Origin of the sequence: Paraburkholderia dilworthii, assembly GCF_000472525.1 — a bacterium.
Lineage (GTDB): Bacteria > Pseudomonadota > Gammaproteobacteria > Burkholderiales > Burkholderiaceae > Paraburkholderia > Paraburkholderia dilworthii.
In genome coordinates, this window is record NZ_AWZT01000044.1 from 1 (window position 1) to 56889 (window position 56889).

A 56889-nucleotide genomic window follows, 5' to 3' on the forward strand; every position below is an offset into this window, starting at 1 on the left:
CCACAGCCACAGCCACAGCCACAGCCACAGCCATCAATGATCGTCGCCAGCCGCCGGACTGGCAGCCGCAGCCGCCTTTTTCTTATCGCCGATGCGGCTTTCCTCTCCGCGCATCAGCTTGCCAATGTTGCCGCGGTGACGCCACACAAGCAGCGAGCTCATCACGACAATGGCCAGCGCGATGATATGCGGCCCGAACAGGAACCCGTCGAAGATCGGCGCGAACACCGCCGCAGCCAGCGCGGCGAGCGACGAGTAGCGCGTGAAAAACGCCACGATCAGCCACGTGAGCAGCGTGGCCACGCCAAGGACCGGATTGATCGCGAGCAGCACGCCCGCCGCCGTCGCCACGCCCTTACCGCCTTTGAAGCGGAAGAAGACCGGATACAGGTGACCGAGGAACACGGCGACGCATGCAATCGCCACCGACGTATCGTCGAGCCCGTAGTTCGCGCCGAAATGCACGACGAACCACACCGGCAGCCAGCCTTTGAAGGCGTCGCCGATCAACGTCAGGATCGCGGCCTTCTTGCTGCCGCTGCGCAGCACATTGGTCGCGCCGGGGTTGCCCGAGCCGTACGAGCGCGGGTCGTCGAGCCCCATCGCGGCGCTCACGATCACGGCGAACGACACCGAACCGATCAGGTAGGCAACGACGGCAACGATCAGGTTTTGCATCTGTGACTCTTATAAGGATCGGCGGCCTGCAACTGGATGCCTCAACCGCACCGGGGAACAAAAATCGGAACTCGACGGAACGCAACGCGGCGGACCAAAGCGGCGCACATTCTACCCGGCCCGCGCGGCTCGGAAACATTCACGCAAACGTCAATCGACGCTCGCGCACTGCACCGGCTTCGCTGCCAGCAGGTCGGTGAGCACCTTCGGCTCGATACTCACGAGGAAGCCGCGCCGGCCGCCATTCAGCCAGATCCTGTCCATTTCGAGGATGCTGGATTCCACGTACACCGGCATCTGCTTGCGTGTGCCGAACGGCGATGTGCCGCCGATCAGATAGCCCGAATGACGGTTCGCCACCTCGGGCTTGCACGGCTCGACGCGCTTTACGCCGATTTGCCGCGCGAGGTTCTTGGTACTGACAGTCCGGTCGCCATGCATGAGGACGATCAACGGCTTCGCGTGCTCGTCTTCCATGACGAGCGTCTTCACCACATGATGTTCGTCCACGCCCAGCTGGCGCGCCGATTCGCCGGTGCCGCCGTGCTCCACATACTCGTACGGATGCTCGCCGAAAACCACGCCGTGACGGCGCAGAAACTGCGTGGCAGGCGTTTCGGAAACGTGTCTGGATTTGCTCATCGGCGCATTGTAATGGCGAGTTTGCACAACGGGTATTTGCCGAATGGTCAATTGTGCGGCTCGCGGCATTGTGGCACGATCGTTCGAAAATCTTCCGGCGCGATGTACGCCGGGCACGTAATCGATTCAGGAGACGCTCTTGAGCACCGCTTCGCCCCTACGTTCCACGATAGACGTTCCCGCGCTGCTGGCCGCCCTGCCCGCTCGCATCTCCGATATTCCCGCGCTGGCGGCCGGGCGCGATCCGCGACACGTCGCGTTGATCGAAGACGCGCGCCGCTTCACCAACGCGCAACTCGCGCAAGCCATCGAGGCGACCGCTGCATTGCTGCATGAATGGGGCGTGCGCGGCGGCGACCGTGTGATGATCGTCGCGGAGAACAACATCGCGCAGATCGTGCTGCTCTTCGCGGCCGCACGACTCGACGCCTGGGCGCTCGTGTCGAACGCGCGTCTGTCGGCGGCGGAACTCGGCGCGATCCGCGCGCACGCGCAGCCGCGTGTGACGGCCTATGTGGTGGAAAGCTCAGTCGACGCCGCTCAGCATGCACAGCGTCATCAAGCGAGTAAAGCGCCAGACCTCGCCCCGGATATCGGCGCGTGGTCCTATACGGTAGACCCGTCCGCGCAAGCCGAACCCGTCGAAGCCGCAAACGAGCGCCAATGCGCCGCGCTGATCTACACGACGGGTACCACCGGCGCGCCAAAGGGCGTGATGCTGTCGCATCGTAATCTGTTGTTCATCGCCGCGGTGTCGAGCCGTCTGCGCCAGGTTCGTCCGGAGGACGTCGTCTATGCCGTTCTGCCGATTTCGCACGTGTACGGCTTCGCGTCCGTGTGTCTCGGCAGCCTGCACGCCGGCGCGACCTTGCGTCTCGCGCCGCGCTTTGCGCCGGAAGCCGTGCGCCGCGCGCTTGCCGACGAACACGTGTCGATCTTCCAGGGCGTGCCCGCCATGCATGCAAAGTTGCTCGAACATTTGCAGACGCACGGGCATGCGTGGCGCGCGCCGCATCTTCGCTTCGTCTATTCGGGAGGCTCGCCGCTCGACGCCGCACTGAAAGCGCACGTGGAGAGCGTCTACGGTCTGCCGCTGCATAACGGCTATGGAATGACAGAGAGCAGTCCCACGGTTTCGCAGACCATGCTCGATGCACCGCGCCGCGACTGTTCGGTGGGCGAGGTGATTCCGGGCGTCGAAGTGCGCTTCGTCGGACTGGACGGCGTGAATGCCGCCCCCGGCGAAACCGGCGAGCTATGGGTGCGCGGCCCGAACGTGATGCTCGGCTACTACCGCAACCCGGAGCAAACCCGCGCCGCCGTGACGGAAGACGGCTGGCTCAAAACCGGCGACCTCGCGCGGCAGGACGCCGATGGCGCGCTGCATATCGTCGGGCGCAGCAAGGATCTGATCATCCACTCGGGCTTCAATGTGTATCCCGCCGAAGTCGAGCATGTGCTCAACGCGCACCCGCAGGTCGTGCAGTCGGCGGTGATCGGGCGACCTGTCGAGGGCAATGAGGAGGTCATCGCGTTCGTCGAACTGGCAGCTAATGCAAGGGTGACGCCGGCCGAACTTGTCGCGTGGTGCGCCGAGCGCCTCGCACCCTACAAGCGGCCCGCCGAAGTGAAGGTACTTGCCGCGCTACCGGCTGCATCGACGGGTAAGATTCTCAAGCACCGGCTGCGCGAATTTCTCTGAAACCGCGTGCACAGCACCGGCAACGGCCAACGCCAGCCGCGATCAGCCGCGATCAGCCGCGCGGATGATGCTGTGCATGTAGCGACTTCAGCCGCTCTCGCGCCACGTGCGTGTAGATTTGCGTGGTCGAAATATCCGTGTGACCAAGCAGCAATTGCACCACGCGCAAGTCGGCGCCGTGATTCAGCAGATGCGTCGCGAACGCATGCCGCAACGTATGCGGCGACAACGGCGCATGCACACCCGCCACTGCCGCATGCCGCTTGATGATGTTCCAGAACTGCTGGCGCGTCATGCCCTCGGCGCGGCTCGTGACGAACAGCGCGTCGGTCGCGCGTGCGCCGAGCAGCGCCGGCCGCGCGTCGCGCAGATAGCGCTCGATCCAGCCGTGCGCCTCTTCGCCGAACGGAATCAGCCGTTCTTTCGAGCCTTTGCCCATCACGCGGACCACGCCTTCGTTCAGGCCGACTTCCACTGTCTTTAGCGTGACCAGTTCGGTCACACGCAAGCCGCTCGCATACATCAGTTCGAGCATCGTGCGATCGCGCAGGCCGAGCGGCGTCTCGATGTCGGGCGCGCCGAGCAACGCTTCGACTTGCGCTTCGCTGAGCGTCGACGGAAAACGCGGCGGTTGCTTCGCCGAACGGATGCGCAGCGTCGGATCCACTTTCGCGCGATGCTCGCGCACGGCCCACCCGTAATAGCGGCGAAACACCGACAGGCGCCGGTTGGCAGACGTCGATTTGTCTTTCTGACGCGCGGCGCTGTATGCGTTCAGATCGGCCTCGCTGACGGTGTCGAGTGATGCGTTGCGCGTTTGCGCAAGCCACTCGCTAAAGAGACGCAGGTCGCGGCGATAAGCGTCGAGCGTGTTGCGCGACAGGCCGTGTTCGAGCCAGAGCGCGTCGCAGAATGCGTCGATCGACGCGGAACTCGTCGCGAACAACGGCGACTGAAGCGCCGACGATGAAGGCAATTCCGCGCTCGCGTCTTCAATCAGGGTATCGCTCATGCGTAGGGAATGCCTTCATGCGCCAGCAGCCAGCGCTTGACGTTGCGAAAAAAGCCATCTTCGGCGTGATGCGCGAATCCACCGATGCCGCTCGAACTCACCACGCGATGACACGGAATCACAATCGGAAAGTAATTGGCGCCGCACGCCTGACCGACCGCGCGCGGCACGCTGCCAAGCTGCTTTGCGAGTTGCCCGTACGTCAGGACGACACCCGGCGGAATATCGCAGATCGCCTGCCACACGCGCCGCTGAAACGCAGTGCCGACCGGCGCGAGCGGCAATTCGAATGTCACCGACGCCTGCTCGAAATACCGCTCGATCTGTTCGACCACCTGTTGCGCTAACGGCGTGTCGGGCGCGACGTTCTGCATCGACTCCGGCAAATAGACGATCTCGCACACGGCCTCGCCTTCCAGGCGAATGCCGACCTTGCCGAACGGCGCGTCGATCACTGCGTTGAACATAGCGCCTCCTCACTCGCGCAGCGTTATGAATCGAGACGTACATCAGACTCGTGAATTGCCGATACTTTACGCCGCTTTTTACGCCGCTTCGAGCGCCCATTGCACATGCTCGCGCACCACTTCGGAAGGATCGTCGGCGCGGCGCTCGAGCGCCTCTACAATCGCGTCGCGAGCGTCCGCACTCAACGTCCCGCGCGACGCACGCAGCGCGTTGCCCATGCCGACGGCAAGATTGCGCAACCAGCTTTCATAGCCGATACGGCGAATCGCGCTGCCCTGCATGCGCGTATCGAACTCATCCGCGCTCCAGCCGAACAGTTCCACCAGCGACGCGCGATCGAGCCCGTGCCGCACGTCGAAATCGGCGACCGGCGCAGCCTGCGCAAACTTATTCCACGGACACACGAGTTGGCAATCGTCGCAGCCATACACGCGGTTGCCGATCAGCGGACGCATGTCGACCGGAATGCTGCCCTTCAACTCGATCGTCAGATACGAGATGCACAAGCGCGCATCCACCTTGTAAGGACCGACGATGGCGCCTGTCGGACATGCGCCGATGCAGCGCGTGCAACTGCCGCAATGCGAGCCCGGCGTTTCAGGCGCGACTTCCGGCGACGTCTCGGCATCGGTCGGCAAAGGCACGTCGACATAAATTTCGCCGAGAAAGAACAGCGAACCCGCGTCGCGTTGCAAGAGCAGCGTATGTTTGCCGCGCCAGCCGATGCCGGCCTTCTGCGCAAGCTCCACTTCGAGCACCGGCGCGGAGTCGGTAAACACCCGATAACCGAACGCGCCGATCTCCGCCTGAATTTTCTCTGACAGATGTTGCAGACGGTTACGCATCACCTTGTGATAGTCGCGGCCGCGTGCATAAATCGACACCACCGCAGCCGACGGATCCGCGAGCCGCGCATGCTCAACCGCCCGCCAGTCGTCGCTGAGCGGCCCTTCCTGCGGTTCGCTTTCGTCCGGCTTTCCGTTCAATGCACGAGCAGGCAAATAGGCGATGCGGGCGGTAATCACACGTAGCGTGCCGGCCACAAGCTCGGCAGGCCGTGCGCGTTTCATGCCGTGTTTCGCCATATAATCCATCTCGCCGTGGCAACCCGCTTCCAGCCAGGCTGCAAGCGGCGCTTCGGCAGCGGAGAGATCGGTATCGCTAATGCCGATCGCTCCGAAACCCAGTTCACGGCCCCACGTCTTGATGTTTTGCGCGAGCGCATGCAGCGCCGCTTCATCGAATTGACGCCCGGCGCGCGTTTCGTCGCAAGACGTCGGCGCATTGGACATAGGGGGCACGGGGGACTCCGAACTTCGGTTCATCACGCCATTTTACGAGAATGTCCGACCATCCCGATCGCGCGATTGCGCCGCCCGCCGAAGTTCTGCTCGAACGCTCCTTCAGGTTCGCGGACGAAGCCGCCACGCTCGCATTCGGCGAGCGCTTCGCGCGGGCAATCGAAAGCGTGGCCGTCGCAAAAGGCGAGGACGGTCACGCAAGGGTCCAGGCATTCCACGGTCTACAAGTGCAACTCGTCGGCGATCTCGGCGCCGGCAAAACCACACTCGTGCGCGCCACGTTGCGCGGCCTCGGTCACACAGGCCGCGTGCGCAGCCCCACGTACACACTCGTCGAGCCGTACGTGCTCGAGCGGCCCGCTGGGGAACTCGCGCTTTATCACTTCGATCTGTACAGATTCACCGATCCGGCCGAATGGGCCGACGCCGGCTTTCGCGAGTATTTCGACAGCGGCGCGGTCTGCCTCGTCGAATGGCCGCAACGCGCGGGGCGTCTTCTCGGCGTGCCGGATCTCGTCTTCTCGCTCGACCTGGACAGCGAGGGCGACGGCCGCGTACTCGTCGCACGGGCATACAGCGAAACAGGAAAGGCATGTCTCGAAAGATGTTGATCAAACCGTTCCGCTCGATCGAATCGGCGGCCACCGCAACCCATAACTGGCGGCGTCGGCAGATTCTGCGCGCGGGGGCATCCACGCTCGTGCTCGGTCTCGTCGCGCCGCGTCTTGCACACGCCAGTTCGGTGCTCGGCGTGCGCGTGTGGCCCGCGCGCGACTACACGCGCGTGACGATCGAATCCGATCAGCCTCTGCAAAACGCGCAGCAGTTGCTTCAGGGTCCGGACCGGCTCGTGGTCGATCTGAGCGGCCTCGATCTCGACCAGGCGCTGAAGGACCTCGTCTCGAAGATCACGCCGAACGATCCGCAGATTCAGTCGGTGCGCGTCGGGCAGTTTCAGCCGCACGTCGTGCGCATGGTGTTCGACCTGAAGGGCTCGGTGAAGCCGCAGGTGTTCACGCTCCCCCCCGTCGGCGCATACAAGTACCGGCTGGTGTTCGACCTGTATCCGGCTGTCGCGCCTGATCCGTTGATGGAACTGCTCGCGCAAAGCGAGCGCAAGCAGCAAACGCTGAACGAAGAAAACAGCGCGCCGCCCGCGACATTGAGCGGCCCCGGCACAACGCCGCCGCTCGCCGACAACAGCGAAGCGTTCTTCGAGCGTTATGCGCAGAACGGCGGCAGCGGGTCTGCGCCGGGCGTGCCGCATCCGCCCGCGCATGGTGGGCCAACGCCGATGCCGCCGATCATCGGCAAGCCGGCGACGCCAGGCGCTCCCGCGTCGCCGCCAAGCGCTATTGCACGTAATAAAGGCAGCGGCAATAGCGGTGGCAATAGCGCGAACAGCCTCGGCAACGACGACGGCGACGATACCTACGCGTTCACCGCGCCGAAGTCGGGCAAGAGCAACACCGTCCGCCTTCTGACCGTCGCGATCGATCCGGGGCATGGCGGCGAAGATCCCGGCGCGATCGGCGGCTCGGGCACTTACGAAAAGCACGTGGCGCTCGACATCGCGAAGAAGCTCCGCGCGAAGATCGACGCGCAGCCGAACATGCGCGCCATGATGACGCGCGACGCCGACTTCTTCGTGCCGCTGAACGTGCGCGTGCAGAAGGCGCGGCGCGTCGGCGCGGACCTGTTCGTGTCGATCCACGCGGACGCGTTCACCACACCCGAGGCACGCGGCTCGTCGGTGTTCGCGCTGTCGGAGCACGGCGCGTCGAGCGCGGCCGCGCGCTGGATGGCGAACAAGGAAAACTCGTCGGATCAGATCGGCGGCATCAACATCAAGTCCGCCGACGCCACCGTTAACCGTGCGCTGTTCGACATGTCGACCACCGCGCAGATTCGCGACTCGATGCGCTACGGCAACTTCGTGCTGAAGGAAATCGGCGGAATTAACAAGCTGCACAAGGGCTCGGTCGAACAGGCGGGGTTCGCGGTGCTGAAGGCGCCGGACATCCCGTCGATCCTTGTGGAAACGGCGTTCATCAGCAACCCGGACGAGGAGCGGCGTCTGAACGACGACGCCTATCGCGACAAGATGGCCGACGCGATCATGACCGGCATCAAGCGCTATTTCGCGGCGAACCCGCCGCTGGCGAAGAACCGCATGACGTGATGCGCGCATGCGCACGCTTCGCGTGCGACGACGCAACGGGGCGACGGAACACAACGCCAGACAACGCGGCACAACCCGAGACAACGCGAGACAACGATAAACGGCCGCAGCAACGCGGCCGTTTCCACTCCACCGCGCGATTCAGCGCGCCGGCGACAGGCGCTGCACGAGCCATCCACCGAACACATTCACCGCCAGCCCCGCCATCACCAGCAACGCTCCGACGATCTGCACCGCGGAAAGTCGCTCATCGAGAAAGATCGACGCCGAGGCCAGACCGACAATCGGCACGAGCAGCGAAAACGGCGCGACCTGGCTCGCCGGATAGCGCGACAGCAGGCGGCTCCACAAGCCATAGCCGATCAACGTGGCGATAAACGCGAGATAAACGATCGCGAAGATCGACATGGCGCTGATACCTGAAAGCGCGGCGACGATCCGCTGCGGCCCCTCGAACGCATATGACAACGCGAAGAACGGCAACGGCGGAATCAGGCTGCCCCACACCACGAGCCCAACGAGATCGATCTTGCCGACTTTCTTCGTGACGATGTTGCCGAGCGCCCACGAGCATGCGGCGCACAACGTGAGGACGAAGCCGGCGAGCGTCATTGAGTGGCCGCCTTGCATGCCGATCACGGCAAGGCCGGCGGCCGCGATCAGCAAACCGGCGACGTTCGGCAAGCGAAAACGCTCATGCAGAAAGAACGCGGCGAAGATCAGCGTGAAGAAAGCCTGCGCCTGCAACACGAGCGACGCGAGCCCCGCGGGCATGCCGACATACATGGCCGAAAACAGGAAGGCGAATTGCCCCAAGGAAATCGTCACGCCGTATGCGAGCAGCCAGCGCCACGGCAACTGCGGGCGCTTCACAAAAAACACCGCCGGCAACGCGGCGAGCGTGAAGCGCAGCGCGCCGAGCAGCATCGGCGGCACGCCATGCAAGCCCACTTTGATTACAACGAAGTTCACGCCCCACGCGATCACGACGATCAGCGCGAGCAGCAGGTCCCTGGGCGACATCCCAGTCTCCAGTTGATTATTGAACCTGCCAGTTTAGCGGAGGGCGGCGGGGCATGTGGCCGTTCGCGCTACGGATTTCCGGAGCAGCATGCTGCTGCGAACGTCGTGCTTTCGCCCTCCGCAGTAGAATCGTCCATTAAGGATTTTCTTCCTCCCTCTTCAGCCGAGCCCGCCCATGTCCAGTTCGATCAAAGCAGTTCTCAAACCGCATCTGCGCGATGTCGGCAGTCTGACTGTACGGCGCGTGCTGCCTGCAATGGCCGCGCGTCTGATCGGACCGTTCATCTTCTTCGACCACATGGGACCGGCGACACTTGAAGCGGGCGTCGGCCTCGACGTGCGTCCTCATCCGCATATCGGTCTTGCCACGGTGACCTATCTGTTCGAAGGCGCGATCATGCATCGCGACAGTCTTGGCTCCGAGCAAAAGATCGTCCCGGGCGACGTCAACTGGATGACGGCCGGGCGCGGCATCGTACATTCCGAGCGCACGCCGGCCGAAGATCGCGCGAACGGCCAGACCATGCACGGCATTCAGACGTGGGTCGCGCTGCCGCTGGCAGACGAAGAGGTAGAGCCGTCATTCGAGCATCACGCCGCTAACACCTTGCCCGTGGTCGAGCGCAACGGCGTCACGCTGCGCGTGATCGCCGGCACGGCGTTCGGCAAAAGCTCGCCCGTCACGACGTTTTCCGGCACGCTGTATGTCGCCGGCGAATTCGCGCCCGGCAGCGCGTTCGCGCTCGAACCAGAGCACGAGGAACGCGGCGTATATCTCGTCGAAGGCGATCTGGAAATCGACGGCACGCCGCTAGAAGTCGGCCAGTTGGCCGTGCTCGCGCTCGACGAAACCGTCACGCTCGCGAGCACGCACGGCGCGCGCGTGATGGTGCTGGGGGGCGAGAAACTCGACGGCGAGCGTTTTATCGAATGGAATTTCGTTGCGAGTTCGCGCGAGAAGATCGAAGCTGCGAAACTCGCGTGGACGAATCAGGAAATGGGTAAAGTGCCGGGCGAAACCGAATGGATTCCGCTGCCGCAAAAGAAATGACGGCCACGCACGGTGACGTCGCGACGCGCATTGAATCCACGCCGTTCGGCCCCAACTAGCAGACAAACCGTTTTATCGACGAGGACGCAATGGACACCACTCTGGCCACATTCGAAAAGGACGTCATCGCGGCGTCGACACTGGCCCCTGTGCTGGTCGATTTCTGGGCGCCGTGGTGCGGCCCCTGCAAGACGCTCGGCCCGATGCTGGAAAAGCTCGAAGCAGAAGCCGCCGGCAAATGGAAGCTCGTCAAGGTGAACGTCGACGAGAATCAGGAACTCGCCGCGCACTTCCAGGTGCGCAGCATTCCGCACGTCATGGCGTTCGCGGACGGACAGCCGGTGGATCAGTTCGTCGGCGTGCTGCCTGAAGGTCAGCTACGCGAATTCATCGAGCGGCTGGTGCCGCAAGGCGCAGACGCCGCGCGAATCGAGGCGCAGGCCGCGCTGGCGGAAGGGCGCCGCGAAGACGCTTACGATGCGTTGCAAGCGGCGCTCGCCTACGACCCCGGCTTCGACGAAGCACGCATGGATCGGATCGAGATGCTGCTCGACGACAATCGCATCGACGAGGCGCGCAACGAGGTCGATCTGCTGTCGCCGAAAACCACGCAAGGCATCGACGCGCGATTCAACGCGATCAAGACACGCCTCGACGCCGTGGATGCCGCCGCCGACCTGCCGCCCACCGATGCGCTGGAAGCGCGCGTCGCGAGTCACCCGGACGATCTCGAAGCGCGCTTCGATCTGGCGAGCGCGCTGATCGCTCGCCGCAAATACGCGGACGCGCTCGAACATCTGCTCGCAATCGTCCAACGTGACCGCACATTCCGCGACGACATCGGCCGTAAGACGATGCTCTCGGTGTTCGATCTCGCCGCGCATCAGCCGGAGCTGGTGTCGCAATGGCGGCGCAAGCTGAGCGCCGCGTTGTACTGAAGCGTGCTGGAAGCGCGCGGCTCTAACGTGCGACGTGGCGCTGAATTCCGGCTCCTGCCGCACGTCGCTTGCCGGTTGTGGCTTGCCTCACGCCGCCTGCCTCGCGCCGCTTGACCCACGCCGTTTTCCGTCACGCCATTTTCCTCACGCCGTTTTCGGCGCGCCGCTTTTCCGCGTACATCCATCGCGCCTCAAGCACGCGTCACGCCGCCTGTTTCGCCAGAGCCCGCAGCACATACGCGGCCGCGGCGAAACCGAAGCTCGCCGTCACGCACACGCTCGATCCAAAGCCAGCACAGTTCAGGCCGATCGGTCCTGTATGGCCTGGCGACGTGGTGACGTGCTCCGCTTCGGCGTCGATATCGCAAACCGCCGCCTCAGGGTAGATCAGCGGCTCGTCCGAATACACTGCGCTCACCTTGAATTTCGCTTTCGGCCCGCGCGGGAAACGATGCTGCTTGCGCAACTGTCCGCGCACCTTCGACAGCAACGGGTCCTGAATCGTCAACGCAAGATCGTCGATGCGAATGCGCGTCGGATCCAGTTGACCGCCTGCGCCACCTATCGTGATCAACGGTTGCTGACGCTCGACGCACCAAGCGATCAGCGCGGTCTTGGTACGCACGCTGTCGATTGCGTCGATCACATAGTCGAAGCCGCCGCCGAGCGTCGCCGCGAAATTGTCGGGCTCGACGAAATCTTCGACGAGGCGCACGTCGCAAGACGGATTGATCGCCGCGATGCGCTCGGCCATCGCTTCGACTTTCGGTTTTCCGTAGTTGCCGTCGAGCGCGTGAATCTGCCGGTTGGTGTTGCTCTCGGCGACGTTGTCGAGGTCGATCAGCGTCAAGGTGCCGACGGCGCTGCGCGCCAATGCTTCGGCCACCCACGAGCCGACCCCGCCGATGCCGATCACCGCAACATGCGCACCTTCGAAAGCGGCGAGCGCCGGCGCACCGTACAGACGCGCAATGCCGCCGAAGCGCCGCGCGCGGTCGGCGGTTTCACTCCCGTCGAGGCTGGTAGTAAGATCGGATTGCGCGGTGGTCGACATGATGGGACTCATTGAACAGGCAGGAAACGGAAGGCGCTTTTCGCTTGCGCAGCCCGTATTTTGCCTGAAGGCATCGATGCATATCGCCGCGACAATGGCCCTGCCGCAAACCGGGACAGTACCCGACGCCGCGCGCACGGGCCGCATTGCTTGATCTGGTTGCGCGCAAAAATTTAATGCCTTAGCTATACTGCCCTGACTGTAGCGTTCGCATAAGAACATGACCTCACTCGCCGAACTTCGAAAAAACTATTCGCTGGGTTCTCTGGACTTCGGCGATGTCGACCGTAATCCGTTCCGGCAATTCGACATCTGGTTTCAACAAGCGGTAGAAGCCAAACTGCCCGAACCGAATACGATGACGCTCGCCACGGTCGACTCGCGCGGCCGGCCTTCGGCGCGCATCGTGCTGATCAAGGGCGTCGACGAGCGGGGCTTCGTGTTCTTCACCAACTACGAAAGCCGCAAGGGCCGCGAACTCGCCGCCAATCCGTACGCGAGCCTGCTGTTCTACTGGATCGAGCTCGAGCGCCAGGTACGCGTCGAAGGACACGTCGTCAAAACGAGCGCGGAAGAAAGCGACGCTTACTTCGCATCGCGTCCACCCGGTTCGCGTATCGGCGCGTGGGCATCGAACCAGAGTCAGGTGATTGAAAGCCGTTCACAGCTCGAAACGCGCGAACGCGAAATGCATCTGCAATATGGCGACGAACCGCCGCGGCCGCCGCATTGGGGCGGGTATCGTTTGGTGCCCGAAGCAATCGAATTCTGGCAAGGTAGGCCGTCGCGACTGCATGACCGCCTGCTTTACACACGTTCGGACGAAAATAGCGACTGGCAGATCTCCCGTCTGTCGCCTTGAATCGGCATAAACAACGTCGTCAGCGCGTTGCCAACGCAGCAGCGCGCGGCGCAAGGATCGCATCTCGCGGCATGGGAGCTGCGCCGCACTGAGCTGCGATCCACACAGGCTTCGCTTTAATTCAACGGACACGGAGAAATCGCATGTTCTGGGAGAAAAAGCTGGCGCAGTGGGTGGAAGAAGTAAAAACCAAGGCTGACTTACCTGCACGTCTGGTGCTGTGGGACGGCCAGCAGCACGACTTCGGGCGGTTCGCCGCGCCCCAGGTCACGTTGCACGTCAAAAGCGCGACTGCGCTGCCTTATCTGCTCGAACCGAGCCTCGACAATCTGGGCGAGGCATACGTCAAGGGCAAGATCGATATCGAGGGCAAGCTCTCCGACATCATCAACGTCGGCTATCAGCTCGCGCGCAACACCGTCACTAGTGCGGGCAAACTCGCGCGCATGCGGCGCTATTTCCAGCATTCGAAAGCGTCGGATAAGAAGGCGATCCAGTATCACTACGACGTCTCGAACGAGTTCTACAAGCTGTGGCTCGACGAGAACATGGTGTACTCGTGCGCGTACTTCGAGAATGGCGACGAAGATCTGGCCACCGCGCAGATCAAGAAGATCGACCACATCCTCACCAAGATCCAGTTGCAACCGGGGCAGACGCTGCTCGACATCGGCTGCGGCTGGGGCGCGCTCGTGCTGCGCGCGGCGCAGAAATTCGGTGCGCGGTGTGTGGGCGTGACACTGTCGCAGAACCAGTTCGACCTCGCCACGGCGCGTGTGAAAGCCGCGGGTCTCGAAAACCAGATCGAGATTCGTCTGCAGGATTATCGCGACGTCAGCGGACAATTCGACCGCATCACGAGTGTCGGCATGTTCGAGCACGTGGGACGCAAGAATCTGCCGGGCTACTTCAAGAAGATGCACGACCTGCTCGCCGACGACGGCGTCGCGATGAACCACGGGATCACGTCGAGCGACTCGGACAGCGGCGAAACCGCGCTTGGCGGCGGCGAGTTCATCGACCGCTATGTGTTTCCCGATGGCGAGCTGCCGCACATCAGCCTCGCGCTGGAGTCGATGCAGCGCGGCGGGCTCGAAGCGGTTGACGTCGAAAGCCTGCGCCGTCACTATGCGCACACGCTCGACATCTGGGCGGAAAACTTCGAGGCGCACGCGGAAGAAGCGCGCAAGCTCGTCGACGACGAAAAATTCCGCATCTGGCGCGTGTATCTGGCCGGCTGCGCGTATGCATTCGAAAATGACGACGTCTCGATCTATCAGGTCGTATGCCGCAAGGCCGGCCGCAGCGCGAAAACCCTGCCGTGGTCACGCCGCTATATGTACGAGAAACCGCTGTGAGGTGAGCGCCGCGGCATCGTGCAGGAGCGTGCCGCCGCGGCGCACATTACTGGACAGCAGGTCGAATTTCGATGGGCCAAAGCGGGACAAGCAAAGTGGAACAGGCGCACGGCGAGCCGGATGCGCCATTCAAAGCGGACGCGGAAAGTGAAGCGGTGCAGTTCGATCTGTTTGGGATGCCGGTGGAACCGGCTCCCGCATCGCCGGATGCCGAGGCCCGCGCCAAACCCTCACGCACGCTTTCTGACGATCGACCGTCGCGAAGCGAAGAGACCAGTCCGCTGTCCCCCACCCCCACGTCGAAGCCTGAAAGCCCGCGCGCTGCTCGTGCCAAAGCCGCAGCCGCCGCGTCGCTGTGGCAGGAAGAAGACGTGCCAGTGTGCTCGCCGGAGGGCGTGCGCGCCGCCGATGCGCCGAGAAAGCGCCGCGCCCGGGAAATTCTCGCCGCCCCACCCTCACCGGATGTGCTCGCACTGGCCGCGCAACTGCCGCCACAAGTCCACCTGGGCACGTCGACATGGTCGTTTCCTGGCTGGAACGGCATCGTCTACGGCGACGAATACAGCAACAGCAAGCTTTCGCGCGACGGCCTTACGGCCTACGGCGCGCATCCGTTGCTTAAAACAGTCAGCATCGACCGGTCGTTTTATCAGGCGCTGACAGTCACCGAATATCTGCGCTACGCGCAGCAGGTGCCCGAGCATTTCCGCTTCATCGTGAAGGCGCCGATGACGATCACCGACGCAACCGTGCGTGCTGAACGCGGCGAGCCGGTGTCGTTGAACCCGTGCTTCCTGAACGCGCAAATGGCGATCGACGACTTCGTCACACCGTGCCTCGAAGGCCTCGGCGCGAAGGCCGGCGCGTTGGTGTTCCAGCTGCCGCCGCTGCCCGACCAGATGCTCGCGCAGCCGGCCGCGTTCATCGAACGGCTGGCCGACTTTCTGATGGCGTTGCCGAAGCTGCCGCAAGGCACCTGTTATGCGATTGAAATCCGCGACGCCAGTCTGCTGACGCCGCGCTTCATTCGTACGCTCAAAGCGGCGGGCGTGCGCTATTGCGTGGGCATTCATGCGCGGATGCCCGACCCGCTGCGGCAGGCGGCGGCGCTCGCGCTGCTGGACGGAGAACCGGCCGGCCCGCTGATCGTGCGCTGGAGCCTGCATGGCGGCTTCAAGTACGAGCAGGCGAAGGCGAAGTATGAGCCGTTCAATCAGCTAATCGACCGCGATCCGGCCACCCGCGCGTCGCTCGCCGAACTGGCCGCGCGCTATGCGCTTGCCGGCCAGCCGGTGGTGATCGCGGTCAACAACAAGGCGGAAGGCTCAGCGCCGCTCAGTTGCGTGGAACTGGCGCGCGAAATCATCGAAGCCTATGCGCGGCTTGCGCACGAGCAGGAGGACGGCCGCGCCGCCGTCAGCTCGCCCTGATCCGGTGAGCGAACTTCTGGCGAAATTTCGCGACCTTCGGCGCGACCACGAACGAGCAGTAGCCCTGATTCGGATGCTGCGCAAAATAGTTCTGATGATAGGCCTCTGCAGGCCAGTAGTTGCCGTCGAGCGGCAACACCTGGGTGACGATCTGGCCGTCGTAGATGCCCTGTTCGCCGATCTCGCGGATCGCCTGCAAAGCCGTCTCACGTTGCACGTCGGAGTGCGTGAAGATGGCTGAGCGGTATTGCGTGCCGACGTCGTTACCTTGCCGGTTCAACTGCGTTGGATCGTGGATCGCGAAGAAAATATCCAGAATCTCGCGGTAGCTAATCTTTGCCGGATCGAAGTCCACCTTCACGACTTCGGCGTGGCCGGTCGCGCCGTCGCACACCTGCTCATAGGTCGGATGCCGCGTCCGGCCGCCCGCATAGCCCGACTCCACCGAGTTCACGCCATCGACGCCAAGATAGACCGCTTCGAGGCACCAGAAACACCCGCCACCCAGGGTGGCAACTTCGCCTGTCTGACTCATGCTGCTCGCTCCTTCAAACTCGTGATCGGCCGATGCGGCTTTCGCTTCCCGCAACACGCATGCCACCGGCCCCGCGTCCCAGCTTAGCTGGTTTTGCGTTCGCCGGTTGGCGCCGCGGCCCGTGCACCGCGATTGCAGTTAAAATTGGGGCAAATCGACGATTTTCACTATGACTTTCGAATTATCTGTTTCCCGCCGTGCGGCCAATAGCTTCAGCCCGGCTTCGAGCCGCCGTGTATCAACGGCCTGCGCGCGATGAAGCAAGCCAGCCCGCCCAACTTCGACCAGTCCGCCTTCAGGCAGGCGCTCAGTCAGTTCGCCACCGGCGTCACGGTGATTACAACGCGTGCGGCGTCGGGGCAGCTGATCGGCATAACGGCCAGCTCGTTCAATTCCGTTTCGCTCGACCCGCCACTCGTGCTGTGGAGCCTCGCAACGCGCTCGGCGTCCATGTCCGTGTTTCGCACAAACAGTCATTACGTCGTCAATGTGCTGGCGTCGTCGCAACTGGATCTGTGCAAGCGTTTTGCCACGGTGAAAGGCGACCGCTTCGAAGGGGTATCGCACGCGGCGGGCGATAGCGGCATGCCGGTACTCGACGGCGCGCTCGCCTGGTTCGAGTGCCACAACCGCAGCCGTTACGAGGAAGGCGACCACGTCATTTTTGTCGGCGAGGTGGAACGCTGCGGCGTGCATGAGAATGTCGCGGAGATAGCGCCGCTGGTGTTCCAGAACGGCCAGTTCCACGGGCTCAAACCGCTTTAAGCGACGAGAGCGCCTGCAACGGCCCCGCCAACCGGCGGGCGCCTGCGCGTTCAGCGATCGTTGTGCGACGCGCCGTGCCCGCCGGTCTTCGTGACCAGCGACACCGGCACGCCCGAATCTTCCTTCAACGTCTGCAGCACGATATTCGAGCGAATATCCATCACGCCCGGCGCCTTGTAGAGACGCTGCAACACAAAATCCGAATAGTGTTTGAGGTTGTGCGCGAGCACGCGCAGCAGATAATGCGTCTCGCCCGTCACGACAAAGGCGCCGACCACTTCCGGCCAATCGCGCAACGCCTCCGCGAAGCGCTCGTGCCAGTTCTGCTGGTCGTTGCGCATCGACACCTGCACGAATGCTTCCAGTTCGAAGCCCAGCACTTCGCGGTTCAGACACGCGCGATAGTGCTCGATCACGCCCTGCTCTTCCAGTAGACGCAAGCGGCGCAGACATGCCGATGGCGAGAGCGAGATGCGCTCCGCAAGATCGAGATTGCTGATTCGTCCTTCTTGCTGAAGCACCGTCAAAATACGGCAATCGGTGGCGTCGAGCGAGATCGCGTTCATATTCGGTCTCCCTTTCCCATTTGTCTCAAATTATGTTCCAAGACACCGGGCGGAAGGAGATTTTTTCGCAATCACATTTCGCGGTCGGGCACCTATCATTCCCTATGGACATCAACCGCAGATGGAGACATGCGAACACTCTGGGACATCACCCCCGCCGTCGATCCGGCGACGCCCGTCTGGCCAGGCGACACGCCGGTCGGCATTGAGCGCGTATGGCGTATCGAGGCCGGATCGCCCGTCAACGTTGCGCGGCTGACGCTGTCGCCGCATACCGGCGCGCATACGGACGCCCCCTTGCACTATGACGCGCACGGCGTCGCGATCGGCCTTGTGCCGCTCGACATCTATCTCGGACGATGCCGTGTGATTCATTGCATCGGTGCCTCGCCTGTTGTGACGCCACAACACCTGGATGGCTCGCTTGCCGATCTGCCGCCGCGCGTCTTACTGCGCACTTACAAAAATGCGCCGGGCACGGCGTGGGACAGCGGCTTTTGCGCGGTCGCGCCCGAAACGATCGACCTGCTCGCGACGAAGGGCGCAAAGCTGATCGGCATCGACACGCCGTCGCTCGATCCGCAGGAATCGAAGACGATGGACGCGCACCACCGCATTCGCGCGCACGGCATGGCGATTCTCGAAGGTATCGTGCTCGATGACGTTGCGCCCGGCGACTACGAGCTGATCGCGTTGCCGCTGAAGCTGACCACGCTCGACGCAAGCCCTGTGCGCGCAGTCCTGCGCGCGCTTCCCGACGCGGGCTAATTTTCCAATCCGCATCACGCGACTGAACGAGACCACCATGAAACACCGCGAAGAAGCATTGGCGCTCGATAGCGCCGACCCGCTCGCAACATTGCGCGACCAGTTCGCGCTGTCGCCGACCACCATCTACCTCGACGGCAATTCGCTCGGCGTGCCGCCGGCCGCAGCCGCGCAACGCGCGCAGACCGTGATCGCAGCCGAATGGGGCGAAGGCCTGATCCGCAGCTGGAACGCCGCCGGCTGGTTCGCGTTGCCGCGGCGCCTTGGCAACAAGCTCGCGCCGTTGATCGGCGCGGATGAAAACGAAGTCGTCGTCACCGATACGATTTCAATCAACCTGTTCAAACTGCTGTCCGCCGCACTGAGACTCGCAAACGCACGCGACCCGAAGCGCCGCGTCATCGTCTCGGAGCGTTCGAACTTTCCGTCGGATCTGTACATCGCGCAGGGTTTGATCGAGCAGCTCGACCGCGGTTATGAACTGCGGCTCGTGGACGATCCATCCCAACTGCCCGACGCAATCGGCGACGACACCGCGATCGCGATGATCACGCACGTCAACTACCGCACCGGCTACATGCACGACATGACCGCGTTGACGAAACTGATCCACGACAACGGCGCGCTCGCGCTGTGGGACCTCGCGCATTCGGCGGGTGCTGTGCCGGTCGATCTGAATGGCGTCGGCGCGGATTACGCGGTGGGCTGCACGTACAAGTATCTGAACGGCGGCCCGGGTTCACCTGCGTTCGTGTGGGTGCCGAAGCGCCATCAGAACGATTTTGCGCAACCGCTTTCCGGCTGGTGGGGTCATCGCGCGCCGTTCAAGATGGACCCGGCGTATCAGCCCGACGACGGCATTGGCCGCTTTTTGTGCGGCACGCAGCCGATGGTGTCAATGGCGCTCGTCGAATGCGGGCTCGACGTGTTCCTGCAAACCGACATGCAGGCGATCCGCCGCAAGTCGCTCGCGCTGACCGATCTGTTTATCGAACTCGTCGAGACACGTTGCAGCGAATTTCCGTTGAAGCTCGTCACGCCGCGTGTGCATTCGCAGCGCGGCTCGCATGCGAGCTTCGAGCACCCTCATGGTTACGAGGTGATGCAGGCGTTGATCGCGCGCGGCGTGATCGGCGATTATCGTGAGCCGCATGTGCTGCGCTTCGGCTTTACGCCGCTGTATACGCGCTTCGTCGATGTATGGGATGCCGTGGAAACGTTGCGCGATGTGCTTGCGAATGAGATCTGGCGCGCACCTGAATTCGCCGCACGCGGCGCCGTGACCTGAGGAGCGCGCGATGAACGATCATATGCAAACGCCGGGCTTGCCGGAAGAGAAGCCCGCGCAAGGGTGCCCGTTCGGTCATGGGCTTGCTGCGCCCGTTGGCGAGCCTGGTGCGAACTCTTCTTCAGGCGATGGCTGGCATGACGCGCAACTCGACTTCTCGGAGTCGATGAGTTACGGCGATTATCTGTCGCTCGGCACGGTGTTGGATGCGCAACATCCTTTGTCGCCTGATCACAACGAGATGCTCTTCATCATTCAGCATCAGACGAGCGAGTTATGGATGAAACTCGCGCTGTACGAGTTGCGCGCCGCGCTGGACGCGGTGCATCGCGACGAGTTGCCGCCGGCGTTCAAGATGCTTGCGCGCGTCTCGCGGATCATGGAGCAACTGGTGCAGGCGTGGAACGTTCTCGCGACGATGACGCCGTCGGAATACACGTCGATGCGTCCTTATCTGGGCAGCTCGTCGGGGTTTCAGTCTTATCAGTATCGGCAGATTGAGTTTCTGCTCGGCAACAAGAACGAGCAGATGTTAAAGCCGCATGCGCATCGCGCCGATGTGCTTGCCGAGGTGAAGGCTTCTCTGGAATCGCCCTCTTTCTACGATGAAGTGGTGAAGCTGCTGGCGCGTCGCGGATTCGCGATTTCGCCTGCGAGGCTTGCGCGCGACTGGACGCAGCCTACGGTTCATGACGCTTCGGTTGAAGCGGCCTGGCTGGAGGTTTATCGCAATCCGTCGCAGCATTGGGAGTTGTATGAGATGGCCGAAGAACTGGTCGATCTCGAGGATGCTTTCCGGCAGTGGCGGTTCAGGCATGTGACCACTGTTGAGAGGATTATTGGGTTCAAGCAGGGGACTGGTGGGACTAGTGGGGCGCCTTATTTACGCAAGATGCTCGATGTGGTGCTGTTTCCTGAGCTTTGGCATGTTCGGACTATGTTGTAGTTGTTGCTTGTGGCGTTTCTCGTTTTTTTAGCCCAAAATTCAAAAATCGACAAGCGCAGCAGACAAAAAACCATCACCTCGCAGTAAACCCACCATCAACCGCCAAACAAACCCCACTCACCATAGAAGCCGCATCACTCAACAAGAACACAACAACCGCAGCCACCTCCGCTGGCTCGGCAAACCGCCCCAACGGAATCGCCTTCAAAGCAGGCTCCCGTTTCACAGGATCACTCCACGCCTGCACTGCCATCGGCGTCAACGTCACCGTCGGATTGACGCTATTCGCGCGAATCCCGAACGGCCCCAACTCGATACACAAAGCCCGCGTCACCGCATCGAGTGCAGCCTTCGAAGCCGAATAGCTCAAATGATCGTCGAGCGCCACAAGCGCTGCCTGACTCGAAACGTTGACGATACTGCCAGCGCGTTTCGCCTCGATCATTGCGCGCGCCACGTGCTTCGAAACCAGCGCCGCGCCTCGCGTGTTCACCGCCATCACGCGATCGAAACTCGCGGCCGTGGTATCCACCGCTCTTTCGAGCAACGCAATGCCCGCGCAATTTACAAGTCCATCGAAGGAACCGGGCGAGGCAAACGCGTCGTCGACTGCGGCTTCGTCGCTCACGTCGAGCACCAACGGCTCACAACCGGTCTCTTCCGCGAGGCGAGCAAGCTCGCTGACATTGCGCGCCGCGGCGACGACGTTTGCCCCGCTCGCGCATAACATCTCGACCGTCGCCCGGCCGATTCCGCTCGAAGCACCCGTCACCAGTATCGAGCGGCCGGAAAAATCGAAAGTAGCATTCATGATGTTTGCAAGCGATGCATGACCGGCTTCAACGCCGGATACAGATCCGTATAGATGCCAAAACGCTGTTCATAAAGAGCCATTCGCGCGGCGTCTGGCTGCGCGCGCTCAATCAGCGTGACCCATCCGCCCTGCGCCGCTTCGTGCGAAATCAGCCCCACCCCCAGCGCCGCGAGCAACGCGGCGCCCATCGCCGCCTCCACTTCCTGCTCGATCGTGTAGACCGGATAGCCGGTGATATCGGCGATGATCTGCATCCACAAATCCGAATGCGCGGCGCCGCCGACCACGACGAGCTTGTCCTCCAGCGACTGCGCGCCTTTGCGTCCCGCCTCGATGTTGTGCTTCAACGCAAACGACACGCCCTCTAGCACTGCGCGATACAGGTGCGCACGCGTATGAAACAGACTCAGGCCAATGAATGCCCCGCTCGCCTTCGCGTCCCACACGGGGCTGCGTTCGCCCATCAGATAAGGCAGAAACATCACACCGTCCGATCCGGCCGGCACCTTGGACGCGTTCTCTTCAAGCAGGCGATGCGGATCGCCATGAGGCGTCGCGCGTGCGGCTTCGACTTCCGCCTGGCAAAACTGATCGCGATACCAGGTCACGGACGCCCCAGCGGTAATCGCACCGCCGAATACATAGATGTCGCGCTGGCCATTGAAAACATGAGGCATGCTAATCAATCCATGACGGGCGTCCACCGTCTGGTTGATGTATCCCCAACACATGCTCGTGCCGATCATCGCTACATGCTGCCCCGCACGGCTCACGCCGGCCGCGAACGTTGCCACCGCCGCGTCCACACCACCCGCGACAATCGCCGTGCCGGCCGCGAGTCCCAACTGTTCGGTCCACTGCGATAGCAGGCCACCCACTACCTCGGACGATTCGACGAGGCGCTCCGGCATCATCGTCGCGGGAATGCCTAGCATGTCGAGCGCTTCGTCCGACCAGTCGCGCTTCGCAATGTCGTAGATGCCGCCGATGTTGCCCGCCGAACTGTGATCGACTGCAATCTCGCCCGTCAGCATGTAGATCACATACGCATTCGGCGGCAGGAAATAACGCGTCCGCGCCCAGACATCCGGCTCGTGATCGCGCAGCCACAGCATCTTCGTGTAGCCGTAATAGCTGTCCACGCCGTTGCCGGTGATCGTGTAGAGCCGATCGAGGTCGATGTTGTTTCTCACCCACTCGACCTGATCGGTCGCACGCCGGTCCATCCATATCAGACAGGGATAGAGCGGCCGCATATCGCTATCGACGGGGATGCCGGAGCCGCCATACAGGCTGCTCACGCACACTGCCTTGATGGAGTTCGCCGCGACGCCCCCCTCCTTCGCCTTGCGCACGCATGCGGCAATGCATTCCGTGACCGCCTTGAACCACACCGCCGGCCACTGTTCGGCCCATAGCGGCCGTGGAGTATCCGGCTGATAGCTCGACGCATGCTGCGCCACGATGGCGCCATGCTGATCGACGAGCAGCGCCTTCGTGCTCTGCGTGCCGATATCCACGCCGATGACGTAATCCATACAGTCTCCGTTTATATGCCGCTCGGGGTTTCACCCTTGCGCAAGCTCAGGCGCGCGGCTTCATGAGTACCTTGATCGAGTCCAGCGAATTCGCGATCTGAATCGCCTCGTCCCATTCTTCCAGCGAAAAGCCGTGCGTGACAATCCCTTTCGACGTGACGAGTCCGCGCGCGAGCAGATCGATTGCAATCGGATAGCAATACGGTCCGAGATGCGCACCACGCACGTCGAGTTCCTTGCGATCGCCGATCACCGACCAATCGAGTGTCGTATCGGCGCCGAACACCGAGAACTCGACAAAGCGCCCGAGCTTGCGAATCAGGTCCATCCCCTGATTGACGCCGATCGGCGCGCCAGTCGTTTCAATATATACGTCGCAGCCGTAGCCGTCGGTCAGTGAATGGATGATCGCCAGCGCGTCGTCCTGCTTCGGATTGATCGTCACGTCCGCGCCGTACTCGCGCGCAAGGGCGAGGCGTTCTTCCACGAGATCGATCACGACCAGCTTCTTCGGCGTCTTCAAATGCGCGACTTGCGTCATCATCAATCCAAGCGGCCCCGCGCCTGCGATTACGACGACGTCATCCAGTTGCAACTCGCCGCGATTGACGGTGTGAATCGCGCACGCCAACGGTTCGATGATCGCGGCATCTTCCAGTGGAATGCCGTCGGGAATCTTGTGGACGATTGCAGTCGGCGGAATACGCATGTACTCGGCCATGCCACCGTCCGCGACTTCGCGCTGAAAGCCGAAAATGTTGTGCACTTCGCACATCCAGTACTGACCGGATTTGCAATAGCGGCACTTGGCGCAGGGCACGATCTGCTCCGCGATTACACGGTCGCCGAGCTTGACGCCGAAATGCTCAGCCGCGCCTTCACCGAGTTCTTCTACGAAGCCGAAGAACTCGTGCCCCGGAATCACCGGCGCCTTGACCCACGGGCTCGGCCCGCCCCAGAACATCTTCGCGCCCGAATGGCATTTGCAATCGCTCGCGCAGATGCCGCACGCCGCGATACGGATCACCAGTTCGTGCGTTCGCGCGCGCGGCTTCGTTACCTGTTCGACGCGATAGTCTTTCGGCGCGTGGCAAACAATCGCGGTCATGTTTTGCTTGTCGGATGAAGTGGATTGATTCGTCATTGCGTGGTCCTGCGAGAAGTGGATATCAATGGGGAATTCAACGTTACTTTCTACGGTCACGGCTGATGTAAATCGCGAGCAGAATGATTCCGCCCTTGATCACGTTCTGCACATACGGATTCACGCCGACCATGTTCAGCCCGTTGTTCAACACGCCGAGCAGTAGCGCGCCGATCAACGTGCCGATAATCGAGCCGCGCCCGCCCGAGATCGAAGTGCCGCCCATCACAACGGCGGCAATGGCGTCGAGTTCAAAGCCGACGCCCGCGTTCGGCTGGCCACTCATCAAACGCGCGGTCAATACGATGGCAGCGAACGAGGACGTCAAACCCGCGATCGTGTAGACCATCAATTTGACACGCGCGACGCGTACACCGGACAACCGCGTGGCCTGTTCATTGCCGCCAATTGCATAGACATAGCGGCCAAACGGCATGCGTTCCAGCAGCACCCATGCGATCGCGTAGATCACCGCCATGATCACGACGGGCGCCTGAATGCCGAGGATCTTGCCGCTACCGAAGAAGCTGACCCAGTCGGGCAAGCCGTCGATCGGATAACCGCCTGTGTAGATCAGCGCGAGACCGCGCGCGATGCCCATCGTCGCAAGCGTGACGATGATCGGCGGCATGCCGGCGAACGCGACGAAGAATCCGTTGGCCGCGCCGAAGCCAAGGCCGACCGCCACGCCCACCGCCAACGCAGCAAGCGCGTTCATGCCGGCCACCATCAAACCGGCGGCGAGCGTGCCCGCGAGAGCCATGACGGAGCCCACCGACAGATCGATGCCGCCAGTCAGAATCACGCACGTCATGCCGACCGCAATGATCGCGTTGATCGACACCTGGCGCAGCACGTTCTCGATGTTCGCGCCGGAGAAAAAGCTGTCGCTCGCGAACGCCATCACGATGCACACCACGAGCAGGCCGATGAATGGATAGAACAGCGTCGAGCGCTTCAACGCGGCCCATGTGAACCGCATCGGTGCGCCGGGCGTATTACTGCTGACGCTCGATGTTTTCGGCGGGGAAGAAGGATTAGGCGTGTTCATGCTGGGCTCCACGAGTGCCGGCGGTTGCATAGGTCATCACGGCATTCGAGTCGATTTCGTCGCCTTCGAGCAGCGTTTGGATGCGGCCTTGGCGGAACACCGCGACGCGGTCGCACATGCCGACAATCTCAGGCAGTTCCGACGAAATCATGATGATCGAATAGCCGCGCGCGGTGAGTTCGCGCATCAGCAGATAGATTTCGGCCTTCGCGCCGACATCGATGCCGCGCGTCGGTTCGTCGAAGATCAGGATGTTGGTGTGATGATTCAGCCAACGCGCGATCACCACTTTCTGCTGGTTGCCGCCCGAGAGCGTGGCGACTTCCGTTTGCATGGTCGGCGCCTTCACGCCCACGCGTTTCATGATGTCTGCGGTGGCGCGCGCCTCGCTGCGCTGATCGATGAAGAAGCGCAGCGAGCGATACTTGCCGAGGTTGTTGATCGAGATGTTCTGCTTGATCGAGAAATCCGTAATCAGGCCTTCCGTCTTGCGGCTTTCGGGAAGAATGCCGACGCCCGCGCGCAACGCATCGGCCGGATCGGACAGCTTCGCCGCCTCGCCGTTGATGCGAATGTCCTTCACGTAGGCCGGATTCGCGCCGATCACGGCGAGCGCGGTTTCGGTACGCCCGGAACCGACCAGTCCCGCGAAGCCGAGAATCTCGCCTTCGCGCAGCGTAAACTGCAGCACTGGACCGTCTTTCAGCAGTTGCAGCTTCTCGACGTTCAGCACGATTTTCGCGTCGGGGCGCAGCGGCGGCTTCGGCGGAAAGCTGCTTTCAATGCGGCGGCCCACCATCATTTCGACGAGACGGCCAATGTCTGACTGCGCAACTTCGGTCATGCCGACATACTGCCCATCGCGCAACACTGTGATGCGGTCGCATACCTCGAATATTTCTTCCAGGTGATGCGAGATGAAAATCATCGCGACGCCCTGCTTTTTCAGGTCGCGCATGATTGCAAACAGGTGTTCGGCTTCAGCAGGCGTAAGCGTCGCAGTCGGTTCGTCGAGAATGAGAATGCGCGCTTCCAGCGACAGCGCCTTGCCGATTTCGACGAACTGCTGCTGAGCGACCGAGAGTTCGCGGATCGGCACCGACAGATCGATTGCCACACCGAGCCGCCCGAAAATCTCCGCAGCCGCGCGCCGCATCTTGCCGCGCTCGAGCAACCCGAACCCGTTCCTCATTTCGCGGCCGAGGAACATGTTCTCCACCGCGTTCAAATACGGAATCAGGCTGAATTCCTGAAACACGATGCCGACGCCCGCAGCCACCGCATCGTGATAGTTCGTGAAATGACGCGGCTCGTTTTCGATCGTGATCGTGCCTTCGTCCGGTTGGTAGATGCCGCACAGAATTTTCATCAGCGTCGATTTGCCCGCGCCGTTCTCGCCGAGCAGCGCATGAATTTCGCCGCGCGCTATCTGCAGGTGAATGCCTTGCAGCGCCTTCACACCGGGAAAGCTCTTGGTGATGTTGTCGAGCTTGAGTATCGTGTCCATCGGGTCCTCCATCACTGTCCGCCGCCGCGTGCATCATCAATAAAAAGCGCGGCGGCGGACATTCGGCTTACCAGCTAAAACCCTTGGCGTTGCTCTTGTCGATCATCTTCACGTCGACGGGAATGGCTTTCGGCACATTGGCGCCCCACTTCTTCGCGTACGCGATGCCGAGTGCGATGCGCACCTGGTCAGCGGGAAATTGCGCGGACGTCTCGACGAATTTCGAATTCGGCTTCTGGATCGCGGCAATCGCTTCGGGCGCGCCGTCGACGCTCGTCAGCTTGATGTCCTTGCCCGATGACTCGATTGCGGAAAGTGCGCCCATCGAGCCACCGTCGTTCACGCTGAACACGCCCTTCAGATTCGGATGCGCCTGAATCATGTTCTCGGTCACGGAGAGCGCAGTCGCGCGCTCCTGCTTGCCGTTTTGCGTATCGACGAGTTTCACGCCCGGCGACTTCGCAAGCGCGGCCTTGCAGCCGCGCACGCGTTCGAGGATCGGCACGACAGGAATGCCGTCGAGAATCGCCACTTCGCCGCTGCCGCCAATCGATTTGGAAAGATACTCGCAGGCCATCTGTCCCGCATCGAAGTTCTTTGAGCCGACAAACGAGTCGACCGGACCATTCGCGTTCGCATCCACCGCGACGACCACGACGCCCGCTTTCTTCGCCGACGTCACCGCCGATTGAATACCGGTTGAATCGGTCGGATTCACCAGCAGGATGTCGATCTTCTTCTGCAACATGTCTTCGACATCGCTCACCTGCTTGCTCACGTCGTGATGCGCGTCGGTGACGATCACTGTCGCGCCGGTCGAAGCGGCGGCGTCGTTGAGCGCCTTCTGCATGGTCACGAAGTACGGATTGTTCAGCTCCTGAAACGTCATGCCGATTTTCAGCGGCGCAGCTTGCGCGGCAGGCGCGGCGATGAAAGACAGGCTGAATGCGAGGCTCGCGAGCAATGCGCTCTTGCGCGCGAAAATACTCGATGATGCCTGTTTCGTGGTGGTTTGGGTCATGGTTGTCTCCGTTTTTGAAGTGAGCACGTCCGTCACGCTGCGGTCAGACAGCGCGATGCGTGTTGAAGCACGGTTAAAGCAGAACGCCTCGCTGAGAAGCTCGGCGGTGTGACTATGTAGGCGTTACGTTGGCGGATAAGCAGAGGCCGCAGGACGCGGCAGACCCGGCGCGAGCACGATAGCGGGCGCATCGTCGATACCCGCGCCGCGCGCCGCGGCCTCTTCCGAAGCATCGCGGCTCGCGTCGTTCAATTGCTGATAGCGGCGAAACTTCGAAGGCGCCATGCCCTTTACCGCGAGAAACTGCCGGTTGAAATTCGACAGGTTGTTAAAGCCCGCCTTGAAGCAGATATCGGTCACGCTGAGTTCGCTATCGGTGAGTAGCTGACATGCGAGATTGATGCGCATGCGGTTCACGTACTGCACGAACGGCAAACCCGTATGCCGGCGGAAGTAACGTGAAAATGCGCTCACGCTCTGACCGGCCAGTTGCGCGAGGTCCGATTCGCGCAACTCGCTCGCGAGGTTCTTGCCGATATACGAGAGCACGTGGTTGATGCGTGTCGACGCGAAGCCTGTTGAATCGGCTTGATAAGCGGGACTCGCGAGCGTCTCGCGATCTTCGGCGTTCATCAGGATTTCGAGCATCGACATGAAGAGCACGAGACGGCGCAATCCGCGCGCCGCCAGCAATTCGACGAAGAGCGGCTGGATCGCGGCGCTCGTACGCGCACCGAACGACACACCGCGGCGCGAGTCGGCAAGCAGCGCCTCGACCTGACGCCATTCGGGGAAGCTTTCGAGGCAACTCGATACGAACTCCTGGCCGAACTGCACGACGAGATTGCGCTGGGCAATGCTCTCGCCTTCGGGCACGTCGCTCACCCAGTTGTGCGGCAGGTTGGGGCCCATCAACACGAGGTTGCCCGGCGCGAAGCTGCTGATGTGATCGCCGACGAACATCTTGCCGGTGGTCGCCACGATCAGATGAATCTCGTACTCCGGGTGAAAGTGCCAGCGTACCGTGCGATACGGATAGCCGTGCGACCACACTTTGAACGACTCGTCGCGGCGTACGGCCACGATCTCCAGATCGGGTTGCACTGTCTGCCTCCATGATGCGGCTCACGATGGATGCCGCTCGTCTTCGTCTTGTACAGCGAAAAGTAGCCCTCAAAGGCGCAAGCCACCACTAAAAATGAGACCCCGGACCGATACTTTTTTGCATTCGGGTAAGTCCTGACGGGTTCAACGTCAAGAATGATGCAATGCAAAATCATGCGACGAAGCACGTCACGCGGCCATTCGACATGTCACGCGCTCATGCGCCGCCGCGCTGCGCCACGAAAAGCCTGTGCGGTCGCCTTGACTTTCAATTCGCCGGGTACGATCATTCGCTCACATACAGAGCAAATGCTCTAACCGAAGAAAAGACGCGCGCAACAAGCCGCGCGAGCCAGATACATGGAGACGCACAATGAGCAGCGGGCAAGATAGCGGCGCGGCCGCACACGTGATCCTGCATATCGGCGCGGGATCGTTTCATCGCGCGCACCAGGCGTGGTATCTCCACAGATTGAACGAAGCGAAGCTGCTGGGCGAGCCGCACTGGTCGCTCACCGTCGGCAATATTCGCAGCGATATGAACGGCGTGCTCGAAGCGCTCGCCGCGCAAGACGGCGTCTACACGCTAGAAACCGTCACTCCTCAGGGAGAGCGCACGTACGAGACGATTCGCTCGATCGAGCGCGTGGTGCCGTGGACCGCGAGCCTCGACGCGCTGATCGAAGCCGGCGCCGATCCGGCCTGCAAGATCATTTCGTTCACGGTGACTGAAGGCGGCTATTACCTCGACGAGCACGACCGGCTCGACACGGCCAACCCCGATCTCGCGGCCGACCTCGAAGGCGGACACACCACCATCTACGGCGCACTCGCAGCCATTCTCGACGCGCGCATGAAAAACGGCGCGGGCCCGGTCACGCTGCAAACCTGCGATAACCTTCGGCGCAACGGCGAGCGCTTCCATGCGGGCATGAGTGCGTTTCTCGCACTGCGCGGCGCGAGCGAACTGGCGCAATGGTTCGACGACAACACCGCGTGTCCAAGCTCGATGGTCGACCGCATCACTCCGCGCCCGACACCGGACGTGAGTGAACGCGTGAAAGCGGCGACGGGCGTGGACGACGCCTGCCCGGTAATGGGCGAAGCGTTCATCCAATGGGTGATCGAAGAGCGCTTCATAGCCGGCCGTCCCGCGTGGGAGAAAGTCGGCGCTGAACTGGTGGACTCCGTGCTGCCGTACGAGGAAGCGAAGATCCGCATACTCAACGCGACGCATAGTTGCATCGCGTGGGCGGGGACGCTGGTGGGGCTCAACTACATCCACGAAGGCACGCACGATGCCGACGTTCGCCAGTTCGCGTTCGATTACGTGACCGAAGACGTGATCCCGTGTCTGTCGCCGAGTCCGCTCGATCTCGAACGTTATCGCGATGTCGTGCTAGAACGCTTCGGCAATCCTTATATCCAGGACACGAACCAGCGCGTCGCGGCCGACGGCTTTTCGAAACTTCCTGGCTTCATCGCGCCCACGTTGGCGGAATGTTTCGAGCGCGGCGTCACGCCCGCAGCCACCGCGATGCTGCCGGCGCTGTTCTTCCGCTTTCTCGAACGCTGGGAGGCGGGTACGCTGCCCTACACGTATCAGGACGGCGTGATGGACGAGCGCGTCGCGCGCGGCTTCTTCGCCGCGCCCGATCCGTTGCAGGCGTTCGCGGCTGACCGGCTGCTGTGGGGCAGCATGGCGCAGACGCCGGAACTGGAGTCTGCGTTGGCAGGGGCTCTGGCGCGCGTCGACGTGTGGCTCGCCAAACGTGCGCACGCGTAAAGAGCACCGTACATCCGGGCACCGTCCATCTACATTCGATTCACGCGCGGTGCCAGGCTTAATGCGCATGGCACCGCGCGCCATGTGCGGCTAAAGTAGCGCATCTCTAACGACGAAGGTTTCGCGCCCATGTATCTCGGCATCGACCTCGGCACGTCCGAAGTGAAAGTTCTGCTGCTCGCCTCCACCGGACGCGTGATCGGCACCGCAGGCTCTCCGTTTACGGTTTCGCGTCCGCATCAGCGCTGGGCTGAGCAGAATCCCGAAGACTGGTGGACCGGTACGCAGAGCGCGCTCGCCGCGTTGCGCGCGAAGCATCCGGACGAATTCGCGCAGATTCGCGGCATCGGCCTGTCGGGGCAGATGCACGGCGCCGTGCTGCTCGATGCCGAGGATCGCGTGCTGCGGCCCGCGATCCTGTGGAACGACATGCGCAGCGACAAGGAATGCGCCGAACTCACCGAACGCGCGCCGGACTTGCATAGCGTGGCCGGCAATCTCGCCATGCCGGGTTTCACCGCGCCGAAACTGCTGTGGGTCGCGCGTCACGAGCCCGACATTTTCGCGCGGACCGCGTGCGTACTGCTGCCAAAAGATTACTTGCGTCTGCAACTGACGGGCGGCAAGGTGTCCGATCCATCGGATGCGGCCGGCACGCTGTGGCTCGACGTCGCAAAACGCGACTGGTCCGATTCGCTGCTCGCGGCCTGCAACATGACGCGCGCGCAGATGCCGAGCCTCGCGGAAGGCAGCGCGCCGTCCGGCACGTTACTGCCTGAGCTCGCACGCGAATTCGGTTTGGGCGACGGCGTGATCGTCGCGGCCGGCGGCGGCGACAACGCGACGAGCGCGATCGGCATCGGCGCGACGCAGCCGGGCGACGGTTTTGTGTCGCTCGGCACGTCCGGCGTCTTGTGTGTGGTCGGCGACAGCTTCCGGCCCAATCCTGCTTCCGCCGTGCATGCGTTCTGCCACGCGATTCCGGACCGCTGGCATCAGATGAGCGTCGTGTTGTCGGCGGCGAGTTGTTTGCGTTGGGTTTGCAAGCTCACCTCCACCGACGAACCCACGCTGCTCGCAGAAATCGAAGCACTGCCCGCCGATGCGCTCAACACCGCGCCGCTCTTCCTGCCGTACTTGTCCGGTGAACGCACGCCGCACAACGACCCGTATGCGCAGGGCGTGTTCTTCGGCATGAATCACGCGACCGACCGCGCGCTGCTCGGCTATGCGGTGCTCGAAGGCGTGACGCTCGCGCTCACCGACGGCCTCGACGCGCTGCGCGCGGCCGGCACCGAAGCAAAGGCGCTGTCGCTGCTCGGCGGCGGCGCGCGCAGCGATTACTGGGCACAGTTGCTCGCCGACGCACTCGACACCGCCACGCGCAAGCACGGCGGCGGCGAAACGGGTGCGGCACTCGGCGCAGCGCGTCTCGGCTGGCTGGCGGCGGGCGGCGATCCGGCGACCGTCCTCAGCAAACCGCCGATCGAAAAGGAGTTCACGCCAAACCCGCGCCGCCATGCTGAGTTGCGGACGCGGCTCGACGCGTATCGCGCGCTGTACCGTCACGTGCGGCCGCTATTCGACCCCGCGCGGGAGCGGCTCGCCTGAGCGCATGGCAACAGCGCAATCCGTAGCCGGCGGCGTCTGAAGAAGGCGAGGACCGGCTGCTATCATCGGCGCCCTTCAAGCGAATCGTCACGTGCCCAAGTCCACAGAAAAACTAGACCTTGCTACTCGCGCCGCGTGGCTCTACTACGTCGCGGGCAATACCCAGAACGAGATCGCCGAGAAGCTGCAGGTGTCGCGCCCGGTCGCGCAACGGCTCGTCGCGTTCGCCGTGGAAAAGAATCTGATTCGCGTGCGTGTCGATCATCAACTGGCGGACTGTTTGTCGCTCGCCGATCAACTGTCGAAACGCTACGGCCTCGCCATGTGCGAAGTGGTGCCGATCGACAGCGACACGCCCGACGAAGTCGACCGCAAGCTCGCAGTCGCGGGCGCGCAGGTGATGGAGCGTTACCTCGCCGAAGAAAAACCGATGGTGGTCGCCGTGAGCAGCGGCCGGACGCTAAAGGCCGCAGTCGATCAGATCGCGCAACTGGACCGCCCGCAGCACCGTTTGGTATCGATGGTCGGGGCCATCGCCCAGGACGGCTCCTCGAACCGCTATGACGTCGCGCTGCACATTTCGGAGAAGACGGGCGGCAAGCATTTTCTGCTGCCCGCGCCGTTGATCGCCGATAGCGAGGCCGAACGCGCGCAGTGGTGCAATCACCGGCTGTATCGGATCGTCGAATCGCTGTCGGCGCAGGCGGACGTTGCGTTTGTCGGCATCGGCAATATCGGGCCGAAATGCCCGCTGCACGAAGATGGATTCATTACGTCGGCGGAAGTGAAGGAACTGGTGCAGAACGGCGCGGTGGCCGAAATGCTAGGACTGCCCATTGACGCAGCCGGCGCGCGTGTCGAATCGCCGACCGGCCGGCGCGTGACCAGCATCGAAATCGACTCGCCGCCGCAGCGGCCGACCATTGGTTTCGCGGGCGGCAAGCGCAAGCGCGAGGCGCTGATCGCAGTGCTCAAGGGCGGCTGGCTGTCGGGGCTCGTTACCGACGAACTGTGTGCGCGGGCGGCTCTGGAGGCTTGAGCGGGTCTGAGGGCGTCTGACACCGGACCGTCATACAGCGCCGCTTACGCGAGCAAAAAACAGACAAGCAGGAAGGCAGCACGCGCGCCTTCCCGCCATCATCAAGCCGCCAACACTTCGACAATCTTGCGCTGGAACGCCTTGCCTTCGCTATCGAACAGATGACAATGGTCAGGCGTCGCGCCGAGCTTCTGCGTCTCGCCCTTCGCATGACGTTCGAGCGGCGGAATGCGTGCGATCAAACCGTCGGGCGCGACGCTCGACTCCGCATACAGGTACGCCGCGTCGCCGAGCGATTCGACGGCCATCGTGCGGGCCGACACGCCGTCGTCGGTCATACCCACGTGCAAGTGCTCTGGGCGAATGCCCACCGTCACCTTGTCGCCTTGCTTGACTGAACCCGGTTCCACTGCGACGCGCTGCGTCTCGCCGGTTTCGTAGCGCACGGTCACGCCGTCGTGCGTGACGGATTGCACGACGCCTTCCATGAAATTCATTTTCGGCGAGCCGATGAAGCCCGCGACAAACCGATTGGCCGGTGCGTGATACAGCATCGTCGGGCTGCCGACCTGTTCGAGATTGCCTGCCGACAGCACGACAATCTTGTCCGCGAGCGTCATCGCTTCGACCTGATCGTGCGTCACGTAGATCATCGTGGTCTTCAGTTCGTCGTGCAGACGCGCGAATTCCAGACGCATTTTCACGCGCAACGCGGCGTCGAGGTTCGACAGCGGTTCGTCGAACAGAAACACCTTCGGCTTGCGCGTGATCGCGCGGCCAATCGCAACACGCTGGCGCTGACCGCCCGATAGCTGCTTGGGCTTACGGTCCAGCAGATGATCGATATGCAGGATCTTCGCGGCGTTGCGCACGGCCGCGTCGATCTCCGGCTTCTTCGTGCCGGCGAGTTTCAGGCCGAATGCCATGTTGTCGTAGAGCGTCATGTGCGGATACAGCGCGTACGACTGAAACACCATTGCAATGCCGCGCTTGGCGGGCGGGACGTCGTTCATGCGCGTGCCGTCGATGGTGAGATCGCCGCCGCTGATATCTTCGAGGCCGGCGATCATCCGCATCAGTGTCGATTTACCGCAACCGCTCGGGCCCACGAACACGACAAACTCCCCGTCCGCAATGTCGAGGTTGATATCGCGCATCACTTCTGTGTCGTCGTAGGCCTTACGGATATTGCGCAGAGTTACGCTTGCCATGATGTGTCTCCGTGTAATGCTGTGTGTTGCTTGTCTGTTGCTACGCGTTGCTTGTGCGTTGCTTGTGTGCTGCTTTTGCGTCGATCGTACGTTCGTCGTGCGTTCGTCGTGCGTTCGTCGTGCGTTGCGCCGCCTACGCTTACGGTGCCGCGGCGGTCGCGCTCAGCGTCCATTGCGCGACCAGTTCCGGCAACTGCTGCATGTCGTCGAACACATGACGCGCACCGGCTGCATGAAGTTTGTCGATCTGCGCGTCGCTCGCATGACCGCCGCCGATGAAGCCGAGCACCGTCATGCCCGCCGCGCTCGCCGCCGTTACGCCGGTCACGCTGTCCTCGATCACGAGGCACGCCGACGGCGCGAGCCGCAGACCCTTCGCCGCCGCCAGATAGACATCGGGCGAGGGCTTCGGATTGGCCACGCTATCGGCGCAAAACAGACGGTCGCCGAAAAACCTCACAAGACCGGTGCGTGCGAGAACCGTCTGCACGTAAGGCCGAAAACTGTTGCTCGCGCAGCCTTTGATAAGCGGCACCTGGGCCAGCGCCTGCTCGATGCCTTCCACTGCTGGCGCCTGCATCGCGGCCGCTTCCACGGAGCGGCGAATTGCGTCGATGTCATCCAGACCGAGACTTTTGCCGAGTTGCATCGCCGTGCCCTCCAGCACTTTTTCGATGCGCAGCCCGAGAAGCGGCAACACGACGGGCTCGACGTCGACGCCCGGCCAGCGCGCTTCGAGCTCATGCACGAGCATGCGTGCAGCCACCGCTTCGCTGTCGATCAACACACCGTCGCAATCGCAGATCAGCGCGAAACTTCCTGCACTGGTGCCTGCCGTCATTTGACCGCCCCGAACGTGAGCCCACGCACGAGCTGCTTCTGCGACAGCCAGCCGACAATCAGGATCGGCGCCACAGCAAGCAGCGAGGCGGCGGACAGCTTCGCCCAGAAGAGGCCCTCAGGACTCGAGTACGACGCAATGAAAACAGTGAGCGGCGCGGCGTTCGAGCTCGACAGGTTGATACTCCAGAACGCTTCGTTCCACGAAAGAATGACGAGCAGCAGCGCAGTGGAAGCGAGTCCCGGCAGCGCCATCGGCATCAGCAGATAGACGATTTCCTGCCAGGTCGCCGCGCCGTCGATACGTCCTGCTTCGAGAATGTCCCGCGGAATTTCAGCGAAGTAAGTGAACGACATCCACACCGCAATCGGCAGATTGATCAGCGTATAAACGATCACGAGACCGGACACCGTATCGAGCAAGCCGCTGTTCTTCCACAGCAGATAGATCGGCACCAGCACGCCGACCGACGGCATCATCTTTGTCGACAGCATCCACAGCAGCACTTTTTGAGTGCGGCGCGTGGGGAAGAACGCCATCGCATACGCGGCCGGCACCGCGAGAATCAGACACAGCACCGTCACGCCGACGGAGATCAAAATCGAGTTCCACGCGAACGAAAAGTAATTGCTGCGCGCGAACACTTCGCGAAAGCTGTCGAACGTCGGCGTGAAAAATAGCGACGAAGAGTACGCCTGCTGCTCGGTCTTGAATGCGGTGATCGTCATCCAGAAGATCGGGAAGAACAATAGCAGCGCGACGAGCCACGCAATCACGCCGGGAATGCCGCGGCGGATCGCGGCGAACGGCGACTTCGCCGGCACGGTCATGGGCGTTGAAGTCGACGCCGGAGTAGAGGCAACGTGGCTCATTTTTCGTACTCCCCTTTGAGGTTCTTCGCGAGCATCCGCACGAGGAAGAACGACACGATATTGGCCAGCACGACAGCGAGAATACCGCCCGCCGATGCAAGACCGACGTCGAACTGTTGCAGGCCAAGCGAATAGATCAGGTACGACAGATTAGTGGTCGCGGTGCCCGGACCGCCGCCCGTCGTCGTGTAGATTTCAGCGAAGATGGACAGCAGGAAAATCGTCTCCATCATGACCACCACGGCAATCGCGCGTTTCAAATGCGGCAGCGTGATGTAGAAGAACATCGCGAACGGTCCCGCTCCGTCGATGCGCGCCGCTTCCTTCTGCTCCTGGTCGAGCGACTGGATCGCCGTGAACAGAATCAGAAACGCGAACGGCAGCCATTGCCACGCGACGATCATGATGACCGCTGTCAACGGATACTCCGCGAACCAGTCGATCGGCTGCATGCCCATTGCGCGCATGCCGCTCGCGATCAGGCCGTACACCGGATGCAGGATCATGTTCTTCCAGATCAGCGCGCTCACGGTCGGCATCACGAAGAACGGCGCGATGGCCAGCAGCCGCGCGATGCCCTGGCCATAGAACTTGCGATCGAACAGGATCGCCATGAGCACGCCGCCGACCACCGTGATCACCAGCACGGACACGATCAGTTGGAGCGTATGGCCGATCGACGGACCGAACGAGGGATCGCTTGCAAGGAACTGATAGTTGTCGAAGCCGGCGAAGCCCTTGAGGTCCGGATTCAACAGGTTGTAACGCGAGAACGAAAACCAGATCGTCATCGCGAGCGGAATCGTCATCCACAGCAGCAGGACCGCGACCGAAGGCGACACGAGCCAGCGCGCGGAATTGGCTTTGCGGACTTCGCGTTCCTTTTCTGTCTGGGGATGGGCATGCATGAGAGGCAGGCGCAGAGGACGCATGATTGACCACCTGTTCGGTAATGCGCGGGCGGCACGTTCCGCACGAATCGCCCTGTCGCGATGAAATACGACGCGGCGTTGCGGCGCATGTGCGGCCGTGACGGCCCGCTGTGCTGCGTGAGCCGGCTGACGGGCGTCAGCCGGCGCGTGCCACGTGACTTCAGTGGCGAGTTTTCCGATCTACTTCTTCGTTACTTCTGGTATCCCGCCTGCTTCACCGCGCGATCCGCGGTGGCCTGGCCGGCTGCGAGCGCCTGGTCGACCGTCATCTGCCCGGCAATCGCGCCGGAGATGCTTTGACCGACCACAGTGCCGAACGACTGGAATTCAGGTATCCCAACGAATTGCACACCGGTGTACGGCACGGGCTTAAGCGTCGGATGCTCCGGATCAGCCGTTTCAATCGCCTTCAGCACGAAGTCGCCGAACGGCGCAGCCTGCTTGTACTCCGGGCGAGCGTAAGTCGATTGACGCGTTCCCGGCGGCACCGAAGCCCAGCCTTCATCTTTCGCGACGAGCTCGATGTACTGCTTCGACGTGGCCCACGTGATGAACTTCTTCGCCGCGTCAGCCTGCTTCGACGACTTCGGAATCGCCAGTGCCCAGGCCCACAGCCAATGCGAGCCCTTCGGCGTGACGGCCACCGGCGCAGCCGCGAAACCGACCTTGTCCGCGATCTGCGACTGCTGCTTGTTGTACAGCATGCCCGCTGCCACCGTCGCGTCGATCCACATCGCGCACTTGCCCGAGGACATCAGCGTGAGGTTCTCGTTGAAACCGTTCGAGCTTGCTCCCGGCGGGCCGTTCTTCTTCAGCAGATCGACGTAGAACGTGATGGCCTTCTTCCATTCCGGCGACGTGAGTTGCGCGTGCCACTTCTCGTCGAACCAGCGGCCGCCGAACGTGTTCACCACCGTCGTGCCATACGCCATGTTTTCGCCCCAGCCCGCCTTGCCGCGCAGGCAGATGCCGTACATGCCGTTGGCTTTGTCGGTGAGCTTGTCGGCGAATTGCGCGATCTGGTCGTAGGTCGGCTGGTCGGGCATTTTCAGGCCCTTCGCCGCGAACAGGTCTTTGCGGTAATACGTCATCGAGCTTTCGACGTAAAACGGCAGTGCGTACAACTGGCCGCCGGCGGAAAGGCCGTCGCGCGCCGTCTTCACGACGTCGTTCAGATCGTAATCGGCGGGCAGGTTCGTGAGCGGCGTGAGCCAGCCGCGCTTGCCCCATTGCGGCGTTTCATAGGCGCCGATCGTCATCACGTCGAACTGGCCGCTGCCGGTCGTGATGTCGGTCGTGGCGCGTTGACGTAGCACGTTTTCTTCGAGAATCACCCAGTTCAGCTTGATGTCCGGATTCGCCTTTTCGAATTCGGGCGACAGCTTCTTCAGCTCGATCATGTCCGGATTGTTCAGCGTGGCGATCGTCACCGTGGCTGCCGACGCGCTCAGCGCGAAGCACGCGACGGCGCCGGCGCTAACCGCCTTGAGCGCGGATTTGAGGGCGGGTTTCATGTGTGTTGTCTCCTTTCTCGTGCGTTATGTGATGCTGCGTTTGTTCTACGAAAATGGCGCTGGATAACGCGGTTCAACCGCTTAACTCATCCAGTTGCCGCCGTCGACGTTCAATGTTTGCGCGGTGATGTAGTCCGCATCCGCGGATGCGAGGAACAGTGCCGCGCCGGTCAGATCGTCGGGCACGCCCATGCGCCCGAGCGGCACGGCTTCGCCGACGAGCCGCTTCTTCTCGCCAAGCGGCCGGTTTTCATAACGGGCGAAAAGCGCGTCGACTTCTTTCCACATCGGCGTATCGACGACACCGGGCGCGATGCCGTTGACGTTGATCTTGTGCGGCGCGAGCGCCAAGGCGGCAGATTGCGTGTAGCTGAGCACCGCGGCCTTAGTCGCGCAGTAATGCGAGACGAGCGCTTCGCCGCGCCGCCCCGCTTGCGACGACATATTGATGATCTTGCCGCCGCGGCCTTGCTCGACCATCTGCCGCGCGACGGCTTGCATGAGAAAGAACATACCCTTCACATTGACCGCGAAGAGACGGTCGAACACGTCCCACGATTCGTCGAGGATCGGGCGCATGTCGAATAGAGCCGCATTGTTGAAGAGGATATCGACGCGGCCGAAGCGCTCCAGCGTGCTCGCCACGATGCGCTCGATATCTTCGCGGCGCGTGACATCCGCAGTGACCGTGAGCACGCGCTCGCCGTAGGAGGCGCGCAGCGTGTCGGCGAAACTGTCAGCCGGCTTCACGTCGACCAGCACGCATTGCGCGCCTTCGTCCAGGTAGCGCCGCGCCACGGCCTCGCCGATTCCGCTCGCCGCGCCCGTCAGGATGGCCACCTTGTCTTGCAATCGTGCCGCCACGCTTGTCTCCGGTTCGTTTCGCTTTTCGACACGCAGTGAGCGAACGCTCATTGCGCGATCAATTGCTCTGTTTGTGATCGAATCATCGGATACGCACCGGGTCATGTCAAGGCGCTCTCACAGATTTCGATGGTGCAGCGCGGAACGACCGGGCGACGCGCTTGCGTCGTTGTTGTACGCGCGTGCTGACAAGAAATCGGGATACGTTATATCATTCCGATCTCGATCCGCGACCGACCTTACATCCGCATGACGTCACCGACAGGAGATCCGCGCTGATGGCTACACCGAACGCACAACATCACGCCGTGCGGCTTGCGCATGCCGAAGCGCACGCCGCATTGCACGGCTTGTCGCTTACGCCGCTGCGGCGCCAGGTGTATGCGGCGATCGTCGCGAGCGAGAAGCCTGTCGGCGCATACGATCTGCTCGATGCGCTCGAACCCGCGCGCGGCCGCGTGCCGCCGACTAGCGTCTATCGCGCGCTCGATTTTCTGCTCGCGCACGGCTTCGTGCATCGCATCGAGTCGAAGAATGCATATGTGGCCTGCTGTGAAATCGGCGTGCCGCATTGCAGCCAGTTTCTGATGTGCGACCGCTGTGGCGCGACGGTCGAGATTCCCAGCGACGGCCTCGCCGAACAGTTGTCGCATAGCGCGCCGGCCCAAGGCTTCGAGGTTCATCGTCAGGTCGTCGAATTGAGCGGTGTTTGCGCGTTGTGCGCCCGTGCGTCGCGAACTTCGGCATCGGCATGAACCCAGTCGCCTCACATTTGCGATTCATTCACCCTCACGCAGTAGAACACCCAATGGAGAAGAGCACGATGTCGCTGTCCAGATATGTCGCCGCAGTCACAGCCGCGTTCGCGTTTAGCCATGCAGCATTTGCCGCGGATGCGAAAATCCCCGTGGTCGCCGCCGAAAATTTTTATGGCGATGTGGTGCAGCAACTGGGCGGCGATCGCGTCGACGTGACGAGCATTCTCAGCAACCCGGACCAGGACCCGCATCTGTTCGAAGCAAGCCCGAAGACAGCGCGCGCGTTGCAGCATGCGAGCCTTGTGGTCTACAACGGCGCCGACTACGATCCGTGGATGGCAAAATTGCTGGCCGCGTCGAAGGGCGCGAAGCACACGACAATCGTTGCGGCGGAGTTGACCGGCAAAAAGAGCGGCGACAATCCGCATCTCTGGTACGACCCGGCGACGATGCCCAAGGTGGCGCGCGCGGTGAACGAGGTGCTCGTCGCGGCTGACCCGGCGCACAAGTCGGCGTACGATGCGAACCTCGTGAAGTTTCTCGATTCGCTGAAACCGGTGCAAGCGAAGGCCGCCGAACTGCATGACCGCTACGCGGGCACGCCAGTGACGGCAACGGAGCCCGTGTTCGGCTATATGTCGGATGCAATCGGACTGAGTATGCGCAACATGCGCTTCCAGATGGCGGCAATGAACGACACAGAAGCCAGCGCATCCGACATCGCCGCATTCGAACGTGATCTGCGCGAAAAGCGCGTACGCGTGCTGATCTATAACAGCCAGGCAACCGAGGCTCTGACCAAACGCATGTTGAAGCTCGCGCAGCAATCGAACGTGCCGACCGTAAGCGTCACCGAGACCGAGCCGGCCGGCAACACCTATCAGACGTGGATGCTCTCGCAGCTCGACGCGCTCGGCGCAGCGCTCGCCAAAGGCGATGCGAGCAGCACGAAGGCAGCGGCCGGAGTCAAAGGAAAAACCCAATGAATGTTACTGGCCGCAGCACGCCAGCCAATGTATCGGCGAGCGGAGCGACGCCCACGGCAAGCCGCTCGCCCGTGCTCGAACTCGATCACGTCACGCTGGAACTCGGCGGCCGCACGATCTTGCGCGATGCCGGCTTCGTCGTGAATCAGGGCGAATTCATCGGCGTGCTGGGGCCGAACGGCGCGGGCAAGACCACGCTGATGCGCGCGGTGCTCGGCCTCGTGCCGGCGGCAAGCGGCACGATCCGCGTGCTGGGGCAGCCGGTGGAGCGCGGCAACGCGTCGATCGGTTATATGCCGCAAACGCGCAGCGCACTTGCCGGACGGCGCGTGCGTGGCCGCGATTTCGTCGCGATGGCGGCCGACGGCCACCGTTGGGGCCTGCCTCACGCGGACTCAAAAACGCGCGCGGATGTTGAGCGCGTGCTCGAACTGGTTGACGGCCGCAAGCTCGCCGAGCGGCCCTTATCCGAACTTTCGGGCGGCGAGCGGCAACGCCTGCTGCTCGCGCAATGTCTGCTTGGCGCGCCGAAACTGCTGCTGCTCGACGAACCGCTGATCAGCCTCGACCCGCATCATCAGAAGAGTGTGGTCGAACTCGTGCGGCGTGTGCAGCAGGAGCTCGGCATTGCCGTGCTGTTCTCGGCACACGAACTCAACCCGCTGCTCAACTCGCTCGATCGCGTGCTGTATCTCGGCAGCGGCGTGGCCGCGCTCGGCACCGTCGACGAGGTCATCACGCGGCCCGTGCTGTCGCGCCTCTACGGTTCGCCCATCGACGTGATGCGCGTGAACGGCCGCATCTTCGTGATGTCGGGCGGCGTCGAAGTGGAAAAGCACGATCACGAGCACGAACACGACGAGAACGGCGGGCATTCGCATGGACATGCCCACGATCACTCACACCAGTACGACTCACGCGACGGACACAAGCACGATGTTTGAATACGACTTCATGGTGAACGCCTTCGCGGCGTCGGGCATCGTCGCCGTGCTCGCTGGCGTGGTCGGCTATTTTCTCGTGATGCGCGGACAAACTTTCGCGGGGCACGCGCTTTCGCATGTCGGCTTCACCGGCGCGACTGGCGCAGTGCTGATCGGCATTTCGCCAATCTGGGGCATGGTCGGCTTTACGCTCGCGGCGGGCGTCGGCATGGGCGCGCTCGGCGAGCGCCTCGCCGGACGCGACGTCGCAATCGGCGTGATCCTGTCGCTGTCGCTCGGCTTCGGGCTGCTGTTTCTGCACTTCTTCACGGCCTATGCGACGCAGGTCACCGCGCTGCTGTTCGGCAACGTGCTCGGCGTGAACGAGTCGACGCTGGCTGTGCTGGCGGGCCTGGGCGTGGTCAGTCTGCTTGCGCTCGCGGCGATCATGCGGCCGTTGCTGTTCGCTTCATTGCAGCCCGAGCTGGCCGAAGCGAAGGGCGTGTCGTTGCGTCTCGTGTCGGTGCTGTTTCTCGCGATTACCGCCCTCGCCGTGGCCGCGTGCACGCAGATCGTCGGCGTGCTGCTGGTCTTCACACTGATGGTCGGCCCGGCCGCCGCCGCGCAGAATATGACGACGCGGCTTTCGGCCGGCCTCGTGCTCGCCGCCGTGTTCGCGCTGTTGCAGGCGTGGCTCGGAGTGACGCTCGCGTTCTACACCGACTGGCCGACGAGCTTCTGGATCACCGCGCTGTCGGCGGTGGTGTATGGCGGGAGTTTGCTGAGGCGTCGCTAAGCTTCAATGCGTTGGATGGGTTTGATGCGTTCAATGCGTTCGATGGCGGCCCGCAATGGTGCCGCCATCGGCATCAGAAAACTTCAGCCGAGCAACACCTTCGCGTGATGCGCGATGTGATCCTCGATGAAAGTCGAGATGAAGTAATAGCCGTGGTCGTAGCCCGCATGCCGGCGCAAGGTCAGCGGCTGGCCCGCCGCGCGGCATGCGGCTTCGAACACGTCGGGATACAACTGCTCGGCGAGAAACTGATCGGCGAGCCCTTGATCGACCAGAATCCCCTCCGCGAACTTGCGCGACGCGCGCACCACGAGTTCGCTTGAGTCGTATTCCTTCCATGCTTCGCGGTCGTCGCCGAGATAGCCGCCGAACGCTTTCTCGCCCCAAGGGCAGCGCGTGGGCGCGGCAATCGGCGCGAACGCCGACACCGAGCGATAGAACTCCGGATTGCGCAGCGCCAACATCAATGCACCGTGGCCGCCCATTGAATGACCGAAAATGCCGAGCCTCGAATCGTCGACGGGAAGTTCGTTCAGAACCGTTTCGCGCAGCTCGTCGCGTACATAGGAGTACATCCGATAGTGCCGCGCCCAGGGCTCCTGCGTTGCATCGACGTAAAAGCCCGCGCCCACGCCGAAGTCCCACGCGGCGCTCTCGCCCGGCACGCCCGCGCCGCGCGGGCTCGTATCCGGCGCGACGAGCGCCACGCCATGTCGCGCGGCGAAGCGCTGCGCACCGGCCTTGATCGCAAACGTCTCTTCGGTAGAGGTCAGCCCCGCGAGATAGAACAGCGCGGGCACCTTCGCGTCCGGCTTGAGGGCCTGCGGCGGCAGATATACCGAGAAGCGCATCGGCAGGCCGATGGTTTGCGACTCATGCCGATAAAAACGCTGCTCGCCGCCATGACAGGCGTGCGACGACAATAGCTCAAGCATCGTCTTGCTCCTTGTTGGTCGCGTTCGTTGAGCCGTGTTAATACAGCACGACCGAGCGGATCGACTCGCCCTTCTTCATCAGATCGAAGCCCTCGTTGATGCGTTCGAGCGGCAGACGGTGCGTAATCAGATCGTCGATATTGATCTTGCCTTCCATGTACCAGTCGACGATCTTCGGCACGTCCGTGCGGCCGCGCGCGCCGCCGAATGCAGAGCCTTTCCACTCGCGGCCGGTCACGAGCTGGAACGGACGCGTGCTGACCTCCTCGCCCGCCGCCGCCACGCCGATGATGAACGACTGGCCCCAGCCCTTATGCGTGCATTCGAGCGCCTGACGCATCACCTTCGTATTGCCGATGCATTCGAACGAATAGTCGGCGCCGCCGTCGGTAAGCTGCACGATGTGATCGACCACGTTCTCGACTTCGTTCGGGTTGATGAAGTGCGTCATGCCGAATTTCTTCGCGAGTTCGACGCGGCCCGGATTGATGTCCACGCCGATGATCTTGTCCGCTCCGACCATTTTCGCGCCCTGAATCACGTTCAGGCCGATGCCGCCGAGCCCGAACACCACCACGTTCGCGCCGGCTTCGACCTTCGCCGAATACACGACTGCGCCGACGCCCGTCGTCACGCCGCAGCCGATGTAGCAGATCTTGTCGAACGGCGCGTCTTCACGCACCTTGGCCACGGCGATTTCCGGCACGACGATGTAGTTGGAAAACGTGGACGTGCCCATGTAGTGAAACAAAGGCTTGCCGTCCAGCGAGAAACGCGAGGTGGCGTCGGGCATCAGGCCCTTGCCCTGCGTCGCGCGGATCGCCTGACACAGGTTGGTCTTGCGCGATAGACAGAATTTGCACTGACGGCATTCGGGCGTGTAAAGCGGAATGACGTGGTCGCCCTTCTTCAGCGTGCCGACGCCCGGACCAGTATCGACGATCACGCCCGCGCCTTCGTGGCCGAGAATCGCTGGGAAAATACCTTCTGGGTCGGCGCCCGAGAGCGTGTAGTAATCGGTGTGGCAGATACCGGTCGCTTTCACTTCGATCAGGACTTCGCCTGCGCGCGGGCCTTCGAGATCGACTTCTTCGATCGTCAGCGGTGCGCCCGCTTTCCATGCGATTGCTGCTTTGGTCTTCATCGTGAATGCTCCTGTGAGTCTGTGAATGCGACGCGCGTCGCGGTATGCGGCATGGCGGCGCGCGAATATCCTGGGATCATGCTGCGGTCGATGCCTGCGCCGCGTGAGCTACAGGCTAACGCATGAAAAGCGTCATGGTATTGCAAAGTGCGTCGCGGCATTGTCAGCAGGTGACATTACCGCTCTCCTCGTCAGGTGTCCGTGCCTGCGTCGAACCATGTTTCGACGCGGCCATACAGATCGACAAAACGTGCGTAGCGTTCGGCGAGCGCGCGATCGCCTCGCGGGCTGGCCACGAGCGTCGCACCGGGCGCGAGCGCAGCGAGGTCGTGCACGTGCCAGTGACCGCTTGCAATGCCGCCGAGGATGGCCGCGCCGCGCGGAGCGGCATTCGGACAATCGACTGCGTGCAGTTCTGCATTTAGCGTATCGGCGAGCAGTTGGCGCCAGCGCGCATCGACGGAACCGCCGCCTGCCAGCTTCAATGTCGTCACTGTCGCGCCGCTCGCGCGGATCGCGTCGAGCCCCGCGCGCAGCGAAAAGGCGACGCCTTCGAACGCGGCGCGCATCATCGCGCCGCGCGTGTGATCGAGAGCGAGCCCGAGCCAGCCGCCGCGCGCCGCGGGATTGAGCCACGGTGTGCGCTCGCCTGTGAGGTAAGGGAGGAAGGTCAGCGGCGGTGCTGTGGGGCTCGTTGTCGTTGCTGCGGCTATCGCGGCGGCGTTAGCGTTAGCGTTGGCGTTGGCGTTGGCGTTGGCGTTGGCGTTGGCGTTGGCGTTGGCGTTGACCATGATGCCCACTGCCTGGCCCGCCTGGTCGACGAAGGCTTCGCCATAGGCATCCGCCCATTCGTAGCATAGCCAGCCGCGCGCGCGCTCCAGCGCAATGCCCACGTTTTGCATGGCCGCCATTCGATACCAGTGGTCGCTCGCCGCCCGATAGCGATGCAGGCCTCTAACCGCCTGAGGCTCATGCTCGCCGAGCACGACGATCTGGCCACCGGTGCCGGTCGTCAGGAGCGCGTCACCGTCGCGCGCAAGTCCGCTGCCGAGCGCGGCGCATGGCGTGTCTGCGGCGCCAGTGGCGAGCACGATGCCCGCACGCAGGCCCAACGCCTGCGCCGCGCTATGCGACAGCACGCCGGCAGCTGCATACGACGGGCCCACCGGCGCGAACCACTCATGCGCAATGCCGAGCCGTTCGAGCAGCGCCACATCCCACGCGCCATCGAGATCGGCGAGCGCGGTCGCGCACGCGTCCGAAGGATCAGTCGCGACCGCGCCGCCAAGCGCGACTCGCAGCCAGTCTTTCGGCTGCAACGCCCAGCGCGTGCGGCGTGCGGACTCCGGTTCATGCAACGCGACCCAGCGCAGCAACGGACCGGCCATGCCGGGCGCCACCGGATTCGGCTGCGGCTCGGGCCACGCGTCGAGCAAAGCACTTGCGCGCGTGTCGGGCCACAGCATCGCGGGCCGCACCGCATTCCCCGCTTCGTCGATCATGACGACGCCGTGCATCTGGCCGGAAAAGCCAATTCCCTTGACCTCGCGACGCAGCCCATCGGGCAAGCGCGCAGCCGCTTCGCACAGCGCGCGCCACCACGTTTGCACCGACGTCTCCGCCCAGCCGGCGTGCGGCGTCTCGAGTGCGTACGCGACGCTCGCGACGGCCTGCTCATGGCCGTCTTCATCGACGATTGCGACTTTGAGGGAACCAGTGCCGAGGTCGATGCCGAGAAAGCTCATGAGCGATGGAGCGTCGTCAGTTAAGGTGTAAGTGAGAGTATGCGGACCGCGCCGCAAGCGCGAATTTTTGCCAGCCGCATGATGTGTGGGAAGCAGTTGCTGCCGCGTGCAGAACGCCGTCCAATCGCGGGTTAACCCCGCCGAGCGGCGAGTTGTACGAAAACACGACTATGCGCCAGCCCGGATACACCTCATCGATTCTCACATATATCGCGGCGGCTCGGGCACGCCAAGCGACTGCGCGCGCATCGCCGCTGCAAGGGGCTGACCGCCGATGGAACCGCCGCTCGCGCCAATTCCGGCTTTCAAAGTGGGCTCGCGCATATCGTCACCGGGAATGCCGGAATAGGCCCCAGCGGTCTTGTTGCGCTTTTTCGTCCCCGATACCTTGGAGTCATCCCAAAATCAGATTGTGGAGAGAGACGTTATGCAATCGAACACGGTTCACCCGTGCGACGAGCGGCTGCCCGCGGGCCAGTTGCTCACCCTCGGCATTCAGCACGTTTTGGTGATGTACGCCGGCGCCGTCGCGGTGCCGCTGATCGTCGGCGCGGCGCTGAAGCTGCCGAAAGACCAGATCGCGTTCCTGATCAGCGCCGACCTGTTCTCCTGCGGCATCGCCACGTTGATCCAGACGCTCGGCCTGTGGATCTTCGGCATCCGCTTGCCGGTGATCATGGGCTGCACGTTCGCCGCAGTCGGTCCGATGGTCGCGATCGGCACCAATCCATCGCTCGGCATTCTCGACATCTTCGGCTCGACGATCGCCGCCGGCGTGATCGGCATCCTGCTCGCGCCGGCCGTCGGCAAGCTGCTGCGCTTTTTCCCGCCGGTGGTGATCGGCGTGGTGATCTCGGTGATCGGGCTCTCGCTGATGGGCGTCGGCATCAACTGGGCAGCCGGCGGCGTGGGCAATCCCGACTATGGCAATCCGGTCTACCTCGGCCTCTCGCTGCTCGTGCTGATGCTGATCCTGCTCATCAACAAGTTCGCCAAGGGCTTCATCGCGAATATTTCGGTGCTGCTCGGCATTGTCGCGGGCTTCGTGATCGCGCTGGCGCTCGGCCGCGTCAACATGGACGGCGTGACGCACGCGCCGTGGGTCGGCTTCGTGATGCCGTTTCACTTCGGGCTGCCGCACTTCGATCCGCTGTCGATTGCAACGATGGTGACCGTGATGTTCGTCACCTTCATCGAATCGACGGGCATGTTCCTCGCGGTCGGCGATATGGTCGATCGTCCGGTCGATCAGAAAGCGCTGGTGCGCGGTTTGCGCGTGGATGGACTCGGCACGCTGATCGGCGGCATCTTCAACTCGTTTCCGCATACGTCGTTCTCACAGAACGTCGGGCTGATCGGCGTGACCGGCGTGAAGAGCCGCTTTGTCTGCGCGATGGGCGGCGTGATTCTGGTGCTGCTCGGCCTCTTTCCGAAGATGGCGCAAGTGGTCGCCTCGGTGCCCGCTTTCGTGCTCGGCGGCGCTGGCATCGTGATGTTCGGCATGGTCGCGGCCAACGGCATCAAGGTGCTGTCCAAGGTCGACTTCGTGAAGAATCACCACAACCTCTTCATCGTCGCGGTGAGTATTGGCCTCGGGCTCGTGCCGGTGGTATCGCCGCACTTCTTTTCGAAGCTGCCGCCCGCGTTGTCGCCGCTGCTGCACAGCGGGATTTTGCTGGCTTCGGTGTCTGCGGTCGTGCTGAATCTGATTTTCAATGGCGTCAAAAGCGAGAAGAAAGCGCAGTGCGAAATCCGCAAAGCCAGCCACGATTTCGACGGACGCAGCGGCAAGGAAGCGCCGCGCGATGAAATACTGCGTGCGGCGGATTTGCATTAGGTGAGGTCGGGACGCTGAATCGGTAAAGCGTTGAGCTTCACATGCAATGCACAGCCGGGCGGCTGGCTCACTCGATCCGCTCGGCCGCTGCAAAAGAAAACGCCACGGCATGCCGTGGCGTTTTTCTATCACCGGTCAATTACCGGTCGAACTGCCGCAATGCTCAGCCCGCGGTACCAGCGGAAGCCGCTGCCGGCGCACTCGCTGCACCGTAGTCGACGGGTGCATCGGCCGGACGCGGCTGCTCGCCGTTATGCTCGATCCAGCCGCCGCCGAGCGCCTGGTACAGCGTCACGAGGTTCTGCAAACGCTCCATGCGCGCGGTGATCAACGACTGCTGCGACGAATACAGATCGGTCTGCGCGGTCAGCACCGACAGGTAACTGTCGACCCCGTTCGTATAACGCAGGTTCGACAGATCCAGCCGACGCTGTTGCGCAAACGTGTTGCGCTCGAGCGACTGAATCTGCTGATCGTACGTGCCGCGCGCGGCCAGTGCGTCCGCCACCTCGCGGAAGGCCGTCTGGATCGCCTTTTCATACGTGGCGATCTGGACGTTCTTCTGGATGTTGGCCACATCGAGGTTGGCCAGGTTCTGGCCGCCTTCGAAAATCGGCAACGTGATCGACGGCGCGAAGCTCCACGCCGCCGAACCCGGCTTGAACAGGCCGCCGAGCGTCGGGCTCAGCGTACCGAAGCTGCCGGTGAGCGAAACCTTCGGGAAAAACGCCGCGCGCGCCGCGCCGATATTCGCGTTCGCCGCGAGCAGATTCTCCTCGGCCTCCATGATGTCCGGACGACGCGTCAGCAGATCGGACGGCAGACCCGCCGGAATATCCGTGAGGAGATTCTGGTCGCTCAACGTGAGGCCCGGCGGCAGGTCGGCGGGCAGCGGCTCGCCGAGCAGCAGCACCAGCGCGTTTTCGGCCTGAGCGCGCAAACGCTCCTGCGCCTGCAAGTTCGCCTGTGCCTGCTCGACCACGGTCTGCGCCTGACGCAGATCGAGTTCGGAGCCGGTGCCGTTGTCGAACTGCAGCTTCGTGATGCGATACGACTCGTGCGCCGTTTTCAGCGTGCCTTGTGTGACATTCAGCAGATCGTCGAGCTCGAGCACCGTCAGATACTGATTCGCCACCTGCGAGACCAGCGCGATTTCAGCCGCCTTGCGCGCCTGAGCCGTGGCCAGGTATTGAGCCAACGCCTGGTCCTTCAGGCTTTGAATGCGCCCGAAGAAGTCGATTTCCCACGAAGCGTTCAGACCAACCGAATATGAGTTCGAGATCGTATTGCCGAACACCGACAGGTCTTTCGGCGTTCGCTGTTTGCTTTGCGATGCCGCGGCGTCGAGCGTCGGGAACAGACCCGCGCGGACGATCCGGAACTGCGCTTGCGAGGCCTGCATGTTCAGCACCGACACGCGCAGATCGCGGTTGTTCTTCAGCGCAATTTCGATCAACCGCTGCATGCGCGGATCGACGAAGAAATCGCGCCAGCCGATGTCCGCCGCCGCCTGGCCGTTCGCGCTGCGCGCGCCGGCTGCGCCTGGCTGCGTCGCGCCCGGCTGCGTGTCGTACACGCCGCCGGTGGGGAACGTGCTCGTCACCGGCGCGGCGGGGCGTTCGTACTTCGGCGCCATCGTGCAACCGGCGGCGAGGAACGCGACCGCCACTGCAATCAAAGAGTGTTTTTGCATCTCAATGTCCGTCCTTGCCCGAGCCATTGCGGTCCGACCCGCCAGCCGCCCCGCCATCTTGCGGATCATGCGGATGGTGCTGGTTGTAGTGTGCGAGCGCCTCGTCCGGGTCTTCCTTCTCGCCGCCAAACTTCGCGCGGATCACGACGAAGAACATCGGGATCATGAAAATCGCGAGGAAGGTCGCCGTCAACATACCGCCGATCACGCCGGTGCCGATTGCGTGCTGGCTCGCCGAGCCAGCGCCGTTGCTGATCGCGAGCGGCATCACGCCGAGAATGAACGCAAGCGAGGTCATCAGAATCGGACGCAGCCGCAGACGCGCCGCTTCCAGCGCGGCCTCGACCGGCCCTATTCCCTCGCTCTGCTGCAACTCGCGCGCGAACTCCACGATCAGAATCGCGTTCTTCGCCGACAGCCCCACCGTGGTCAGGAGACCGACCTGGAAGAACACGTCGTTCTCGAGCCCGCGCAGCGTGGCGGCCAGCAGTGCGCCGATCACGCCGAGCGGCACCACCATGATCACCGAGAACGGGATCGACCAGCTCTCATACAGCGCCGCGAGACACAGGAACACGACGAGGATCGAAATGCCGTAGAGGATCGGCGCCTGCGAGCCGGACTGGCGTTCCTGCAACGACAGGCCCGTCCATTCGTAGCCGATACCCGCGGGCAGTTTCGCCACGAGCGCTTCCATTGCCGTCATCGCCTGACCGGTCGACTTGCCCGGTGCCGCCGCGCCCTGGATTTCCACCGCGGAAATACCGTTGTAGCGCTCGAGCTTCGGCGAACCGTAGGTCCACTGACCGCTTGCGAACGACGAGAATGGCACCATGCCACCCGCCGTGTTGCGCACGTACCAGGCGTTCAGGTCTTCCGGCTTCATACGGAATGGTGCATCGCCCTGCATGTACACCTTCTTGATCCGGCCATCGGTATCGAGGAAGTTGTTCACGTATTGCGAGGCCCACGCGATCGAGAACGTCTGGTCGATTGCGGACAGCGATACGCCGAGCGCAGACGCCTTTTCATGGTCGATGCTCACCTTGAACTGCGGCGTATCGTTCAGGCCGTTCGGACGCACCTGAGCCAGCGTCGGATCTTGCGCAGCCATGCCGAGCAGCATGTTGCGCGCTTCCATCAGCTTTTCGTGGCCAACACCCGCACGGTCCTGCAACTCGAAGTCGAAGCCCGCGGCCGTGCCGAGTTCCGGAATCGACGGCGGATTCACCGGGTACACGAGCGCGCCCTTGTAGCTGGCGAAGTGCATGAATAAGCGGCCCACCAGCGCCTGGACCTTTTCATTCGCATGCTGACGCTGCGCGTAGTCCTTCATCCGCACGAACACGAGACCGGCGTTCTGGCCGCGGCCCGCGAAGCTGAAGCCGTTCACCGTGAAGGTGGATTCGACAATCGCCTTCTCACCGTCGAGCAGGTAGTCAGAAACGTCCTTCAGCGCGCGCGCCGTGGTTTCCTGCGTCGAGCCGGACGGCGTTTGCACCAGCACGAACATCGTGCCCTGGTCTTCGTCGGGCAGGAACGACTTCGGCAGGCGCACGAACAGGAGGCCAACCGCGAAGATCACCACCATGTAGATGATGAGCCAGCGGCCCGAGCGCTTGATCACGTGGTGCACGCCCGAGTGGTACTTATCGCGGCTCTTGTTGAAGTTCCGGTTGAACCAGCCGAAGAAGCCCTTCTTTTCCTCGTGATGACCTTGCGGAATCGGCTTGAGGATCGTCGCGCACAAGGCCGGCGTCAAAATCAACGCGACCAGCACCGACAGCACCATCGCGGCCACGATCGTCAGCGAGAACTGCCGGTAAATCGCGCCGACCGAACCGCCCGAGAACGCCACCGGCACGAACACCGCCGACAGCACGAGCGCCACGCCGATCAGCGCGCCGGTAATCTGGTCCATCGCCTTACGCGTGGCTTCACGAGGCGACAAGCCCTCCTCTGCCATCACCCGCTCGACGTTTTCCACCACCACGATCGCATCATCCACCAGCAGACCGATTGCCAGCACGAGGCCGAACATGGACAGCGTGTTGATCGAGAAGCCCACCATGCTCATGATCGCGAACGTGCCCAGCAGCACCACCGGCACGGCGATCGTCGGGATCAGCGTGGCGCGCAGGTTCTGCAGGAACAGGTACATGACCAGGAACACCAGCACGATACCTTCGAGCAGCGTCTTGACCACTTCCTCGATCGACAGACGCACGAACGGCGTGGTGTCGTACGGGTACTTCACCACGAGACCATGCGGGAAGTATTTCGACAACTCGTCGATCTTCGCGCGCACCGCCTTGGCCGTTGCCAGCGCGTTCGCGCCCGTCGCGAGCTGGATACCGAAGCCCGCGGTCGGCTGACCGTTGTACTTGGTGTCGAAGTTGTAGTTTTCACCGCCGAGCTCGACGCGCGCCACGTCCTTGATGCGGACTTGCGAGCCGTCAGGATTGACCTTCAACAGCACGTTGCGGAACTGTTCGGGCGTATTGAGCAGCGTGGCTTCCGTGATGGTCGCCTGCAGCACCTGCCCCGGCACCGACGGGGTGCCGCCGAGCGAGCCGCCCGCAACCTGCACGTTCTGCGCCTGCAATGCCGTCTGCACATCCACCGGCGTCAAGCCGAAGTTGGTGAGCTTGTTCGCGTCGAGCCAGATACGCATCGCATACTGCGAGCCGAACAGCGTGACCGTGCCCACGCCGTCGATACGGCTGACCGGGTCCTGCACGTTCGACGCGACGTAGTTCGCGAGGTCGTACTTGTTCATGCTGCCGTCTTCGGACACGAACGCCATGACCAGCAGGAAGCTGCTGCTCGACTTCGTGACCTTGGTGCCCAACTGCTGCACCGCTTCGGGCAACAGCGGCGTGGCGAGTTGCAGCTTGTTCTGCACCTGCACCTGCGCGATGTCAGGATTGGTGCCGGCCGCGAACGTCAGCGTGATGGTTGCCGTACCCGAGTCGTCCGAAGTGGACGACAGATACAGCAAGTGGTCGAGACCACTCATCTGCTGCTCGATCACCTGCGTGACGGTGTTTTCCACCGTCTTCGCCGAAGCGCCCGGATACGTTGCGCTGATCTGCACAGCCGGCGGAGCGATGGTCGGGTATTGCGCGATCGGCAATGTGAACACCGACGCGATACCCGCGAGCATCAGAATGATGGCGATCACCCATGCAAAAATCGGGCGATCAATAAAGAACTTTGCCATGTGGCGGGCTCCCTGTTATTACGCGCCCGATGCTGCGGAGGCAGGTTGAGCCGTCTGCGCGCTGCCGCTGGCGGCCGGCGCACCTTGAGCGGCTGCGCCGGAGGCGGGCGAGGCGGGAAGTTGCGCGGCAACAGCCTTGACCTGCATGCCCGGTTTCGCCTTGTCTGTGCCCTGCACGATCACGCGGTCGCCGGCTTTCAGGCCGCTCTCGACCACCCAGTTCGAACCGTACGTGCCCGAAGTGACGAGCTGGCGCAACGCGACCTTGTTGTCCTGACCGACGACGAGCGCGGTCGGCTGACCCTTCTGGTCGTGCGTGATGCCGACTTGCGGGACGACGAGCGCGTTCTCGTTCACGCCTTCCTCGATCTTCGCGCGCACGAACATGCCCGGCAGCAGCACCTTGTCCTTGTTCTGGAAGATCGCGCGAACCGTGACCGAACCGGTGCTCTGGTCGACCGTGACGTCGGTGAACTGGAGCTTGCCTTTTTCCGAATACGTGCGACCGTCTTCGAGGATCAGCGAGACCTTGGCCGCGTCAGGACCATTCGTCTTCAGACGCCCTTCCTGGATTTCGCGGCGCAGCTTCAGGCCGTCGAGGCTCGATTGCGTCAGGTCCACGTAGACCGGATCGAGTTGCTGGACCGTGGCGAGCAGCGTCGCGGCGCTCGCCTGCACATAAGCACCCGGCGTGACTTGCGACACGCCGATCTGGCCCGTCACCGGCGAGGTCACGTCCGTATAGCCGAGGTTGATCTGCGCGGTCTCGACTGCCGCCTTGCCGGCGGCGACGTCGGCGGCGGCCTGGCCTTGCGCGGCCACTGCGTTGTCATAGTCCTGCTTGCTGACCGCATTGGCGGCCACCAGCACCTTGTAGCGATTCGCCTGCGCCGTGGTGGACGCTAGGTTGGCCTGCGCCTTGGCGAGCGTCGCCTTGGCGTTGTTCAGTGTGGCGATGTACGGCGCCGGATCGATCTTGTACAGACGTTGGCCGGCCTTGACCTGACCGCCTTCGGTGAACTCGCGGCGCAGCACGATGCCGTCGACCCGCGCACGCACTTGCGCGACGAGGAAAGCACTGGTGCGGCCCGGCAATTCGGTGACGACAGGTACGGTAGTCGGCTGGACTGTGACGACGCCAACTTCGGGCGTCTGTTGCGGCGGGGCAGATTGTTTTGGTCCGCATGCTGCCAGCAATACGGCAGCCGTCGCGGCACTGATTAAGCGGAATGGAACCCGTTCGACGCGCATGGAGCGACCTCTGTCTAGGACTGAGAATGAAAAAGTGCGCGCATCCCTACCCCGGGGACGACGGCGCACACATGCGTCTTGCGACGCTCGACCGGATGCCCAGGATGCAGACTGAAGCTGCGAGGCATCCTGAGCCAAATGCGCCATACCGGGAAATGCCGCACGGCGCCGCGCGTTGAAGCACGGCGCGTAAGCGTTTGAAAGGCAACAGTGACGGATATTAACCGGTCGTCACAGCTTGGGCTATCCGATCGTGGGGTGCTATTATATATACATTCACGAATGAATGTAAAAGTGCGTTACTTCTCCTACGAGGCGCGACCCGGAAGAAAGCTTCGCCAAACAGTTCAGGGCAAACGGATTGTCATCGAGCGTACTTAAAAGCGCTCGGGGAAACCCGCAATCAGGCAGGTTATACAAATATGGTCCGAAGAACCAAAGAAGAAGCGCTGGAGACGCGCAACAGCATCCTCGACGCAGCCGAGCGGGTCTTTTTCGAAAAAGGCGTTTCGCGCACGTCGCTCGCGGACATCGCGCAGGCGGCGGGCGTCACCCGCGGCGCCATTTATTGGCACTTCTCGCACAAGAGCGATCTGTTCACCGAAATGTTCGACCGCGTGCTGCTGCCGCTGGACGAGCTCAAAGCTGCGTCGCTCGACCCTAATGAGCCCGATCCGCTCGGGCGTCTGATGGAAATCTGCATTGTCTGCGTGCGCGATACCGCGAACGATCCGCGCCGCCGCCGCGTGTTCGACATCCTGTTTCTGAAGTGCGAGCTAGTCGAAGAGATGGGACCGGTAATGGTCCGCTACCAGACAAACATGCGCGAGGCGTTGACCAAGATCGAAGGCGGCTTGCGCAATGCGATCTCGAAAGGGCAATTGCCAGCGGACCTCGATACGAAGCTGGCTGCGGCGATGGTGCATGCGTTTGTCGGCGGGTCGCTGCGCGACATGCTGTTCCTGCCCGATGCAACCGATTTCGCCGCGCTTGGCGAGCGGATGGTCGAAGGGATTTTCGACGCGCTGCGCTTGAGCCCGGCGCTGCGCAAATCAACGTGAAACGGCGGCCAGCCGGCCGGGCGCTATCCGTGCCCGCTGTGAGCGCTAGCTGTCGGCGCGGTGATTGCGAGCGCCCCTCTTAGCCATACTGGCAACCCTCCTGGCGGCGTTATTGGCGCCACGTGTTGCGCGCTCGTTCCGGCGGTTCTGGTTGCCGCGTTTGGCCAGCGTTCGTCGCGGCCTTTCGGCCGCGTCCCTCAAGCGCCGTTCAGCGATTCCGGCTGCGCGCCTTCTGATTGGATGCATAAATGTTGCCGCGCTCGAGCGGCACACCGCGACTCACGGCGGCAAGCCATTCGTCCGTGCTCGTCACCGCCGCAAAGCGCGATTGCAACACCACGCTGAACACGCGATGAATGTCTTCGGCGCTCGCAAAGCCCGCGCTGTTTTCATAGGGCACCGAGCCCGTCGCATCGTGCAGGAATTCGACGGCGAGGCCCGCATGGACCGCGTGGTTGATCGTCGACGCATCGCAGTTGTGCGTCATGTAGCCGACTACCGTAAGCGTGTCGATATGCCGTGCGGCTAGCCAGTCGGCGAGGTCGGTGCCGGTGAAGGCGCTGGGAAGCGATTTTTCGACGTAGTGATCGCGCTCGCGAGAACCGACCGCTGGGTGCAGTTCGGCGCCCGTGCTGCCGCGGGCGAACAGCGGCGAGCTGGCCGGCGCGAAGTTCTGCACGACCACCACCGGCACGCCTGCGGCGCGCGCCGCGTCCATCGCGCGGCCGATGTTGGCGAGCGAACTCTGCACCTCAGGATATTCGATCGGCAGATCGCCGCTCACGTATTCGTTCTGCACGTCGATGACGATTAGCGCACGGCAGGGTGTGGTCATGACAGGACTCCTGTGGAAGTTAATAAGTTGGCGCGGCGCAGATTCGCGATCTTCGGGGTGAGCGAAGGCCGCCGCGATGACGCATTGTTCGCTTGCGCTCGTTTCGGTAACAGCGGCCCGATTGACAATATTCGCTAGAATCGGGCCATCGCCATCGTCGCTTCACGAGGTGCCGGACTCATGGTCACATCTGCCGTTTCTGCCGTTTCTGCCGTTTCTGCCGTTTCTGCCGTTTCTGCCGTTTCTGCCGTTTCTGCCGTTTCTGCCGTTTCTGCCGTTTCTGC

Annotated in this window: 50 protein-coding genes; 21 read left to right on the plus strand and 29 right to left on the minus strand. The window is 62.7% G+C overall.

The features are described 5' to 3' along the window. Nucleotides 1-33: 33 nt before the first annotated feature. Both plsY and ybaK read right to left on the minus strand, forming a co-directional pair. A complete protein-coding gene (plsY, locus tag F759_RS0127960; protein WP_027802773.1) occupies nt 34-678 on the minus strand; it encodes a glycerol-3-phosphate 1-O-acyltransferase PlsY in 645 nt (214 codons plus the stop codon). Between the two features lie 150 nt (nt 679-828). Next, nucleotides 829-1320 (minus strand): Cys-tRNA(Pro) deacylase, encoded by a 492-nt coding sequence (gene ybaK / locus F759_RS0127965; protein ID WP_027802774.1) that lies wholly within the window; start codon nt 1318-1320, stop codon nt 829-831. A gap of 139 nt (nt 1321-1459) precedes the next feature. Between ybaK and F759_RS0127970 the strand changes: the two genes are divergently transcribed. After that, nucleotides 1460-3022 carry a class I adenylate-forming enzyme family protein gene (locus F759_RS0127970; protein WP_027802775.1) on the plus strand — a complete coding sequence of 521 codons (1563 nt, stop codon included), beginning with the start codon at nt 1460-1462 and terminating at the stop codon, nt 3020-3022. Nucleotides 3023-3074: 52 nt separating this feature from the next. Here the strand turns inward: F759_RS0127970 and xerD are convergent, their stop codons facing one another. The 3 genes from xerD to queG all read right to left on the minus strand — a co-directional run bounded on the left by xerD (nt 3075) and on the right by queG (nt 5827). Then, a complete protein-coding gene (gene xerD / locus F759_RS0127975; RefSeq protein WP_027802776.1) occupies nt 3075-4034 on the minus strand; it encodes a site-specific tyrosine recombinase XerD in 960 nt (319 codons plus the stop codon). Then, a complete protein-coding gene (locus tag F759_RS0127980) occupies nt 4031-4501 on the minus strand; it encodes a methylated-DNA--[protein]-cysteine S-methyltransferase (protein WP_027802777.1) in 471 nt (156 codons plus the stop codon). Before F759_RS0127980 ends, xerD begins: the two co-directional genes overlap by 4 nt. Nucleotides 4502-4579: 78 nt before the next feature. After that, nucleotides 4580-5827, minus strand: a complete 1248-nt coding sequence (gene queG, locus F759_RS0127985) for a tRNA epoxyqueuosine(34) reductase QueG (RefSeq protein WP_027802778.1) — start codon at nt 5825-5827, stop codon at nt 4580-4582. A 17-nt stretch (nt 5828-5844) separates the two neighbouring features. Here queG and tsaE point away from each other — a divergent pair, with 17 nt between their 5' ends. Then, nucleotides 5845-6414, plus strand: a complete 570-nt coding sequence (gene tsaE / locus F759_RS0127990; RefSeq protein WP_027802779.1) for a tRNA (adenosine(37)-N6)-threonylcarbamoyltransferase complex ATPase subunit type 1 TsaE — start codon at nt 5845-5847, stop codon at nt 6412-6414. Beyond that, the gene (locus tag F759_RS0127995; RefSeq protein ID WP_027802780.1) at nt 6396-7985 is read left to right on the plus strand and encodes an N-acetylmuramoyl-L-alanine amidase; all 1590 of its coding nucleotides are present in this window, start codon (nt 6396-6398) and stop codon (nt 7983-7985) included. The genes tsaE and F759_RS0127995 overlap by 19 nt, the downstream gene beginning before the upstream one ends. 141 nt (nt 7986-8126) lie before the next feature. Here F759_RS0127995 and F759_RS0128000 read toward each other — a convergent pair whose 3' ends face one another. Next, the gene (locus tag F759_RS0128000; RefSeq protein ID WP_027802781.1) at nt 8127-9008 is read right to left on the minus strand and encodes an EamA family transporter; all 882 of its coding nucleotides are present in this window, start codon (nt 9006-9008) and stop codon (nt 8127-8129) included. 175 nt (nt 9009-9183) lie between these two features. Here F759_RS0128000 and F759_RS0128005 point away from each other — a divergent pair, with 175 nt between their 5' ends. After that, the gene (locus tag F759_RS0128005; RefSeq protein WP_027802782.1) at nt 9184-10059 is read left to right on the plus strand and encodes a pirin family protein; all 876 of its coding nucleotides are present in this window, start codon (nt 9184-9186) and stop codon (nt 10057-10059) included. Between the two features lie 89 nt (nt 10060-10148). Continuing rightward, nucleotides 10149-10997: a thioredoxin gene (gene trxA, locus F759_RS0128010; RefSeq protein WP_027802783.1), complete on the plus strand. Its 849-nt coding sequence runs from the start codon at nt 10149-10151 to the stop codon at nt 10995-10997. 202 nt (nt 10998-11199) lie between these two features. Here the strand turns inward: trxA and tcdA are convergent, their stop codons facing one another. After that, nucleotides 11200-12051 carry a tRNA cyclic N6-threonylcarbamoyladenosine(37) synthase TcdA gene (tcdA, locus tag F759_RS0128015; protein WP_027802784.1) on the minus strand — a complete coding sequence of 284 codons (852 nt, stop codon included), beginning with the start codon at nt 12049-12051 and terminating at the stop codon, nt 11200-11202. A 220-nt stretch (nt 12052-12271) separates the two neighbouring features. Here tcdA and pdxH point away from each other — a divergent pair, with 220 nt between their 5' ends. The 3 genes from pdxH (at nt 12272) to F759_RS0128035 (ending at nt 15701) form a co-directional block, all read left to right on the plus strand. Next, nucleotides 12272-12913, plus strand: a complete 642-nt coding sequence (pdxH, locus tag F759_RS0128025; protein ID WP_027802785.1) for a pyridoxamine 5'-phosphate oxidase — start codon at nt 12272-12274, stop codon at nt 12911-12913. 143 nt (nt 12914-13056) lie between these two features. Next, nucleotides 13057-14271, plus strand: coding sequence for an SAM-dependent methyltransferase (locus tag F759_RS0128030; protein WP_027802786.1), 1215 nt, complete (start codon nt 13057-13059; stop codon nt 14269-14271). Between the two features lie 71 nt (nt 14272-14342). Then, the gene (locus F759_RS0128035; RefSeq protein ID WP_027802787.1) at nt 14343-15701 is read left to right on the plus strand and encodes a DUF72 domain-containing protein; all 1359 of its coding nucleotides are present in this window, start codon (nt 14343-14345) and stop codon (nt 15699-15701) included. On the opposite strand, the gene msrA is transcribed toward F759_RS0128035, so the two are convergent. Further along, nucleotides 15688-16236, minus strand: a complete 549-nt coding sequence (gene msrA, locus F759_RS0128040; protein ID WP_027802788.1) for a peptide-methionine (S)-S-oxide reductase MsrA — start codon at nt 16234-16236, stop codon at nt 15688-15690. The two genes, F759_RS0128035 and msrA, sit on opposite strands and share 14 nt — an antisense overlap. Nucleotides 16237-16491: 255 nt before the next feature. Here msrA and F759_RS0128045 point away from each other — a divergent pair, with 255 nt between their 5' ends. Further along, on the plus strand, nt 16492-17001 hold the full coding sequence (locus tag F759_RS0128045) for a flavin reductase family protein (protein ID WP_027802789.1): 510 nt from the start codon (nt 16492-16494) through the stop codon (nt 16999-17001). A gap of 50 nt (nt 17002-17051) precedes the next feature. Here the strand turns inward: F759_RS0128045 and F759_RS0128050 are convergent, their stop codons facing one another. Then, nucleotides 17052-17567, minus strand: a complete 516-nt coding sequence (locus tag F759_RS0128050) for an Lrp/AsnC family transcriptional regulator (protein WP_027802790.1) — start codon at nt 17565-17567, stop codon at nt 17052-17054. 129 nt (nt 17568-17696) lie between these two features. Between F759_RS0128050 and kynB the strand changes: the two genes are divergently transcribed. Genes kynB through kynA form a run of 3 tightly spaced genes read left to right on the plus strand, consistent with a single transcriptional unit; the run spans nt 17697 to nt 20569 of the window. Further along, nucleotides 17697-18335, plus strand: coding sequence for an arylformamidase (gene kynB / locus F759_RS0128055; protein ID WP_027802791.1), 639 nt, complete (start codon nt 17697-17699; stop codon nt 18333-18335). 37 nt (nt 18336-18372) lie between these two features. Then, on the plus strand, nt 18373-19623 hold the full coding sequence (gene kynU, locus F759_RS0128060; protein ID WP_027802792.1) for a kynureninase: 1251 nt from the start codon (nt 18373-18375) through the stop codon (nt 19621-19623). Between the two features lie 10 nt (nt 19624-19633). Beyond that, nucleotides 19634-20569 carry a tryptophan 2,3-dioxygenase gene (kynA, locus tag F759_RS0128065; protein ID WP_027802793.1) on the plus strand — a complete coding sequence of 312 codons (936 nt, stop codon included), beginning with the start codon at nt 19634-19636 and terminating at the stop codon, nt 20567-20569. Nucleotides 20570-20642: 73 nt separating this feature from the next. On the opposite strand, the gene F759_RS0128070 is transcribed toward kynA, so the two are convergent. The 7 genes from F759_RS0128070 to F759_RS0128100 form a co-directional block, all read right to left on the minus strand. Further along, on the minus strand, nt 20643-21380 hold the full coding sequence (locus F759_RS0128070; protein ID WP_027802794.1) for an SDR family oxidoreductase: 738 nt from the start codon (nt 21378-21380) through the stop codon (nt 20643-20645). After that, a complete protein-coding gene (locus F759_RS0128075; protein ID WP_027802795.1) occupies nt 21377-22921 on the minus strand; it encodes an FGGY-family carbohydrate kinase in 1545 nt (514 codons plus the stop codon). Before F759_RS0128075 ends, F759_RS0128070 begins: the two co-directional genes overlap by 4 nt. Nucleotides 22922-22967: 46 nt before the next feature. Continuing rightward, the gene (locus F759_RS0128080; RefSeq protein ID WP_027802796.1) at nt 22968-24065 is read right to left on the minus strand and encodes an alcohol dehydrogenase catalytic domain-containing protein; all 1098 of its coding nucleotides are present in this window, start codon (nt 24063-24065) and stop codon (nt 22968-22970) included. Between the two features lie 43 nt (nt 24066-24108). After that, nucleotides 24109-25116, minus strand: coding sequence for an ABC transporter permease (locus F759_RS0128085; RefSeq protein WP_027802797.1), 1008 nt, complete (start codon nt 25114-25116; stop codon nt 24109-24111). Beyond that, nucleotides 25103-26623 carry a sugar ABC transporter ATP-binding protein gene (locus F759_RS0128090; RefSeq protein WP_027802798.1) on the minus strand — a complete coding sequence of 507 codons (1521 nt, stop codon included), beginning with the start codon at nt 26621-26623 and terminating at the stop codon, nt 25103-25105. The genes F759_RS0128085 and F759_RS0128090 overlap by 14 nt, the downstream gene beginning before the upstream one ends. Before the next feature lie 67 nt (nt 26624-26690). Next, nucleotides 26691-27644 carry an ABC transporter substrate-binding protein gene (locus tag F759_RS0128095; protein WP_027802799.1) on the minus strand — a complete coding sequence of 318 codons (954 nt, stop codon included), beginning with the start codon at nt 27642-27644 and terminating at the stop codon, nt 26691-26693. A 123-nt stretch (nt 27645-27767) separates the two neighbouring features. Continuing rightward, nucleotides 27768-28748 (minus strand): AraC family transcriptional regulator, encoded by a 981-nt coding sequence (locus tag F759_RS0128100; RefSeq protein WP_027802800.1) that lies wholly within the window; start codon nt 28746-28748, stop codon nt 27768-27770. Between the two features lie 373 nt (nt 28749-29121). On the opposite strand from F759_RS0128100, the gene dalD reads away from it, so the two are divergent. The 3 genes from dalD to F759_RS0128120 all read left to right on the plus strand — a co-directional run bounded on the left by dalD (nt 29122) and on the right by F759_RS0128120 (nt 33184). Then, the gene (gene dalD, locus F759_RS0128110; protein WP_027802802.1) at nt 29122-30534 is read left to right on the plus strand and encodes a D-arabinitol 4-dehydrogenase; all 1413 of its coding nucleotides are present in this window, start codon (nt 29122-29124) and stop codon (nt 30532-30534) included. A 129-nt stretch (nt 30535-30663) separates the two neighbouring features. Beyond that, entirely contained in the window at nt 30664-32145 is a 1482-nt protein-coding gene (gene xylB, locus F759_RS0128115) for a xylulokinase (RefSeq protein ID WP_027802803.1), read from the plus strand. A gap of 91 nt (nt 32146-32236) precedes the next feature. Next, nucleotides 32237-33184 (plus strand): sugar-binding transcriptional regulator, encoded by a 948-nt coding sequence (locus F759_RS0128120; protein ID WP_027802804.1) that lies wholly within the window; start codon nt 32237-32239, stop codon nt 33182-33184. A gap of 101 nt (nt 33185-33285) precedes the next feature. On the opposite strand, the gene F759_RS0128125 is transcribed toward F759_RS0128120, so the two are convergent. The 6 genes from F759_RS0128125 to F759_RS0128150 all read right to left on the minus strand — a co-directional run bounded on the left by F759_RS0128125 (nt 33286) and on the right by F759_RS0128150 (nt 39418). Beyond that, nucleotides 33286-34395 (minus strand): ABC transporter ATP-binding protein, encoded by a 1110-nt coding sequence (locus F759_RS0128125; protein ID WP_027802805.1) that lies wholly within the window; start codon nt 34393-34395, stop codon nt 33286-33288. Nucleotides 34396-34534: 139 nt separating this feature from the next. After that, the gene (locus F759_RS0128130) at nt 34535-35236 is read right to left on the minus strand and encodes an HAD family hydrolase (RefSeq protein ID WP_027802806.1); all 702 of its coding nucleotides are present in this window, start codon (nt 35234-35236) and stop codon (nt 34535-34537) included. Continuing rightward, nucleotides 35233-36066, minus strand: a complete 834-nt coding sequence (locus F759_RS0128135) for a carbohydrate ABC transporter permease (RefSeq protein ID WP_027802807.1) — start codon at nt 36064-36066, stop codon at nt 35233-35235. Before F759_RS0128135 ends, F759_RS0128130 begins: the two co-directional genes overlap by 4 nt. A gap of 38 nt (nt 36067-36104) precedes the next feature. Continuing rightward, on the minus strand, nt 36105-37040 hold the full coding sequence (locus F759_RS0128140) for a carbohydrate ABC transporter permease (protein WP_027802808.1): 936 nt from the start codon (nt 37038-37040) through the stop codon (nt 36105-36107). A 191-nt stretch (nt 37041-37231) separates the two neighbouring features. Beyond that, a complete protein-coding gene (locus F759_RS0128145; protein ID WP_027802809.1) occupies nt 37232-38554 on the minus strand; it encodes an ABC transporter substrate-binding protein in 1323 nt (440 codons plus the stop codon). 81 nt (nt 38555-38635) lie between these two features. After that, on the minus strand, nt 38636-39418 hold the full coding sequence (locus F759_RS0128150) for an L-iditol 2-dehydrogenase (RefSeq protein ID WP_027802810.1): 783 nt from the start codon (nt 39416-39418) through the stop codon (nt 38636-38638). Nucleotides 39419-39696: 278 nt separating this feature from the next. On the opposite strand from F759_RS0128150, the gene F759_RS0128155 reads away from it, so the two are divergent. The 4 genes from F759_RS0128155 to F759_RS0128170 all read left to right on the plus strand — a co-directional run bounded on the left by F759_RS0128155 (nt 39697) and on the right by F759_RS0128170 (nt 42881). Next, nucleotides 39697-40173: a Fur family transcriptional regulator gene (locus tag F759_RS0128155; protein WP_027802811.1), complete on the plus strand. Its 477-nt coding sequence runs from the start codon at nt 39697-39699 to the stop codon at nt 40171-40173. Between the two features lie 68 nt (nt 40174-40241). Beyond that, on the plus strand, nt 40242-41162 hold the full coding sequence (locus tag F759_RS0128160; protein WP_407668557.1) for a metal ABC transporter solute-binding protein: 921 nt from the start codon (nt 40242-40244) through the stop codon (nt 41160-41162). Beyond that, nucleotides 41159-42106, plus strand: a complete 948-nt coding sequence (locus F759_RS0128165; RefSeq protein ID WP_027802813.1) for an ABC transporter ATP-binding protein — start codon at nt 41159-41161, stop codon at nt 42104-42106. The genes F759_RS0128160 and F759_RS0128165 overlap by 4 nt, the downstream gene beginning before the upstream one ends. Continuing rightward, nucleotides 42099-42881, plus strand: a complete 783-nt coding sequence (locus F759_RS0128170) for a metal ABC transporter permease (RefSeq protein ID WP_027802814.1) — start codon at nt 42099-42101, stop codon at nt 42879-42881. The genes F759_RS0128165 and F759_RS0128170 overlap by 8 nt, the downstream gene beginning before the upstream one ends. 83 nt (nt 42882-42964) lie before the next feature. Here the strand turns inward: F759_RS0128170 and fghA are convergent, their stop codons facing one another. The 3 genes from fghA to F759_RS0128185 form a co-directional block, all read right to left on the minus strand. Further along, a complete protein-coding gene (gene fghA / locus F759_RS0128175) occupies nt 42965-43816 on the minus strand; it encodes an S-formylglutathione hydrolase (RefSeq protein ID WP_027802815.1) in 852 nt (283 codons plus the stop codon). A gap of 37 nt (nt 43817-43853) precedes the next feature. Continuing rightward, the gene (locus F759_RS0128180; RefSeq protein WP_027802816.1) at nt 43854-44960 is read right to left on the minus strand and encodes an S-(hydroxymethyl)glutathione dehydrogenase/class III alcohol dehydrogenase; all 1107 of its coding nucleotides are present in this window, start codon (nt 44958-44960) and stop codon (nt 43854-43856) included. Nucleotides 44961-45151: 191 nt separating this feature from the next. Further along, complete coding sequence (locus tag F759_RS0128185) at nt 45152-46705, minus strand: xylulokinase (protein WP_027802817.1); 1554 nt, start codon at nt 46703-46705, stop codon at nt 45152-45154. Between the two features lie 427 nt (nt 46706-47132). On the opposite strand from F759_RS0128185, the gene F759_RS0128195 reads away from it, so the two are divergent. After that, nucleotides 47133-48542, plus strand: coding sequence for a nucleobase:cation symporter-2 family protein (locus tag F759_RS0128195; protein ID WP_027802818.1), 1410 nt, complete (start codon nt 47133-47135; stop codon nt 48540-48542). A 163-nt stretch (nt 48543-48705) separates the two neighbouring features. On the opposite strand, the gene F759_RS0128200 is transcribed toward F759_RS0128195, so the two are convergent. From F759_RS0128200 to F759_RS0128210, 3 genes are read right to left on the minus strand one after another with little or no spacing between them, the layout of a single operon-like run. After that, nucleotides 48706-50235: an efflux transporter outer membrane subunit gene (locus F759_RS0128200; protein ID WP_027802819.1), complete on the minus strand. Its 1530-nt coding sequence runs from the start codon at nt 50233-50235 to the stop codon at nt 48706-48708. A gap of 1 nt (nt 50236) precedes the next feature. Next, nucleotides 50237-53458 (minus strand): efflux RND transporter permease subunit, encoded by a 3222-nt coding sequence (locus tag F759_RS0128205; RefSeq protein WP_027802820.1) that lies wholly within the window; start codon nt 53456-53458, stop codon nt 50237-50239. Nucleotides 53459-53476: 18 nt separating this feature from the next. After that, nucleotides 53477-54709, minus strand: coding sequence for an efflux RND transporter periplasmic adaptor subunit (locus F759_RS0128210; RefSeq protein ID WP_027802821.1), 1233 nt, complete (start codon nt 54707-54709; stop codon nt 53477-53479). A 422-nt stretch (nt 54710-55131) separates the two neighbouring features. Here F759_RS0128210 and F759_RS0128215 point away from each other — a divergent pair, with 422 nt between their 5' ends. Continuing rightward, entirely contained in the window at nt 55132-55770 is a 639-nt protein-coding gene (locus F759_RS0128215; RefSeq protein ID WP_027802822.1) for a TetR family transcriptional regulator, read from the plus strand. 208 nt (nt 55771-55978) lie between these two features. Here the strand turns inward: F759_RS0128215 and F759_RS0128220 are convergent, their stop codons facing one another. Beyond that, nucleotides 55979-56605, minus strand: a complete 627-nt coding sequence (locus F759_RS0128220) for a cysteine hydrolase family protein (protein ID WP_027802823.1) — start codon at nt 56603-56605, stop codon at nt 55979-55981. Nucleotides 56606-56889 lie beyond the last annotated feature (284 nt).

Excerpts from the sequence above, each read along its gene's own strand:
- F759_RS0128195 (WP_027802818.1), top strand. The coding sequence starts at position 47,133 with ATGCAATCGAACACGGTTCACCCGTGCGACGAGCGGCTGCCCGCGGGC.
- xerD (WP_027802776.1), bottom strand. The coding sequence starts at position 4,034 with ATGAGCGATACCCTGATTGAAGACGCGAGCGCGGAATTGCCTTCATCG.
- F759_RS0128215 (WP_027802822.1), top strand. The coding sequence starts at position 55,132 with ATGGTCCGAAGAACCAAAGAAGAAGCGCTGGAGACGCGCAACAGCATC.
- pdxH (WP_027802785.1), top strand. The coding sequence starts at position 12,272 with ATGACCTCACTCGCCGAACTTCGAAAAAACTATTCGCTGGGTTCTCTG.
- F759_RS0128165 (WP_027802813.1), top strand. The coding sequence starts at position 41,159 with ATGAATGTTACTGGCCGCAGCACGCCAGCCAATGTATCGGCGAGCGGA.
- trxA (WP_027802783.1), top strand. The coding sequence starts at position 10,149 with ATGGACACCACTCTGGCCACATTCGAAAAGGACGTCATCGCGGCGTCG.
- F759_RS0128005 (WP_027802782.1), top strand. The coding sequence starts at position 9,184 with ATGTCCAGTTCGATCAAAGCAGTTCTCAAACCGCATCTGCGCGATGTC.
- F759_RS0128125 (WP_027802805.1), bottom strand. The coding sequence starts at position 34,395 with ATGGCAAGCGTAACTCTGCGCAATATCCGTAAGGCCTACGACGACACA.
- F759_RS0128090 (WP_027802798.1), bottom strand. The coding sequence starts at position 26,623 with ATGGACACGATACTCAAGCTCGACAACATCACCAAGAGCTTTCCCGGT.
- F759_RS0128220 (WP_027802823.1), bottom strand. The coding sequence starts at position 56,605 with ATGACCACACCCTGCCGTGCGCTAATCGTCATCGACGTGCAGAACGAA.
- F759_RS0128000 (WP_027802781.1), bottom strand. The coding sequence starts at position 9,008 with ATGTCGCCCAGGGACCTGCTGCTCGCGCTGATCGTCGTGATCGCGTGG.
- F759_RS0128200 (WP_027802819.1), bottom strand. The coding sequence starts at position 50,235 with ATGCAAAAACACTCTTTGATTGCAGTGGCGGTCGCGTTCCTCGCCGCC.
- queG (WP_027802778.1), bottom strand. The coding sequence starts at position 5,827 with ATGAACCGAAGTTCGGAGTCCCCCGTGCCCCCTATGTCCAATGCGCCG.
- tsaE (WP_027802779.1), top strand. The coding sequence starts at position 5,845 with ATGTCCGACCATCCCGATCGCGCGATTGCGCCGCCCGCCGAAGTTCTG.
- fghA (WP_027802815.1), bottom strand. The coding sequence starts at position 43,816 with ATGCTTGAGCTATTGTCGTCGCACGCCTGTCATGGCGGCGAGCAGCGT.
- F759_RS0128095 (WP_027802799.1), bottom strand. The coding sequence starts at position 27,644 with ATGACCCAAACCACCACGAAACAGGCATCATCGAGTATTTTCGCGCGC.
- F759_RS0128045 (WP_027802789.1), top strand. The coding sequence starts at position 16,492 with ATGAAGCAAGCCAGCCCGCCCAACTTCGACCAGTCCGCCTTCAGGCAG.
- F759_RS0128180 (WP_027802816.1), bottom strand. The coding sequence starts at position 44,960 with ATGAAGACCAAAGCAGCAATCGCATGGAAAGCGGGCGCACCGCTGACG.
- F759_RS0128130 (WP_027802806.1), bottom strand. The coding sequence starts at position 35,236 with ATGACGGCAGGCACCAGTGCAGGAAGTTTCGCGCTGATCTGCGATTGC.
- F759_RS0127995 (WP_027802780.1), top strand. The coding sequence starts at position 6,396 with ATGTCTCGAAAGATGTTGATCAAACCGTTCCGCTCGATCGAATCGGCG.
- F759_RS0128140 (WP_027802808.1), bottom strand. The coding sequence starts at position 37,040 with ATGCGTCCTCTGCGCCTGCCTCTCATGCATGCCCATCCCCAGACAGAA.
- F759_RS0128160 (WP_407668557.1), top strand. The coding sequence starts at position 40,242 with ATGTCGCTGTCCAGATATGTCGCCGCAGTCACAGCCGCGTTCGCGTTT.
- F759_RS0128030 (WP_027802786.1), top strand. The coding sequence starts at position 13,057 with ATGTTCTGGGAGAAAAAGCTGGCGCAGTGGGTGGAAGAAGTAAAAACC.
- F759_RS0128145 (WP_027802809.1), bottom strand. The coding sequence starts at position 38,554 with ATGAAACCCGCCCTCAAATCCGCGCTCAAGGCGGTTAGCGCCGGCGCC.
- F759_RS0128035 (WP_027802787.1), top strand. The coding sequence starts at position 14,343 with ATGGGCCAAAGCGGGACAAGCAAAGTGGAACAGGCGCACGGCGAGCCG.
- F759_RS0128075 (WP_027802795.1), bottom strand. The coding sequence starts at position 22,921 with ATGGATTACGTCATCGGCGTGGATATCGGCACGCAGAGCACGAAGGCG.
- dalD (WP_027802802.1), top strand. The coding sequence starts at position 29,122 with ATGAGCAGCGGGCAAGATAGCGGCGCGGCCGCACACGTGATCCTGCAT.
- ybaK (WP_027802774.1), bottom strand. The coding sequence starts at position 1,320 with ATGAGCAAATCCAGACACGTTTCCGAAACGCCTGCCACGCAGTTTCTG.
- F759_RS0128185 (WP_027802817.1), bottom strand. The coding sequence starts at position 46,705 with ATGAGCTTTCTCGGCATCGACCTCGGCACTGGTTCCCTCAAAGTCGCA.
- F759_RS0128205 (WP_027802820.1), bottom strand. The coding sequence starts at position 53,458 with ATGGCAAAGTTCTTTATTGATCGCCCGATTTTTGCATGGGTGATCGCC.
- F759_RS0128050 (WP_027802790.1), bottom strand. The coding sequence starts at position 17,567 with ATGAACGCGATCTCGCTCGACGCCACCGATTGCCGTATTTTGACGGTG.
- tcdA (WP_027802784.1), bottom strand. The coding sequence starts at position 12,051 with ATGTCGACCACCGCGCAATCCGATCTTACTACCAGCCTCGACGGGAGT.
- F759_RS0128135 (WP_027802807.1), bottom strand. The coding sequence starts at position 36,066 with ATGACCGTGCCGGCGAAGTCGCCGTTCGCCGCGATCCGCCGCGGCATT.
- F759_RS0127980 (WP_027802777.1), bottom strand. The coding sequence starts at position 4,501 with ATGTTCAACGCAGTGATCGACGCGCCGTTCGGCAAGGTCGGCATTCGC.
- F759_RS0128170 (WP_027802814.1), top strand. The coding sequence starts at position 42,099 with ATGTTTGAATACGACTTCATGGTGAACGCCTTCGCGGCGTCGGGCATC.
- plsY (WP_027802773.1), bottom strand. The coding sequence starts at position 678 with ATGCAAAACCTGATCGTTGCCGTCGTTGCCTACCTGATCGGTTCGGTG.
- xylB (WP_027802803.1), top strand. The coding sequence starts at position 30,664 with ATGTATCTCGGCATCGACCTCGGCACGTCCGAAGTGAAAGTTCTGCTG.
- msrA (WP_027802788.1), bottom strand. The coding sequence starts at position 16,236 with ATGAGTCAGACAGGCGAAGTTGCCACCCTGGGTGGCGGGTGTTTCTGG.
- F759_RS0128155 (WP_027802811.1), top strand. The coding sequence starts at position 39,697 with ATGGCTACACCGAACGCACAACATCACGCCGTGCGGCTTGCGCATGCC.
- kynB (WP_027802791.1), top strand. The coding sequence starts at position 17,697 with ATGCGAACACTCTGGGACATCACCCCCGCCGTCGATCCGGCGACGCCC.
- kynU (WP_027802792.1), top strand. The coding sequence starts at position 18,373 with ATGAAACACCGCGAAGAAGCATTGGCGCTCGATAGCGCCGACCCGCTC.
- kynA (WP_027802793.1), top strand. The coding sequence starts at position 19,634 with ATGAACGATCATATGCAAACGCCGGGCTTGCCGGAAGAGAAGCCCGCG.
- F759_RS0128085 (WP_027802797.1), bottom strand. The coding sequence starts at position 25,116 with ATGAACACGCCTAATCCTTCTTCCCCGCCGAAAACATCGAGCGTCAGC.
- F759_RS0128070 (WP_027802794.1), bottom strand. The coding sequence starts at position 21,380 with ATGAATGCTACTTTCGATTTTTCCGGCCGCTCGATACTGGTGACGGGT.
- F759_RS0128080 (WP_027802796.1), bottom strand. The coding sequence starts at position 24,065 with ATGACGAATCAATCCACTTCATCCGACAAGCAAAACATGACCGCGATT.
- F759_RS0128210 (WP_027802821.1), bottom strand. The coding sequence starts at position 54,709 with ATGCGCGTCGAACGGGTTCCATTCCGCTTAATCAGTGCCGCGACGGCT.